Here is a 42113-nt window from a genome sequence, read left to right as displayed (position 1 = left end):
GGAATTTTGGATGACGAACGACTTTTGCGTGAGCAACCGGAGAGAGACAGCCAAAAATGGAACGCCCGCTTTGATCCTCCCTCGAGATACCCACAAAACCACCCAAGTGGAATTTTTGGATGACGAACGACTTTTGCGTGAGCAACCGGAGAGAGACAGCCAAAAATGGAACGTTTAATAGTTCCTGATTTTAGTGCTCTCACGCGGACCTCAACTTGTGATACAATAAACTGTCTATAAATGATTAATCGGCATGATAACTACAGGAGGATTCACATGAGCACAGGTTCCTTTATCGCTGTTGAGGGCCCGATCGGGGCTGGTAAAACGACGCTGTCCACAATGCTGTCACAGGAGCTGAATATTCCGCTGCTGAAGGAGATTGTGGAGGAGAATCCGTTTCTCGGCAAGTTCTATGACAACATTGAAGAGTGGAGCTTTCAACTGGAAATGTTCTTCTTATGCAATCGCTATAAGCAGCTGGAAGATACGACAACGAAATATATTCAGCATGGTCAGCAGGTCATATCCGACTACCATATCTACAAAAATCTGATCTTTGCCCAGCGCACGCTCTCCGGCGTGAAATGGGAAAAGTATCGTCAAATTTATCACATTCTTACAGGTGATCTTCCGAAACCAGATTTGATTATATATATTAGGGCTGATCTTCAGACACTCTTGAAGCGTATCCAAATGCGGGGACGGTCGTTTGAGCAAAATATGGATACCGCCTATTTAGAGCAGCTGATTATTGACTATGATCATGCAATGGCATCCCTTGCTGAGAGTGAGCCTGATACCAAAATTATTACGATTGACGGGAATCAGATTGATTTTGTAACGCATCGCGAGCAATTTGACCTGATTGTGTCCGAAGTAAAGGAGTATATTAAATGAGTGAAATACAAATTCCGGCTAACGCCTTAATTACGGTTGCAGGAACAGTAGGTGTGGGTAAATCGACTCTTACCGCTGCGCTTGCAGAGCGGCTCGGATTCAAGACATCCTTGGAGAAGGTCGATCACAATCCTTATCTGGAGAAGTTCTATCATGACTTTGAGAGATGGAGCTTCCATCTTCAGATTTATTTTCTGGCTGAACGTTTTAAAGAGCAGAAAAGTATATTTGAAGCCGGTGGCGGATATGTTCAGGACCGTTCCATATATGAGGACACCGGAATATTTGCACAAATGCATGCAGACAAAGGCACAATGAGCGAGACAGATTTTGAGACATATTCCAGCCTGTTTGAGGCGATGGTTATGACACCCTATTTTCCTCATCCGGACATTCTCATCTATCTGGAAGGCAGTCTGCCTTCGATATTAAATCGAATTAAAGAGCGCGGCCGGGAGATGGAAATTCAGACTGATCCGGCATATTGGGAAGAGATGCATGAGCGCTATGCCAAATGGATTGGCGGCTTTACCGCCTGCCCTGTGCTTAGGCTGAACATTGATGAGTACGATGTGCATGATCCGGCTTCCTTGGACAGTATTCTGAAAGAAGTAGAGCAAATTATTCAAACTTCGAGAAGCAGTCAGCAATAGATTGATTAGAATACTTGAATATAGGTAAGCGAACTTGTGCACTATTAAATATAAATGAATAAAAGGCGTATTTTGGTCGTATCTTTGTCAGTAAAGCATGGTTTTAACGGATATTTGTGAATTTCATTAGATATTTAAATAGGTCTACGGACTTATAACTTGCTATTACTAACATTTTTATGTATACGGATGTTCATCTATCTTGTATAATATCAAAAAATTTAGAAAAAAGAGTCTTAATATAGTAAGGCTTTCTTCAAGAGAGATGGAGGACATCATGGTACCAAAACAGACGAATCAGTTGGATACACCGGGTACAAAAGAGCGATTTTCTTCAACAGGCTTTATTTTGGCCGCAATCGGTAGTGCAGTAGGACTTGGTAATATGTGGAAGTTTCCTTATATTACAGGTCAGTATGGCGGTGGAGCCTTCTTCCTGCTCTTTATTGCTTGTCTGCTCGTTGTAGGCTTGCCTGTATTGCTCGCGGAGCTTGCGATTGGACGTGCAGGACGCGGTAGTGCATCCTCTTCCTTTGTCAAAGCTGGAGGAGGAAAAATTTGGGGCGTGTTCGGGCTGTTATCCGTAATTGCGCCATTCGTTATTATGACATTCTATTCACTCGTCGCAGGCTGGACGCTTCACTATGCTGTGCTGTCCTTCAGTGGACAACTGTTTAACAATACCGATTTTGGTGGACAGTTCAGTTCCTTCACGGGCGGTTATATGCCGATCATATGGGGAGCTATCGTGGCTGTAATTACGGGCTTCGTTGTCGTCAAAGGAATCTCCGGCGGGATCGAGAAATTTAACAAGGTCCTTATTCCAGGTATGCTGGTACTGCTCGTCATCCTTATGATTCGATCCATTACGCTGCCGGGCGGTATGGAGGGAGTGTCCTTCTTCCTGTCACCAGATTTCTCGAAGCTGACACCGGAATCAGCGCTCGTCGCGCTTGGGCATGCTTTCTTCTCCCTGTCACTCGGGATGGGAACAATGATTACCTACGGTGCCTTTGTCAACCGTCAACAGTCGCTCGGATCAGCAACTGTGGCTGTCGGGGCAGGGGATATGCTGTACGCACTCATTGCCGGTTTGATTATTTTCCCAACGACATTTGCCTTTAATATTCCTGCGGATGCAGGACCAGGTCTTGTCTTTGTTGCTCTACCCGCCGCATTCTCCGCGATGCCGCTTGGCTGGTTGTTCGGGGGATTGTTCTTCGTCCTTCTCGGAATTGCAGCATTGACTTCTCTCGTATCTCTGCTTCAAGTGCCCGTTTCATATGCAATGGAGAAATGGAACTTGCGCCGCAGTACAGCAGTATGGATCATGGCTGGTCTAGTATTCCTGTTAAGTATTCCGTCCGCTTTATCCATGGGCCTTATGCCAGATCTTAAGATAAACAATATGCCAGTGTTTGACTTTGTTGATTTTGTAGCCTCTAACTGGTTCCTGCCGCTGAGTGGACTTGTTGTAACTCTGTTCGCAGGATACTTCTGGAAGAACGTTGCAGAAGAAGCAGGACTTACGCAGAAATGGTTCCGTATATGGCTGTTCATGCTTCGCTATATCGCACCTATTCTGGTGTTGTTCGTCTTCCTGTACTCAGCACAGATTATTAAATTGTAATACGGACGTATCAACATTCTGGAGATCATATTTTACGCAGAACCTCTTTCGCTGTAATGGCGAAGGAGGTTTTTTTATTTTGAATTAGGATACAGGGTTAAACTGTTAAAAATTACAATGTGAATATACAGGAGGTTAGAACAAATTTCGACAATCATTTGCCTAATCATCTGTTATATTGGTATGAAAGTTAATTTTTGCAGAAATGTGCATCTGTGTGCATTTGTATGTATCTATATGTATCTAGAAGATTCAAAAGAGAGGGGCTCAAACGTTAATGCGTTTGGAGAAAAAAGAAATATGGTTCATTTCCATCATCCTGATGCTGATCATTGCCTTGATGATGATACTGATTAATATATGGAGCTCGGAGCAGCAGAATGCTGCTGAAGATCAGAGCCTGCCTGCAGCACAGAGTGAAGAAGATTCAGGTATGGTTTTGGAGCCAGTAGAAGAATTGACGAAGCAAGAGGAAAGTGCTGATGTTTCTGAGAGTGAAGGTAACCTTAAATCCATGAATCCTCATTTTCCTGAAGATCTGCCTTTTCCTATTGAAAAGACAGAAGGTTATCTCGGGGATCAATTCCCGTTGGACAAGATGTCAGTGAAGAGAATCAGTATTATGGTCAGCTTGGATAACGGGGTTAGAGGATACACGGTTTCGCCGCAGAGCTATCGCGTTCTGGTGCAGGGGCTGACTAGCCTCAATTTATCGACAGCAAAGACAGAGATGGATTCCTCGGATGTCGCTTCTGACGTGTATATTCGCTTCAATCTCGATAATGAGATGTATTTTATCAAGTACAATCTGGATTCAAATACAGTAGAACTGAATGGTCAGCATTTCTATGCTTCTCGCAATCTGATGAGCTATCTTCATTTATTTTGCAGACCGGGTACGCTGCTCGGTATGTTCGGTGATATGAGGGGGATGGATGTAAGTGCAGAGGATGCGCCTGCGCCACAGGAAGATTTGACACGGGTCTATGACCCGGAACGGTTCAATATTCAAGAGAAAAATTTCGCGGAATGGAGCCGTTATATCAGCAGCAACGCCGATTATAAGGAAGCTTACCGGTACTATTCTGTCGGTGATGATAACATCAAGACCGTTCGAATTCATGAAGAAGGGTATCCTGTCAACCCCATCAACGATTCTTTTTACGAAGAATAACGTCTCGTCCGCAGATGGCATCAGCATAGGGATGAGTGAGAAGGAGGTGCTCAGCATGCTGGGCAGCCCTCATCTTTCGCAGGGTAACAAGTGGAGTTATACTATAAATGATGATCTTAAGTTTAACTTATATTTTACTGAAGAGAATCTAAGATATATAACGCTGACCAGCGAATGAAAGGGTAAATAGGATATGTTCGATCCCACTATATTTGATAATTTAAAAGTAGCGCTCGAAAATGAGCTGTACGATCTGGACAATCTGGATCAAGCCATTCACATTACGAATCGAATTGATCGGCTGGAGCTGTCGACGATGTCGCGTGTGTTTATGCTTCGGTTTGAGCTGACAGGGGAGAGGCGGATATCAGCCGAGCTTGAGCTTGCGGCATCTATGCAGGAGCTGGCTGCTGAAATTTTGGAGTTGTCCGGTGAGAATCCTGGCTGTGTGCTGTGTCTGCGGTATATCCTGCAGATGAAGGATACGGTCTTGTGCAGTGAGGTAGAGCGGATTATGGCAGAGATGTGGCCTGAGCAAAAAACCGTGCAGCAGATCAGCTATGTATATGGCTCGGAATCAATGATGACAAATACCGTAGAGATTAATTTCGACCGTAAAATCAATGAAAATCATATGCGTGATCTGCCAGAATTGGTGAGGTATATGATGGAAGCAGCGAAGAGGCTTGGGGAAGTTATGGAGCTGCAGCAAAACGAATAGGATCGATTTACATCAAGGTGGGAACGTACGTTACGTATGAGATCTCGCCTTTTTTTGTACCATTTTACAAGATTGCGCAATATCTTCGCATTTCTCCACACATTTTACGCTTAGAATGATCCCTGACACTTGATCTTCAGCTATTCATACACACTATATATCTTAATAAGATAGGAGAGACGGCCAATGAGCAAACGGACAAGACGTCCGCTGCAAGTCTGGAGCTTGGTACTCGTTATAACGATCTTAGCGGGTCTTTGGAATCCATCCATGTCCAGCCGCACGGCGTATGCATCCCCAGAGGGGGATCAGATCGTGATCAGTCAGGTTTATGGAGGGGGAGGGAACGCTGGTGCAACCTACACGCATGACTTCATTGAGCTCTATAATCCGACTGAAGATGCTGTAGATCTTACAGGGTATACCGTAAAGTATACCAGTGCAACAAGCAAGTTTGGGACAAGTAATACGACCGAGCTGAATGGAGCCATTCTTCCCAACTCGTATTATCTGATTCAGCAGGCCAAAGGAACCGGCGGGACAGCCGATCTTCCAGCACCTGATCAGACAGGAAGCATCAACCTGAGCGGTACGAATGGCAAGGCAGGTCTGTTTCATGGTGAACAACTCATAGATCTCATCGGTTATGGAAGTGCCAATGAATACGAAGGTATTGCTGCTGTGGCAGCCCTGACCAATTCCACGGCAGCTGTTCGTTTGACAGCACCTGGAGCAGATCCCGGCAGCAGGGGACTGGATACGGACAACAATGCAATGGACTTTGCTGCTGTATCCCCGGATCCACGAAACTCCTCCTATGGACAGCCTGAAACGAAGACCGCAGCGGTGACCGTGAGTCCTGAACAGGGCGCTTATCCACAGGGAACGGAGATTCGCTTGAGCTCTGCAACGGCAGGGGCTTCTGTATACGCAGAGGTATACGGTCTGGGTGGAGTCAGCAGCGGTTACGAGCTGGTTAATGGACCGATTGTGCTTAACGAACCTGTGACGATCCATACTTACGCGGAGAAGGATGGACTGGAACGTAGTGAAACTTCTATTTATACTTATGATCTGCTTCCGCATAGGACCATAGCAGAAGCAAGACTTGCCGCTCAAGGTGAGCAGGTCATGGTCTCCGGAATCGTTACTCATGTGAGCGGCAGCAAGATGTACGTGCAGGATGAAACAGCTGCCATTGTCTTGTATGGCTTCCCCAGCTTTGCACAAGCAGGAGATCGGGTTCGTGTCAGCGGAGTCATGGATATCTATAACAACCTGCAGGAGATAACTCCTTCAGACGGACTCCCTTATACTTTGATAGAGAACAATGCAGGAGTGCCTTCCCCAGTTCAGCTGACAGGGGCAGATCTCGCTGCAGATTCAGGTGAGCAGCATGAGGCGAAGCTTGTATACATGGATAACGTGAATATACGCGAGAAGTCAGGCAGCAGCTGGATTGCTGAACAGGGCGGAAGCGAATTTATTATTTATTCGAATCTGCCAGGGATTGCAGCGGGCAAGTCCTTTGATAAGATCGTTGGTGTCATCGAGCAGTACAGAGACGTTTATCAGCTTATACCACTGAATGAGGAGTCCTTGATTGAAGATCTCTTGTCGGTGAATGCCAGTCCGGCAGCGGGCAAGATCGTTAGGGGGCAGCAGGTTGTACTGACTTCACCTGCAGCTGGTGCGGACCTGTATTACACGCTGGACGGTAGTGATCCGACGACATCAAGCACGCTCTATGAAGACCCAATTACAATTAATGTGAATACGATAATTAAAGCTGTGGCTGTATCCGGCAGTGACACTAGTGAAGTGTATACCTTCTCCTATGAAGCAACCGAACAGCCGCGCATTCATGATATCCAGGGAGCAGGGCATATCTCTCCTTATCTTGATCAGCAGGTAAGTCATATTGAGGGCGTTGTTACTCAATTAGGATACCGATTTAGTGATGGAAGCTATCAAGGGTTCTACATCCAGGACTTGGAGCCGGATGAAGATCCGAATACTTCGGAGAGTATTTATATTTATAGTACTAATCTCGACTTAAAGCCAGCTACTGGGGAAATGGTAAAGATCAGCGGTACAGTGGCAGAGTACAACGAGGGAAGCAGCAGTAATCTAACAACGACACAAATTGTACCGACCTCCATCTTAAAGACGGGAGAGACCGAGGAGCTGCCTCCTCCAATCTTACTTGGGAAGAACGGCAGAGCTATTCCTTCCGAGGTGATTGATAATGACGGGTTCACTGTCTTTGATCCGGAAGAGGATGCGATCGACTTCTACGAATCGCTGGAAGGCATGAGGGTTCGTTTAGAGTCCCCGGCGGTTATGAGTCCAACGTGGACAAGCAGCCAGATCATGAACATTCCAACTCGTATTGATAATGGAGAAGAGGAAGTGTTTACGCCGGCTGGCGGTCTTGTTCTGAAGCAGGAGGGTAACCTGAACCCGCAGCGGCTTCTGATTGCTTCGATGGCTATGAATCAAGATATCCGAACGGGGAATCAGTTTGCGAGCGATGTAACGGGTGTGATCGGATATAATGCAGGCAACTTTAAAGTGATTCCTGCGAAGGATTCATTGCCTGCGCTCCTCCCATCGGTTTATGAGCAAGAGGTAACATATATTGAACCTGATCCGGAGCAGCTGATCGTAGCCAGTTATAATATTGAGAACTTCTATCCGGGTGTCGGCAGCAGCAAGATTACGAAGCTTGCAGCATCTATCACTTCGAACATGAAGCAGCCAGATATTATTGGACTGGTAGAAGTGCAGGATGATAACGGTCAGACAGACAACGGCATCGTTGAAGCGGACGACAGCTATCAGGTATTGATTGACGCCATTATGGCAAATGGCGGACCGGAATACGCATTTACCGACATTGCTCCGGTCAACAATGAGGACGGTGGAGCTCCCGGCGGGAATATCCGAGTAGGCTTTCTCTATAATCCGGAACGAGTAACCTTAGCCGAGAGCATAGAAGAGCGAAAGGGAGGTTCCACTGAGGCAGTGGCCTATGATGCGAATCAGGATCAGCTTAGTGTAAATCCCGGCCGAATCGAGCCGCAGCATGCTGCTTTTTTGGAATCACGGAAGCCGCTTGCTGCCCAGTTTGAATTCCGGGGAGAGAAGGTCATCGTGATTGCCAATCATTTCAATTCCAAATCGGGTGACAACGGTCCATTCGGCAATGTTCAGCCTCCGGTCCTGACTAGTGAAACACAGCGCCACGACATTGCAGCAGTCGTGAATGGTTTTGTGAAGAACATCATAGAGGGCAATGAAGCGTTAAATAAAGAAGCAAATGTCATTGTGCTGGGGGACTTGAATGACTTCCAGTTCACGGAGACGGCCGAGATTCTAAGAGGAGATGAGCTGGATAATCTGATCGACACCCTGCCTGCTGGAGAACGCTACACCTACACATATGATGGGAATTCGCAGGCACTTGATCATATTCTGGTAAGCAAAAATTTAACGGAGTACACACAGACCGATGTGGTTCATTTGAATGCTGATTTTACAGAAGCAAGCGGAAGAGTGTCTGATCATGATCCTGTCATGGCGCAGATTGATATTGTGGGAGCAGGCAGTGAAGAAGCGCCGGAGAATCCAAATCCAAATCCGAATCCAAATCCGAATCCAGACACGGATCCAGTGACTCCACCCAGCACTGGCACGAATCCGCCTGCTGGGAATCCCGTGCCTGTCGATCCGGCCGAGACAGAACCCGGAACGATAACGGTAAAAGGCGTGCTGAATACGAATAGTGAGATGAGCATTGCCGAAAGTGCAGTTACCGGAGAGCAAATTTCAGCAGCATTATCCAGTTTGCAGGATGGAGTGCTGCGTATAAAGCTCGATATGGAGGATAAGGACTATGACTCTGCACAGATCTCATTACGGCAGGAAGCCATGGAGCTGTTGCTCCAGCACCAAACGAAGCTGACAATTCAGATCGGCGTGTCCTTTGGAAGCTACGAGCTTCCGATGGAAGAGATTGATCTGTCACAGATCGGAGCTGAGCTTGGTGCCGGAGCTGGTGAGTTTGAGCTGAGGTTCGCCTTAACGAAGGATCGAGCTGCGATCCAGCTGGCAAGCTTGAAGGGCTACTCCCCGCTTGCTGCTGTCAATTATTCGATAGCTGCATTCTCAGCAGAGGGGCAGGTCTACGAACTGACCGAGTTTGATCGATATATAAAAAGAACGATAACGCTAACCCCTTATGAGCTCGATAGACTAGAGCATATGGCAGCTGTACGTGCAGAGGACGAAGTCAATACTGATCGGCTGCAGCCTGTGCCGTTCCAAACGAATGGCAACGAAGTAGAAATATTCAGCCGCTCGAATAGTACCTATTTGCTGCTGGAGCATCCGGTGACCTTTGGAGATATGAACGGTCACTGGGCACGTGCCAATGTGGAGGAGCTGGCAGGCAGGATGATTGTTTCCGGTACAGCGGGAGGCCATTTTGATCCGAACACAGCCATTACTCGAGCAGAATACGCTGCCATGCTGGTTCGGACACTTGGCTTAGCTGATACACCGGAAGCTATAATCTACACGGATGTACCGAACAGCGCATGGTATGCACATAGTATACAGGCAGCTGGGAGTGCAGGGCTGATTACTGGCTACTCGGATGGCAGCTATCAGCCGAATCAGCACATTACCCGTGAAGAGATCGCCGTAATGACTTATCGTGCAATGCAGTTCGCAGCCTACGAACCGACAAGCTCTGATCGTGCAATAACCTACTTGGACAACGTAAGGATTCATGACTGGGCTGAGGAAGCCGTTGATGAACTGAGCAGACTCGGTGTATTATACGGCGATCGAACAGATCGCTTCGACCCATCCAGATCAGCGACTAGAGCGGAAAGTGCTGCTGTAATCAACCGGATGCTTGATCTTCTGGTCTATAACCAAAATTAATTTATATTCAATTTAATTAGAAGAGGACAGTGCAATTATGCTGTCCTCTTCTTGTTGGAACGGTTTATAGTATACTGGAAAAATATGTAGCATATTAGTGTTTCAAATGAAAATGGGAGGAGCACTCCAATATGAATATCTCTATTCTGGATACGAAGCGCCGGGCGTTAGGCTCGCTCAGAGGAGCTTGGTGGCGTGTCATTCTGCTGACCGTACTCATAGTCATCCTAACGCTCGTCTTCCCCCTTATCTTTGATATCCGCAGCAGAGGTGGTTATGAACGGTGGAAGGGGATGGAGGAATCCCTCTTCCAATTTAACTTTTATATTCTCCTCTTGGGCATTGTGATTACTCCGCTCTTAACCTCCGCACTCTGGTTCTATCTGGATCTTGTTCGCAAATTTGATCCATGGCTGACGGAGATATTCGAGATATATAGAAATGGAGAGAAGGTATTAAAGCTCATCTGGACTTCGATTGTATCTTGCCTTTTTCTGCTGATGTGGACCCTGCTGCTTGTTGTTCCCGGCATCATTAAGCTGCTCTCCTATTCACAGACACCGTATATCTTACAGGATCATCCTGAATATTCGGCTGTACAGGCGATCACAGAGAGCCGAAGGTTGATGGAAGGCTATAAGTGGAATTACTTTGTATTCCTGCTCAGCTTTCTGGGCTGGGGGGCTCTCACCGCGGTTACGCTAGGTCTGGCTTGGTTGTTTGTGGGTCCTTACTTTTCCGCTGCGCAAGCTGCTTTTTACGATGAACTCAGGAGGGTTAACCAACAACCTGCTTTATCCTGATATTGTGCCGACAATAAAATAAGCGGGTGTCCTCTCTCCATTCTTGCAGAGAGGCACTCGCTTATTTATCTAACCCTCTTTAACAGCTCCATTCCGATGTGGGTCGGATTCATTGCGAAGGAGGAGGTGCGTTTGTTAGACAGTACGACAACGCCGATCTCCTGTCCGGGGAGAAAACCCATAAAGCTCATATAGCCATGTGTACCGCCATTATGCCAGATGAGGTTATCTTTAAGCTGGTGAAACCAGCCGAGTCCGACGCCAAACGTGTCATTTTTTTGAAAATGTAATTGCTGGGTAATAGAATAGATGCTGGTCATTTCCTTGTCCGGGTGCACGCCCATATGTACGGATAGAAACGTTAACAGGTCGCTGATGCTGGAGCGGAACGCACCGGTGCCAGGAAAATCCTGAAGTACAAGCTCTGCGGCTCTCCGGCGGCCCGTATACCCGGGAACAAACCTCTCCCGTGCTTCAGAGGAGAGATGGATTGCGGTGTCGGGCATTTGCAGGGGGATTGTAATTCCATCCTGTACGGCCAGCTCATACGTCGTCTGGAGCTCCGTTGCCAGAACATGTCCCAAGAGTCCCATTCCAGCGTTGGAGTATTGATATTTAATCCCGGCCTCCTTAGCTGAAATTTTGCGCAAGTAGAACGCAGCTTCGGATAAGCTGAATGCAGAGTAGGGATCACGGCTGTTCCTGGTGTCGAACAAATTCCTGGTTTCCCGCAGAATGCTCCGTGACGGCAGACCCGAGGTGTGGGTCGCGAGATGCTGGAATGTAACCGGCGAGTCGGGCGGGAGCAGGGGGACATATTGTCCAAGTGATTCGTCGATGGTCAGGAAGCCGTCATAATGCAGCTGGGCCAGTAAAGACACCGTGAAGAGCTTGGTAATCGAGCCGATCTCGTAGATCAGTCTGCTATATTCGGACGTAGGATAGGGGCTTAAATTACCGATTCCATATACGCGTCTTTCGTTACGATAGACAGTGCCGATCACGAGTACGGCCTCTTTGTGCTTGGCATAGTAGCTTTCCAGACAAGAGTCTATGAAATTTTGAATGGTAAGTGATAGAAAGGGACTCAAGTGGAGCATCGCTCCTTTGGATATATTAGGAATATTGTTTTTATTAAGATTATTTTATTCGATTGTTACCTGGTTGTCATTCAAGTCGAGGCTATTTATTTTAACCTAAATAATAGAAAGACGAATCAATTTCATAAAACCACATCTTGAAAGAAGTGACACCGTTTGAGAAGAGATCGAAGAACAGCACAACATACCCATCGCAGCTCCAACAGAAGAATGAATCGCAGAGCCCAACGTATAAGAAAGAGATTGTATCGCAGCTTCATTGCTACATTCATTGTGGCCGGTGCGATCCTACTGATATGGAATTTTAGCAATTTGGATACAAGCCTCTTCGGGCCGTATGAGGGAGTCCAGACGGAGATAGATCAGCCGAGCCTGCTGGGAGGATTTACAGTAATGAAGACGGAGAAGAAGCTGCCCGTCATTTATAAAGGAAATGTAGAGAAGACAGCCTATATTACGTTCGATGATGGGCCGAGTAAATATACCGATGCTATTCTCGATGTTCTGCAGCAGCACGATGTGAAGGCGACGTTTTTTATGATCGGTTCTGAAATACATAAATATCCAGAAGCAGTGAAACGGCTCACGGAGGAAGGACATTATCCGGGAATGCACACGATGAGTCATAATTATCATCATTTATATAAGAGCGGCGGTTCTAAAAATTTTCTGGATGAGGTAAATGAAGAGCAGGCGATCATTCAGGAGATTACAGGCTATGCGCCGGAGTTGATACGTGCGCCTTTTGGAAGCGCACCTCAGATTGGCGAGGAGTTCCGAGAGGATATTGCCGATTCGGGCTACAAGCTGTGGGACTGGACGATTGACTCACTTGACTGGGATTTGCCGGGCAAGCCGAAGCAGATTGTAAGCAACGTCAAGAAGGATGCGCACCGGGATGTGGAAGTCATCCTGTTCCATGAGAAGGAGCAAACACTCGAAGCGCTGCCTGCAATTATTCAATACTTGAAGAGAATGGGGTATAAGGTTGAGGCTTACAATCCCGAGCAGCACTTTGTAATGAATTTTCCACACGATACAAGGCTATAGATAGAGAGAGGAAGACCGGTATGGTAAGGGGTAGTATTAGAAAGTTCGTTGTATTCTTTGTGAGCATCATCATATTAACCGCCTGCAGCAAGGAGGAAGCGGTGAATATGGTGCATGCCATCGAGACGACGGTACAAACCGAGAATCAGATGCATTCTAATCTGAATCAGCTCGCTCTGCTTGAAGAGGAGGATATGGTCCTCTATGAGGCGATTTTGGATCAAGGTAGAGAAGATAATAAGGAGCTCGCAGAGCTGTTGGGCCAAGCACGGATTCATGTAAAAGAGCGCAATGAGCTGCTCCATGCTTCGAGAACCATCATGGATGCTGCGAAAATTGAGAGTGAGCGCTGGGAGGAGGAACTGTCTGCTTATAGAAACAGCAAGGTCAGCGAAGAAATGTCCTTACGCGCAGAGGAGCTGTGGGCTGACTATCAAGAGCGGCAGCATATTTTTGATCAGCTGTACACCCAATATGAATCGGCTCTCCAGATAGAAACCGAGCTGTACGCTCTGCTGGAAGAGAAGGGCAGCCTTCTCTCGATCACTGAACTCAAAGCAAAGGTGGCTGAACGCAATCTTGTATTTGCGGAAGTGAATGAGATGAAGAATAAGTTTAACGAGGCGACGAAGGCGTTCAATGATAAACACCAGGCTTTTGTAGCAGAGATCAAGGCATTGTTGTAAACTGGTAGAACAGATCTTACAAAGAATGGAGAACGTACGAGTTGAAGACATTCAAGAAGGTATACGTTGAAATTACGAGCATCTGTAATCTTGCCTGCAGCTTCTGTCCGCAGACCAGCCGTCAGGCTAAATTTATGCAGTTGGATACTTTTAATCATATTCTGGATCAGATCAAACCGCATACGAACCACATCTATCTGCATGTCAAAGGCGAACCGCTGCTGCACCCGAAGCTGGATCAGCTGCTGGATGCTGCTTATGCCAAGGGGTTCAAGGTAAACATGACGACGAACGGAACGCTGATCGAGAAGTCGAAGCATCGGATCCTTGGGAAGCCAGCCGTCAGGCAGATGAACTTCTCGCTCCATAGCTTTGACGGTCATGAGGGCTCGACGAATCGGGAAGGATATCTAGCCAGTATCATTTCGTTTGTCCGAGAAGCGGTCAAGCAAGATATCATTGTATCGTTCCGGTTATGGAACTTGACGCAGGATAACATGACCAATGTGGAGAAGCAGCGTAATCGGGAGACGCTTGAAGTGCTGGAGCGAGAATTTGAACTGGACTTCAAGATTCAAGAGAAGGTGACACCCGGCAGCGGAGTTAAGATCGCGAAGAACATATACTTGAATCAGGATCATGAGTTTGAATGGCCGTCTCTAGCAGCTCAGGAGGATGATGGCAAAGGCTTCTGTCATGGGCTTCGAACACAAGCCGGGGTATTGGTGGATGGCACTGTCATTCCTTGCTGTCTGGACGGTGAGGGTGTTATTAATCTAGGAAATATAAACAGCACTCCGTTCTCCGAGATTGTGGAGGGTGAGAGGGCAAATAATCTGTTCTATGGCTTCTCGCGGCGGGAAGCGGTGGAGGAGCTGTGTCGTAAATGCGGTTATCGCAAAAGATTCGGTACAGGCGCATAAGCACATGATTATATAAGAGTACCCTCATTAATGAGCTAATCTTCTAAATAGGTATTGACTTGGAGTTAACTCCAGGTGTGATAATAACGGGGATCAGCCGAGCTGATGACATTAATGGAAACTGAGGTGCTTACAGAATGGAAATGGAATACGTAAAGCTTGGAAATACCGGTTTGGATGTATCCCGGCTTTGTCTTGGCTGCATGGGCTTTGGAGAAGCAGACCGCTGGATTCACCCATGGGTACTTAATGAAGAGAACAGCCGTCCGGTAATTAAAAAAGCGCTTGAGCTGGGTATCAATTTCTTTGATACAGCGAATGTATACTCGGATGGGACAAGCGAGGAGATCGTAGGCAGAGCGCTGAAGGATTACGCCAATCGTGACGAAATTGTCCTGGCGACAAAGGTGCATTTTCGCATGCACCAGGGTCCCAATGGCGCAGGTCTTTCCCGTAAGGCCATTATGAGTGAAATTGATAAAAGCTTAAAAAGGCTGGGGACCGATTATGTAGATCTGTACCAAATTCACCGCTGGGACTATGAGACGCCAATTGAGGAAACCATGGAGGCCCTGCATGATGTGGTGAAGGCCGGCAAAGCAAGGTACATTGGTGCTTCGGCGATGTATGCATGGCAGTTCTTGAAAGCGCTGAATGTAGCAGAGCGTAACGGTTGGACTCGCTTTGTGTCCATGCAGAATCATTTGAATCTGATCTATCGGGAAGAGGAGCGTGAGATGCTGCCGTTGTGCCGGGAAGAGAAGATTGGTGTCATCCCTTACAGTCCGCTTGCCGGTGGAAGATTGACTCGAGATTGGGAGGGGACAACCCATCGTTCCGAGACGGATCAAACGGCGAAGTCCAAATATGATCCGATGGCGGATAAAGATCGCTTGATTGTGGATCAGCTTGCGGCGATCGCGGAGAAACGCGGGGTTCCTCGTGCGCAGATCGCACTTGCTTGGCTGCTGCAAAAAGAACCTGTCACCGCACCTATCATTGGTGCAACGAAAATATCTCACCTTGAGAATGCGGCTGCCGCATTGTCTATTCAATTGACTCCTGAAGAGGTTACAGCACTGGAAGAGCCATATGTTCCACATCCGGTGGTTGGTGCGCTCTCCCGTTAAGATTAGGGCTTGGTTGGTATGAGGGGAGGTAAGGCTGTGTGCTGATCGCAGAGGTGAGTGAGAAGTTTAAATTAACGCCAGATACGCTTCGTTACTATGAAAGAGTCGGACTTATTCCACCCGTCAACCGTAACAAGAGCGGAATTAGAGATTATACAGAAGACGATTGTAAATGGGTGGAATTTATTAAGTGTATGCGTGGTTCAGGACTACCCGTTGAAGCACTGATCGAATACGTTGGTCTGTTCCAGCAGGGGGATGAAACGCTGGAGTCTAGAAAAGAATTGTTGATGGAACAGCGTATGCAGCTTCATACGAGATTTGAAGACATGAAACAATTGCTGGAACGGCTGGATGATAAAATATCGAGATATGAGGAGACCATCCTGAAGAAAGAGCAGGGGTTGAATCGATCCGGCGGGAGCTAAATGGATACGAAAATAGAAGGAGCAGCACGCTATGGCGTCTGCTCCTTGTTTATTGAATATCTTATGAGGCTGTGCAGCTGCAAAATTTAAATATAAACCGGCTTCCGAGCTCGCTCGTTTCTGCAAGCCACACCGACCCGCCCATTAATTCAGCCAGGTGTTTGCAAATGGACAGGCCAAGTCCTGCTCCTCCGAATTTACCTGGGTTGCTATGAATTTGGGAGAAGGATTTGAAGAGAAGATCGATTCGATCCGCAGGAATGCCAACCCCTGTATCTCTTACTTCAAAGCAAATATTCGAGGCGTTCTCTCTGCCATTCTCAACTCGAACCGAGATACCGACTTCGCCCTGCTCGGTGAACTTGATGGCGTTTCCAAGTAAGTTAATTAAGATTTGACGCGTTTTTTGACTGTCTCCATGCAGTACTAAATCCTGACTTACATGGTATTCCGCATATAATCGAATTCCCTTTTTCTGCGCTTCGGGAGTGAACAGCTGTATAACATGCTCAACGACTTCACTTAATTGAAAAGGATGATTCTCGATTGTGATGGCACCAGCTTCCATCTTGGAATACTCCAGTATCTGGTCCATCATGTTCAACAAATGATTGCCGCTCTCCTCAATAACATTGACGTATAGAGTTTGGTCCTCATTCAATTCGGTAGATTTGAGCAAATCGGCCATACCCAGCACCCCATTCATCGGTGTACGGATTTCATGACTGAGCACGGCCAGCAGATTTTTTTTATTGTCGAGAACCTGCTCGGCAGCTTGCTCGGCGATCTGTAACCGGTCAAGGGTGGACTCAAGCTCAAGAAGATCTGTATAGAAGGAAGACAGGGAGAGAAGAAGATCAACATCTCGCTGCTGATAGCGGTAAAATCCTTGATCAAAGGAACAGAGGGAGCCATAAAATTCCCCCTTCTCATTGCGTATCGGCACCCCAATGAAAGAGCAGCCCCCAACGAATTGAGTTGCATCCATATCCTTGGTTAAGGGATGGGTCAGATTATTATCAATGATAAGCGGCCCCTGTGCATGCTCGGTAACGAGAGCACAATACGACTCTGCATTATCGACGACTAGTCCTTCTTCAAGAATAAGCTTGTCGCGATTAAATGATTTGAGCACTTTCGTAGATAGATGATCCAGGTTAGCTATGCAAAATGTGTTAGCGGGTATTAGCTTGCTGGCTGTATTCATCACATTCGCAGCAGAATCATACAGCTTATGTGAGATCACTGAAAGAACATCAATGTACTCTGTTTTTAACATGACTGCCTGATTCCTCCTAATTGAGGACTTTATCATAGATTCAATAAAATCTATTAAGCCCTAACCTCTATAATAATTCGTATTGTCTTAGAATAAAAGAGGGAGGATAAACGGATCAATGGGACATAAGGCTATTTTTTCTAAAATGCCTATTTACAAACTTTTCCTGTTCTGATAATCTAAATTCACAGATTGATGATCTAAATAATTAGATTGTAGTTATGGGAGGTAAACCTAATGAGTGATAACAACATGCTGAATGTATCTATTGAGCAATCCAAGCTGCTTGGAAATGCACTTCGGGTGAAGATTATAGGGCAATTGACCACGACCCCTAGAACGGCAAAGCAAGTAGCAGACCTATTGGGCGAGTCGGGCGGGAACGTGCATTATCACATCACTAAGCTGTACGAAGGGGGATTACTCGACCTTGTGGAGGAGAAGAAGATCGGCGGTGTTACAGAGAAGTACTACCAATCCAGATCGAAATGGTTTAATTCGTCATCTCCAGAGGCCCTCGATCCTGTAATCAGCGCAGGCTATTCATCAAAAAAATCAACGACAATCAATCTTCGGCTCATGTTAACTAAAGAGCAGGAAGCAGAGCTGACAGAGGAATTCAAGGCCTTTCTCGAGCAATGGGTGCAGAAAACATCCGGTAAACAAGAAAATGGCGAATATGAGGAGTTCAGTATCGGTGTGATGATCAAATCTGTTGAGTCACAGGATGATCAGCCTGTGGAGAAGGAGACAAATGAATGAGTCTGTGGACGAATAGGAACTTCTGGTTTATGTTTCTGGGAAGGGTCATCACGAACATCGGTGACTCTCTGTACGCTGTGGCAGCCATGTGGCTTGTATCGGAGCTCGGAGGATCTACTTTGTATACCGGACTCGCGGGCTTTCTATCTATCTTTCCAAGGTTTATCCAATTCATCTCCGGACCGATCATTGATCGGATATCGATTCGCAGATTATTAATAGTGACACAGCTCTCACAGGCAGTGATCCTGCTGCTCATTCCATTGGCGGATTATATGGGCTTTCTGACCGTAGGCCTTGTCTTGATTATCTTCCCAATTCTATCCTCCCTGAATATGTTCGTATATCCTGCACAAGTATCCGCACTACCCAAATTTGTTGAATCCAAAGACTTATCCAAAGCCAACTCTTTATTCACCTTTGCCAATCAAGGTATTGATACAGCATGTAACGCCGTTTCTGGTGTTATCATTGTCGCTTTCGGTGCAGTATCCATCTACTTGCTGGATTCTGTCATGTTCGTCATGGGAACTATTATCTTCTCCATGATTCGCCTGCCGAAGATTCCTAAGAAGGAATCTGAAGACACTTTCCATCTGCGCACGTTCTTCAGTAATTACAAAGTTGAGCTTGTTGAAGGTGTCAGAATATTGTTAAGTAAATCCGTTTCTCGTCTGCTGATGGGCGTGATCGTGATCAATTGTGTCGGCGGAGCCACGTTCGTTGTACTGCCGGAGTTTGGCAGGATGCATGGTGGAGCTGAGGTTTATGGATTCCTGCTTATGGCGCAGGCTGTCGGCAGTATGCTTGGTGCTCTTCTTGCTCCTTATCTGAAGCTTGAACGATACGGTATGGGCAAAATTTATGCTGCTGCATTTGTAACAAGTGGAGTGCTGTGGTCGGTTTCGATGCTGACCTCTAATGTAGGGATAGCCATCACGATTTATGGACTCGCATGGTTTCCTGGGGGCATAACGAATATTCTGATCAATACGTATCTTCAAAAAGGTATCCCGCAGCATCTGCTTGGTCGTGTGTTCTCTGCCTCGTATAGTCTAAGTGGCGTAGCCATGCCGCTGGGGTCATTGGCCGGAGGGATTCTGGGTCAATTCATTAGTCCAGCACAAGTAATTACGTTAAGCGGAATTATTGTACTCTTGGTAGGGGTCTATTGGTTCTATGATAAAACGACCCGTGGGCTGCCAAATTCCAAAAATGTCAACGAGAGCTCATTGATTGCTGAGAATCATTCGTTATCTGTTTAGTGATCGAGGTATTCTGATTGTCGTCTAAGGCGGCGTTCCGAATACCTTTTATATTTCTAAGGGGCTTTGGTTACAAAACCCTTTAGTTAAGTTAACAATTCATTACTACAATTTGGTAGAGCGAAAAAATAATATACAACACTCGGGAGAGGAGAAAGAAATGATGATTCGTTGGTATCGCAGATCAGGACAAGCTTTCCTTGCCTTTCTGCTGGCATTATTCTTTATGCTGCAGCCGCTAGGCAGCGTTTATGCGGCCCTGTCAGAAGCACCGGATACGGCATTCGGCCGTGTTTTGGATGTAAGAAAAACAGAGCTCGCTCCAGGCGCAGATTATACTTGGTATGACATGGAGATCGAGCGGGGTCTCGAAAAAATGCATTTCGTCGAGTTTAATCCGGATTCACCCCAATTGGACCTGCGTGCAGGTACAAAAGGCGGATACGTATATGGTATGGAGGGCGTGTCGGAAATGGCGGAGCATACAGATGCTCCAGGAAACCGCGTTATCGCGGGCATTAACGGAGACTTCTATGACCTGTCAGGCTACGGAACTGGTGTACCGAATGGCCTCTTTGTTGATCAAGGCCGAATCTTGAACAGTGGTTCCAGCTCTTTTGCCTTTGGGCTCAAGGAAGACGGGACCTCGGTTTACGGTAAGCCTAAGCTGACGATGTCGGTGACCATTGACGGTACTCAGACCAATCTGACGAGCATAAATCGTTACAGAGAGAACAATCATCTGACACTATACACACCGGACTTTTATACATCCACGAAAACAAATGCATCTGGCACTGAGGTTGTGCTGCAAGTGCAGGAGGGTGATGTAAAGAGCGGACAAACAATGAAGCTGAAGGTGCTGGAGGTTCGTGCGAATCAAGGTGACGCACCGATTGCTGAAGGTAATGTTGTCTTGTCTGCATCCGGAACGAAGCTGCCGGTTGTCAGCTCCCTGGCAGCAGGTGATGAACTGACGGCCAGCTTCGAGCTGGATGGTGAATGGCAGGACGCAAGCATGGTAATCAGTGGACAGGGGCCTCTCGTGAAGGACGGTGTAGTACAGACTGGTGTGGGCCCAGAGGGCGTGCACCCGCGTACGGCTATTGGGACAAAGGCTGACGGCTCCATCGTGCTGTTTGAAATTGACGGACGTGCACCCGGCTTCAGCGAAGGTGTAACGACAGAGGAGCTTGCCAAAATTTTGGCCGATATCGGCGTTGTGAACGCCATGAATCTGGACGGAGGGGGTTCTTCAACGTTCGTAGCCCGGATGCCGGGTACATCGGATGTGCAGATGCTGAACCGGGGTTCTGACGGCGGTGAGCGCGCAACGGGCAACGGACTGCTGCTTGTGAACACGGCGCCGGAGGGGGCTGCATCAAGGCTTGCTGTAACACCAGGTGAGGAACGTATCCTGGCGGGCTCTTCCTACGAATATAATGCAGCAGCGGTTGATCAGACAGGTCATCCTGCTGAACACGAAGGTGCTGTCACTTGGTCGGTATCTCCTGACCTAGGAACTATTTCGGAGGATGGGGTACTCACCGCCGGACAAAATGCCGTTGCCGGTCAGGTGTCTGCATCTGCAGGCGGTCTTGAAGGCACGGCGGAAGTTGAGGTCGTGGATCAAATTACGGAGCTTGAGTTCCTGGATGATATTAAGACTTATAATACCGGCGTTAATGAGAAGCTGACCGTAACAGCATTGCGGGACGGCCAAGTTATTCAATCGAGCAATGATGTATTTGAATGGCGGGTAGAAGGTGATATTGGCACAATTGATGATAATGGTGTGTTTCATTCGACGAATGAGGGCGGCCAATCGGGTATTATTTTTGTCAGCTACAAAGGCATCGAGACCTCAATGGAAGTTAATGTAGGAGTACCGCCGGTTGTGCTGGAAGAGTTTGAGAGCATCGATAGCTATAAAGCTAGTGGAGCGGCATACAATTCGGTCAAGGTTGACTTGAATACCGATCCGGATTACGTCCGTTCGGGGGACGGTTCGATTAAGCTTTCCTATGATTTTGTTGGTATGACAGGTACATCGGGAGCCTATGTATCCGCAAATAGCAAAGCAGAAAATATTCAAATTCCCGGGTATCCGCAGAAGATTGGAATGTGGGTATACGGCGACGGACAAAAGCACTGGCTTCGGGCACAAGTACGTGACGGCAACAATGCGGCCTTTGCGATCGATTTTACAGGTGCCGATTATGGTGTGGATTGGACAGGCTGGAAGTATGTTGAGGCCAATATACCGGCAGGGAAAACAACACCGCTTACCATGGACTTGCCGGTTCGCTATATGGAAACCAATAATAACAAAAAGACGGCAGGTGCGATCTATATCGACCAAATCAGGGCCGTCTACGGGCCTCTTGACGAGGATCACGAGCCTCCAGTCATTACGGATGTGACGCCTTCTGAAGATACAGCAGTAACGACAGGCACACCTGTCATTCACGCACATGCGGCTGACGCCGGCTGGGACGTAGAGGTTCATCCAGGAACGACTCTTATTGATCCTTCCAAGATTCGGATGTATATCGACGGGGAGCAAGTAGCGCATACGCTATATCCGCCGGAAGGTCGTATCAGCTACACGCCTGGGCTTCCGCTGGAGGATGGATATCATACGGTGAAGCTTGCGGTCCGCGATCTGTCCGGCAATCAGACGATCAAGGAATGGAACTTCACTGTAGATACAGGAGCTCCCAAGTTCCGTTATACTACGCCAGAGCAAGTATATGCGGGACATACTTATACGGTTGACATTTCAGCTGACCAGGTGGATTTGCTTACCGGCGGTCATCTAGAGCTGGGATTCGATACAGCCTTCGTTAAAGACATCTCTGTAGTAAAAGGCGATAAGCTGGCGGAATCACAGATTACGCGGTCCGTTGACGCTGAGACAGGCGTTGCTCGTATGCAGTTCAGCGGTTTGGAGTCGGCGTCTCTTACTGATGAAGATATCATCGCTCAAATTTCGTATACAGTGAATGGCACAGCTTCGGGATCGAATGCTATTGCTTTCCGTTCATCGGAGCTTGATATGGTAGGTTCGAATGAACCGAAGTCTTATCGAGGAGCGTCCCTGAAGTCCGAGATCAAGCATGAGCTGTTACTTCAGTGGGACGAAAATATCGCTCAAAATTATGTTACCACCTTTACAGTGACCGATGAGAATGGCCAACCGGTAGAAGGCGCTAAGCTGTTTGCAGATGGAGCTGAAGTTGGCGACGGGACGCTGGTTACGGATGCATCAGGTCAGCTTCGTACAGGTCAGCTCACGGAAGCAATGAAGAGCTATGATGTGCAGGCGATAAAAGATCGGCAGCACAGTCTGGTTTCAGAATTTACGACCTCCTCGCTTGCAGGTACGGAAACGCCATACAATATTACAGTCGGGATGGGTGAGGATCCGACCATCTCGCGCAGCTTTAACTGGCACACACATCCAAGTGTAAACGAAACGGTAGTGGAAATTGCCGAAGAGGAGGGATTTGCAGGATTTAATCAACCGGATGTAATTCGCTTGAGCGGTGATAGCAGTCTGTTCAATACATTGGACATTGGCACCATTCGTGTTCATAAAGCAAGCGCGGACGTGCTTAAGCCGGGAACGGCTTACGTATATCGTGTAGGCGATGGTACAGAGCATTACAGCGAGCAAGGCTCCTTTACAACAGCGCCGGATACAGGCGATTATACAAAATTCCTTGTGTTCGGGGATTCCCAGGCTGCTGATCTTGCAGGCTTTGAGCTGTGGGGACGCACGATGGATGCCGCAATTGCGGAGCAACCGGATGCCGAATTTATGGTTCATGTAGGGGATATGGTCGATAATGGCTTCAAGGAGAAGGAATGGAACTGGTGGTTCTCTCAAGTCCAGGAAGAGCTGATGAATCTGACCGCAGTTACGTTGGTGGGTAACCACGAGGTGACAGGGACGAAGAAGAACGGGGATTTCCTGGCTCATTTCAACCATCCGCAGAATGGTTCCCAGAATCAGAAAGGAACGAACTACTCCTTCGACTATAAAAACATGCATATCTCTGTTCTGAACAGTGAATACGAAATTGAAGAACAGAAGGCATGGCTTGAGGCCGATCTGGAGAATACGGATAAGCAATGGAAGCTGGTCTTCTTCCACCGCGGGCCGTATGCAAGCATTTACGATACAGAGAATGTGCGTACCGCGTGGACTCCGGTGTTTGACAAATATAATGTAGACCTGGTCATGAATGGCCATGATCATATTTACTTGCGTACTTATCCGCTCTATAACCATGAGATTGTAGGTGAGCGTGAAGGCACGACGTATATCATTCCAGGTGCTACAGGTCCAAAGTTTTATGAGCGAACCGAACGGTATTTCCAAGATGTTGTCGTAGATGAGGATATACAAATGTACTCTTCCGTCGAAGTGGATGGAGATACCCTGACGGTAACGACCAAAACGGTTGATGGCAAATTAGTGGATAAAGCCGTACTTGAGAATCCTATGTATACCGTAGAAGCTCCAACAAGCGAAATACAAGTAGGCGAAGAATTACAGCTCAGTGTCAACGGCATGCTGCCTGAAGATATGGAATGGTCCGTAACAGAACTATCCGAAGAACAGGCGAAAGAAGGTTTGGAAGGATTAGTCGAGGTCTCCGAAAGCGGCGTAGTAAAAGCAATAAAGAGCGGAGATGTTGTGATTCGTGCCACAAGTAAGTCCTCGCCGAACCGATTCGGTGATATTAAACTTCATATTACTGATGCGGAAGCGCCGGTGGCTATCGAGCTTAAAGGGAAACCATGGCTGAAGCCGGGAGAAACAGATACGACGGTAGTGGAAGCTGTCTACGCATCGGGTGAGCGCATGCCGATAACGGAAGGCGTTCAGTACCAAAGCGCGGATCCAGCCATTGCGGAAGTGGACGAGCTCGGAGTGGTAACAGCACTTACCGAAGGCATGGTCAAGATTACGGCTAAGTATGGCGGGCTGACTGATGATTATGATCTGCAGGTCATAGAAGAGCAACTGGAGCCTGAGCTTGCCTACATCCAGTTCTCCGGTCCGGAACAGCTCCAAGTTGGCGAAACCTCGGCGACAGTGACGCAGGCTGTGTATACGGATAACAGCTTGCATCCTCTGACTGAAGGCGTGCAATATACGAGCAGCGAGGAAACGGTGGCAGCCATCGATTCCGAAGGCACCATTACTGCACTCCGTGAAGGAGTAACCGTTATTTCAGCTGTGTATGGGGAGTTTAGCAATGCATTCACCCTTACGGTGCTTGACGAGGAACAGCCTGCAGTTGATTTAGAACGAATTGAGCTCACAGGCATTCCATCGAGGCTTGAAGTGAATGATACAGCAAAGGCTCTCGTCAATGGTTATTACAGTGATGGTACTGTATCGGAGATCACCGAAGGCGTGAAATTCAGCAGCAGCAACGATAATGTGGCTTCAATTGATGCGAATGGTCTGATCCGTACACATCGCAAGGGCGAGACTGTGATTACAGCGGTATACGGAGAAGAGTCTGCGTCTCAAGCTTTACGTGTAGAACCGTCTTCCGACACTACAGGCCCTGATGAGGATAACAGCGAGAGCGGCAATGGAAGCAACGAAGATAACGGAAGCAATAATGGCAATGGTGAAGAAGAAGCAAGTAATACACCGGGTCAGCTGATTGTTTCAGAGGAAGACCTGAATGCACTTGGCTCAGAGGAACAGATTCAATTCTCGATGGGCAGCAATTCATTCACCGAGCTTGTGATGCCAGGCAAGGCAGCCGAACTTGCCGAAGGAAAGAGCATTACGGTTCAGGCCAATAATATTAGGCTTGTAATTCCATCGGAAGTATTGCGGAAGTTTGCTGATCTGGCATCAGATGAGCAGCTGGCAGACAGCACGATTGTACTAAGAGCCAAGGCTGCTGATGAGGCGGAAGTCTCCTCCTGGCTGAGTCAGGCAGAAGACCGGTACGGAGCAAATCTTCAAATAGGAGGAGCATATGACCTCACGCTGTCTCTAGAGCCAAGTAACGGTAAAGTAATAACACTCAATGAATTTGAAGTTGAAGAACCTATCGTTATTTCACTTCCTATTCCGGAAGGAGCTAATCCCGCTTTAACTGGAATATACTACGGCGAAAGTGATGGCTCTGTAACCTATATGGGCGGAACGGTTCGGAATGGCTGGGTTACAGCAGAGCTGAATCATTTTAGCTTCTATGCAGCAATGGAGTATAATAAATCGTTTACTGACCTGCCTGTGGGCCATTGGGCAGAATCGGCTGTGAAACAGCTTGCGGCAAGGCAGATTGTTGAAGGCACGACCACGGAACGCTTTGAGCCGAATCGTACCGTTACGAGAGCCGAATTTGCTACAATGCTGGCAAGGCTGCTTAATCTTGAAGGAGAAGCACAAGCAGAATTTACAGACATTACCTCAGATCAATGGTTTGCAAACGAAGTAGGCTTAGCAGCGGATGCAGGAATCGTACAGGGCTACACAGATGGTTCATTTGCTCCTGCACAGAGGATCACTCGTCAGGAGATGGCTGCTATGATCATTCGTGCTTATACCTTCAAAACAGGTGAGAAGCCAGAAGCAGGCGATGCTGAATATACGGATCTGGCGGATTCTCCTCAATGGGCAGTACAAGCAATTATGGTCGCTAATAAGTTAGGTGTGGTTAACGGATTCTCGGCAGATGAGTTCAGACCATTTGGCGTCGGTACTCGTGCCGAAAGTGCACAAATGATGTTCAACTTAGCAAATATCATGAATCCATAAGTTGTTTCTCAGTGACAAAAAAGTTGTATTAGTAAATCCCCCGGCTTTTGTGATCCTAGCCGGGGGATTTATTTATTTCAAATATTTGGTTGACAAAGAATGCTGTCTTGCATATAATACAATTAACAAATTGATAATTGTTATTAAATTACCTGAGGAGATCATAGCAATGTCTAACACAGAAGCAATGGAACACTACGATATCAAGAAATATAGAACACCGGATGGCTATACTTCAGACATTGCTGTGTTCACCATTGTTCCCGTCCGAAATGAGGAGTTCAGACCTCCCGTGATGGATTTGAGAATTATGCTGATCCAGAGAAGCATGGTGAATAGTGAAGGTAAGCCAAATATTGAGGCGGGTAAATGGGCGCTTCCTGGTGGGTTTGTAGATCCGAAGGAAACAGCCTTCCAGAGCGCTGAGCGCGAGCTGCATGAGGAAACAGGGATACAGAATATTCATTTGGAGCACTTTGGCGTGTATGATAAGCCGGGGCGTGATCCGAGAGGCTGGATTATCACGAATGCCCATTTTGCCATCGTTCCAGAGCATGAGCTATCCGCAAGAGAAGCCAATGATGATGCAGCGGATGTGCAGCTGTTCTCGGTCAGCGAGGTGCTTGAGCTTGATCTGGCGTTTGATCATGCAGTCATTATCAAGGACGCTATACAGGTCATTAAGCAGAAGCTGCTCGAAACAACCGTTGCCAAACAATTCCTACCGGCAGAATTTACGTACTCTGAGCTACAGGCCGTTCTGCTTACCGTCACAGATGATTCAGCAATAACGTTAGAGGCTGCCTTCGCAAGAAAGATCAAGACACTGCCTTTTATTCAGGAAGTAGCGGGGCAGAAGACGACGAGAACGTCAAAAAGGCCGACGCAGCTATACCGATTTGTTGATGTGTCCTTGAATAAGTCGATCTATCATGCGAAGCTGTAACTCTTTGTCTGACAGCACTTTGCAATAACATTGTGAAGTGCTGTCAGAATAAAACTCTGATAGGATACCTCAGGACTCAGCAGGATTCACACAAGTATCATTTTTATTTATCTTATTAATTAACAATTATGTAATAGTTAAATTAAATGTTAAAGGAGCTGTTATTGGTTAATGATGAACAATAAGAAAGCATTGATCCATATTGACTATACGCAAGACTTTGTAGCTAGTGATGGTGCATTGACCTGTGGTGAACCCGGACAGCGAATTGAACGCAGAATTGCAGAGCTAACCGAAGAGTTCATTCAGAAAGGGGAGCTTGTCTTTTTTACAGTAGATGTGCATCAAGCAAGCGACCCTTATCATCCTGAAACAAAGCTCTATCCGCAACACAATATCAAGGGCACAAGTGGCCGTATGCTCTATGGTGAACTGGAGAAGATTTATCAGCATAATAAGAAGAGCGAGAATGTATTTTGGATCGACAAGACAAGATATAGTGCATTTCAAGGAACAGATCTGGAACTGAGGCTCCGGGAACGCAGAGTAGAGGAGCTGCATCTTGTAGGCGTCTGTACCGATATATGCGTTCTGCATACGGCAGTAGATGCTTACAATAAAGGTTATCAAATCGTTGTTCATGAGGATGCAGTTGCCAGCTTCAACACAGAGGGGCATCACTGGGCCATCGGACATTTTGCAGAAACACTCGGTGCAGCGATCTATAGAAATGGAGGAACTATACGATGAACAAAATCGAGCTTATGCAGTTGCAGCATCAGGATGACAGTATGGCACTGCATACGGATAAATATCAGATCAACATGGCAGAGGCTTATTGGCGGGATAACATGCATGAGCGCAAAGCCGTCTTTGAGGTATATTTTCGCAAGCTTCCTTTTCAGAACGGATATGCTGTTTTTGCCGGCTTAGAACGGGTAATACGTTATTTGAAGGGTTTTTCCTTTACAGAGAGCGATCTGGCGTATCTGCGTGAAGAAGGGTACGAAGAGGCATATCTTCAATATTTGCAAGGGCTGAGATTCACGGGTACGGTATATTCGATGCAGGAAGGGGAGCTCGTATTTGCAAATGAACCGTTAATGCGCATTGAGGCACCACTGGCAGAAGCACAGCTCGTGGAGACGGCCATTCTGAACATTGTTAACTTCCAAACCCTGATTGCAACGAAGGCATCTCGCATCAAGCAGGCCGCTGCCACCGATTCATGTGTTGAATTCGGGACACGAAGAGCACAGGAGATGGATGCAGCCATATGGGGAACCCGGGCCGCTTATCTTGCAGGATTCGATGCCACCTCCAATGTGAGAGCAGGGAAGCTGTTCGGCATTCCTGTCGCAGGAACACATGCCCATTCGATGGTTCAAGCGTACCGAGACGAATACATGGCCTTCCGAAAATATGGAGAAACTCATCAAGACTGTGTATTTTTGGTTGATACTTATGACACACTGAGGTCAGGTGTGCCTACGGCGATTCAGGTTGCGAAGGAGCTGGGTGACCGAATTAAGTTCAAGGGAATTCGTTTAGACAGCGGGGACTTGGCTTATCTGTCCAAGGAAGCTCGCAGGATGCTGGATGAAGCGGGATATACCGAAGCTCAGATTTACGCATCCAACGATCTGGATGAACAAACGATCATGAATCTGAAGTCACAAGGTGCACGAATTGATGTCTGGGGTGTAGGAACCAAGCTTATCACGGCCTACGATCAGCCTGCGCTTGGCGCGGTATATAAGCTGATTGCGATCGAGGATGAGAACGGGCAGATGGCAGATACGATCAAGATTAGCTCTAATCCGGAAAAAATATCGACCCCTGGCCGGAAAAAGGTGTACCGCATTATCAATAAAACGAATGGCAAGTCGGAAGGCGACTATATTGCACTCGATCATGAGGAGCCGTCCAAGGAGGAACGTCTCCATATGTTCCATCCAGTGCATACGTATATAGGTAAATTCGTTACTGAGTTTGAAGCCAGAGCGCTTTATCATACGATTTTTGCAGGCGGAGAATTGGTGTATAAGCTTCCGACACTCCAAGAAAGTCGAGATTTTCTTAACCGTAATCTTAGTCTTTTATGGGATGAATATAAGCGGACACTGAATCCGGCAGAATACCCGGTTAATCTGAGTAAAGCGTGCTGGGACAATAAGATGAAGCGGATTGATGAAGTGAGGCAGAGAGTGGCCGCAGCCATGAAAGAGTAAGGAGGGAGCGTCGGTGGCGAAAATAGGTATCTACGGATCGTCCTTCGATCCTATTACGAACGTACATTTATGGACGGCCAGTACAGTGGCTCACCGTGCCAAGCTGGATAAAGTGATCTTCCTGCCTTGCTCAAGCAAGCGCCAGGACAAAACGATGAATGTCAGCGACGAGCATCGAATGAACATGATTAACATGGCGATTCAGAACAATCCCAAGTTTGAAGCAGATCCTTACGAAATGCAGCAGCTTGGCTGGGAAATCGCGACCTACCTCACCCTTAGACATTACAGAGAGAAGTTCCCGGATGATGAAATCTACTTTATCATGGGTGCCGATCTGCTTGTGGATATCGGAGAGGGCAAATGGAGCCGGGCAGAGGAGCTTATTCGCGAGAATAAATTTATCGTTATGGCTCGGGACGGAATCAACATGTTGTCTGCAATCAGCAAATCGCCGATTCTCAGGAACTCGGATGATGGATACACGTTTCACTTGATTGATAAGGGTCTGGCCATGGAGATCAGCTCAAGCTATATCAGAGATGAGTTGAAGATGGGGGGCGAACCCCGCTATTTAGTCCCTGATCCATGCTATGACTATATTAAAAAACATCAATTATATAAATGATTTTTACATCAAAAATAGGGAGGAACCAACAAATGAATACTCAAAAACAAATCATAGAAGAACTGAATGTAAAGCCTAGTATTATCGCAAGTGAAGAGATCAGCGCAAGAGTGAATTTCCTGAAGGATTATTGTAAAAAGACAGGAGCCAAAGGATACGTGCTCGGCATCAGCGGCGGACAGGATTCCACATTAGCCGGGAGACTGGCGCAACTGGCCGTGGAATCGCTGCGCGAGGAAGGATATGAAGCACGCTTTACTGCAATTCGCCTACCTTACGGAACTCAGCTCGATGAGGCGGATGCGATGGCAGCTATTGAGTTCATTCAACCAGACGATACAGTCGTATTTAATATCGAAGACTCGGTAAATGCCTTCACAAGTGAGTATAATTCAGCCGCAGGGCAAGCCTTGGCAGATTACCACAAAGGGAACGTCAAAGCCAGAATGCGTATGATCGTGCAATATGCGGTTGCAGGCGAACGCGGAGCTCTGGTCATTGGTACAGATCACGCTGCAGAAGCGATTACGGGATTTTTCACCAAGTTTGGAGACGGCGGCGCAGATCTCATTCCCCTCTCGGGACTATCGAAGAGCCAGGGCCGGGAGCTGCTGAAGGAGCTTGGTGCCTCGGAACGTTTGTATTTGAAGACTCCGACAGCCGATCTATTGGACAATAAGCCTCAGCAAGCAGACGAGACCGAGCTAGGAATCACATATGAGACACTGGACAGCTATCTTACTGGACATGAGGTTGATTCGACATCTGCGGCGAAGATCGAAGCGCGTTACAAGGCTTCACAGCATAAAAGAGAGCTTCCGGTTACTCCACAGGATGAATGGTGGAAGTAAGTCGTAAGGATCAAATTTGACCGTATACCCCGAATCTCTAAAGTAGAAATTCCCAGATTGATAATCCTTAATTTAGTATCTAAAAAGTAAATTTAAAGAGCTCCGAAAACCCACTGCAATCAAGGGTTTTCGGAGCTCTTTTTTTAAGAGTTAATTCTATACAGGAATGCTCTTCATTTCATAGATTTTTTGGAGTGTATCGACATGCATGGTCTTCTCTTCATCCTCCTCAGTGTGGAGATACCACTCCACCAGCCTGTATCCGAATGCGAGAAGGATCATCTCGTGGACACAATGCTCGGTGAGAGGAGGGACATTCGCATATGCCGAAAATCCTTTGTAATACGCAGGGACACATCGCTGGTAGTATTCGACCATATGATGAATATCCGCTTCATCCGCAATCAGGCTTGCGAGATCTTCGCCCAGGTAGCCCCATCCGGATGTATCCCAGTCGATGAGCGCGATTTTATCCTCTGCATAGATCAGGTTGGTGACCCAGAAGTCCCGGTGGCACAGCACGAGGGGCAATTTCTGGATGCGGGCAAATATCTCATCTGAGTGCTCATCGATATCGATAAGCATTTGCCGCGCATGCTGCGGGAAAGCACAGTCCTCCGAGCGGATATAATCGTAGACGACCGGCCATGACCGGTAATGAAGATACCTATTCTTCATGAGATCCGCAGGGCTCAGGTTAGTCAGACTCTGCAGTACAGCGGGCTGCTCTGCGTACAGCTTGCCTTGATAGCGGCCTAACTCCAGCGCGGCGTGCTCATACATATCACCAGTCAAGTCTAAACCAGATACGCCATCGATATATTCCAGCCATAACTGGAATTCATCTTCTTCGGCATTCATCTTCGCGTAATAACATGTCGGCCAGCGTAAGGCATCCGAGAACGTCGCTCCCAGATCAGATGCATAGAGATCATATTCCCGACGCCAAGAACCCGGATCGCCGTATCGGTCCCATTTCTTCTGGTTTTTGAGCACAATATGGTATGGCAATTTGTCGCCATCCATGGTTTCGGCGTTCCCAGTAACGAGGTACACATTTCCTACTGTGCCGCCTTGTAACGATATTGTTTGAAAGTCAGTGGAGATAATATGGGTCTTGAACTGCTGGCTTAAGGCATGGATCAGTGCATCAATTTTAATATTCATTTTTAGCTCCTTTAATATTGTTTGTTAGACGCAAAAAAGATACGACCTTCATCGTATCTGCAAACAGCAATATTCACGAAAGGTTACTTTGGATGGCATACCAAATAATACGGGCGTTTTCCCGCTCCTAATTGTGCATGCCTGCTATTCAGTTTCTAAGACAGAACCACCATATAAGTCGCAGCCATTAAAAACATCTCCCTTCGTGTCAGGAACTTGCTTATCACTAAGCTAAATATAAAATATCCTGTATTGGAAAAATAATCAATATAAAGTTCAGATGCCTGCTTGAAACATTGGAGAGAACGAACAGTTATCAACCTAATGAACGGGCAGGTTAATGTAGTGAACTGTCGAATATTTGATTTAGAAGTTCCATTAACGGAGGGGTACCATGAATCTTAATCAATCAATTCACACTTTTTATGAGCTTAATGATCATGTGGAGGAGATCAGGAATCAAATTTCTGCATCCGGATCATCAGTCCTGGTCATGCAAAATAATCAGATCGTAAATGAATGTTATTCTGGCTATCATGATAAGTCCCCTAACAGTCGATCAATAGATGAAGATTCACAGTTCAATGTAGCATCCATTCGCAAAACCTATCTTGGTCTGGCAATCAGCCTTGCGCTCTATGAAGGGAAAATAAGAAGTATTGACGATTACATCGTAGACTATTTAGAAGATACAAACGTGAAGGTTATACACAATACAACCATACGGCATATCCTGACACATACTCATGGCCTGCAAGGACCAAACGAAAGGCTATTCCCACCAGGGACAGACTGGAAATACAATAATGCGGGGGTTAATTTGCTTATTAGGATCGTACAAAACGTATTTAACCAATCTCTTGCACAAGTGTTAAGGGATCGAGTGTTTGCCTCTTATGGATTCATGAACACAGACTGGATACATAAGAAAAATGACAAATTGGTATGGGTTAATGAAGAATACTCAAGCAATGACGGCAGTGAGGCGAATTTATTTGTAAATACACGAGATTTAGCTAAATGGGGAAACTTGTTTTTGAATAAGGGGAAGTATAAGGGGGAACAAATACTGCCTCGTTTAATCTTTGAACAAGCCGTTTCCATCGTGACTCCAAGTCAGCTTGATGAAGCTTTACCTCGAAATGGGTTCTTTTGGTGGGTAAAAGATATGAACCGGCCTGTATCTGAGCTAGGGTATGACCTTCCTCGGGGCTCCTATCAATTATTCGGTTTCTTTGGAAATGCGGTTCTAGTTATTCCTGAGTATCACGTCGTGGTCGTCAGAATGTTAAATCAGCTCGGACCTAATCCCCCAGGGTATGATTATATTCAAGACATTCGAAAATTCGGGGATCTAGTATTGAAATGTATTGATAAAGGATGAATTGAAAATCCTTTACTATCTACAAAAAAGGCATCGTGTTAGTTAAAAGTTCTTTGTCTAAGCTCTTTAAAGACTGCTTTAGGCTATTCATAAGTGAATACGAAACTTCATTATGCTCAATTAGCAGCTGCGTCAATGTGATACGGCTGCTTTTCTATGTTGCCGAAGGTTCTAAATACCTAGTTTACACGCCTCGATTTTTTACGCCCCACTCACATAATTCTTCTAATAAAGGTAAGAGCGTCTCTGCTTTGTCTGTGAGACTGTACTCTACCTTAGGAGGGACTTGTGGATATTCCTTCCGCACGACAAGACCATCTGCTTCCAATTCTTTTAGCTGTGAACTCAATATTTTATAAGTAATTGCTCCTATTTGTCTCTTGAGATCATTAAACCTAACAGGTTGATTCTCTGCTAACAGATAGATGATAACCATCTTCCATTTGCCGCCGATCACTGACATCGTATAACCAAATGGGGTGTCTTGAATATTACGAACTTTGCCTTTATATTCAGCCATACTCATAATTACACTATCCTTTCGGGTAGTAGCTATCAAAAATGTGCGTACTACATTTTTATCATTGCTCATTTTATACTAACCTTACTTTGAATTAAAGGAGAGAATAAAATGAAGAATACTCAAACATACAATCATGGTGTTGCTTGGGAAGAAGCCTTTGGTGTTACCCAAGGATATAGTGTGAATGGCACAATCTACATTTCCGGTCAATTTTCCCACGATATGCAGGGTGAGTTCGTTGGTCAAGGGGATATCGAAGTACAGACGCTGCAGACGTTCGAGAACCTTGATCGTGTGCTTACAGGGTTTGGTGTCACAAGGTCTAATCTTGCTGAGTTAGAAATTTATATGACCCAACCGGAAGAGCATTTTGAGCAGTGCGTCCAATTGTACAAAGCGTATATAGGAGACCATAGACCGGCTGTTACTTCCGTCGGTGTATCGAGTCTAGCGTTTCCACATCAACTAATTGAGATCCGAGCCGTCGCCCACACCGATTAACTTGATGCTATAAGTAGATGGGGAAGTTATAGATTTCACTATGAGCCAAACGGAAATGATCTCGTGCGTGATTCAACGTACTGGGGTATTATTCAATCTCCATTAGCTCATTATGTCTATGCACTTCCCGTCCCAACCACTCCAGAACAAAAAGAACCGGCACCTGAGTGGTGATATTGGCTGATTCGAAAAACTCTTCACTTACATAATAGGGAATATTGATGTCGGAAATTTTAGCAATCGTCGATTGCCTGTTATTCGTAATGCTAATTATTTTGTTCTGTTCCTGCTTTAGTTGTTTAAGGTGAGTAATGGTAAACGTGTTTTCACCGGATGTAGACAGCGCAATGGTGATACTATTCTGTCGTACTTTAGCATGGATAGGGAAATGAGGATCCTTAATATACATAGAAAAAGTCCCAAGATTTGAAAAATATCTAGCACCGTACTCAGCCATAATTCCAGAGCTTCCCGTACCAATAAAAATGACGGAGCTCGCTTCGGATACAAGTCGGGCGGCCTCCTTGATTTTTTCCTCCCATTCGGGTTTAAGGGATCGTTCAAAAAATTCGAATATAGCGTGGTGTGAATTTTTTAACGATGTTTTCTTGTGTTGGGATAAGTGCATTTTCAATTTCACTTTAAATTCAGAGAAACCTTCACATTGATTTTTTCGACAAAAACGCAGGATCGTCGCTGTGGATACATGAGTTTCATCTGCTAATTCTCTGATACGCATATACGCTACTTTTTCCATGTGTTGAGAGATATAGTTATATAGTGACAATTCCAAATCGTTAAAAGATAAAATCTGTTCGTTCGAGAACATGGGGAAGAACTCCTTCACAATATTAGTTAAGATCTTTTATACTTGAGTATTTTTATTATACATGATTCCAAAACGCTATGTTTCATATATGTAACAAATATCAATTCACGTCAATAAGAACTAAATTGGGAAACGTGTATATTTTCGCTGATTATAAGCGTAATATTCGATTGAAGGAAGCAAGCTGTACCATTTTAATTGGATGTTACAAATCGTTCAGTGAAGGAGATCTGACCTATGAATCGTTGGATTAGAGAAGTAGTAATTCAAAGGTTGGTTACATTAATTGTGTGCGAGGAAAACGAAAGATACAGAGCGTTGTACAATTCCTGCCTAGATAAACTTATGAAAGATAGTGACTGAGTAATGTGCTTAATTTATTCAAGAAAGTGCAGCATTAAAGATCTGGAAGGCTAGTTTACCTATAATTAAATATTCTGACTTAATCAATCTAACGAAGAGGTGTTAACATGAGAGCAGGAAAGATGCATGCCGATGAAATGGAAATTGACGAAGCGCTTGTACGCCGTCTCATTCTGGAGCAGTTTCCCCAGTGGGCAGAGCTAACCCTAGAGCGGATCGAGCCGGCGGGCACAGTGAACGCCATCTTTCGGCTCGGTGACGAGTATTCTGTTCGTATTGCACGGCGCGAGGGACCTGCGATACCGGAAAGTCGTGAATTGATCTGGCTGCCCAAGCTCGCACCCTTACTTCCGCTGGAAACCCCTGTTCCTATTGCACAAGGGCAGCCGAATAACGAATATCCGTGGTTTTGGGAAATACATACATGGGTTGAGGGGAAGACGGTGCCTATAGAAGAGTTGGACGTAATTCAGGCAGCACGTGATCTTGCAGATTTCGTTGCAGCACTGCAACAAATCAATCCATCGGAGGGACCGCCAGGACGCGGTATTCCTCTGGCTCAGCGGAATGAAGAGTTTCAATACTGGCTGGCACGGTTCGATGGCGATCCTGCCGTGTCCGCAGTGTGGGAATCTGCGCTTGCTGCCTCCCTGGAACGGACCACCCGTTTGGCATCACGGCGACCTCGATGTGCGTAACTGGCTCGTGCGAAACGGACGCATTACGGGTGTGATCGATTGGGATACCATGGGGATTGGAGATCCTGCGTGCGATATCATGGTTGCATGGAAGCTGCATTCCGCTGCAGCCCGTGATGCATTCCGCGAACATCTCCCGACAGATGATGCTACGTGGGCAAGAGCAAGGGGATGGGTCGTATCCCAAGCGGTATCAGCGCTTGCATACTACACGCCGGACAACAATCCTGTTCTGTACCATGAGGCTGAGTCCTGGCTTGACCTCATATTATCTGAATGAAGGAGAGCGCCCACTCCCCTCGGACACGAAACTTAATTGTGCACAAATAGTTGCGATTCGTAGCCATAGCATAACTATACTCTTGTTAAGAGGAGGGATCAGATGGATTGGCTTATGAGAATGAACCGGGCATTGGATCACATCGAATTGAATCTAACCGGAGATATTGACTTAAAGGAAGTAGCTCAATGTGCTTGTTGTTCATCACATCAGTTTCAGAGAATGTTTTCATTCATTACAAATGTGCCTTTGGCAGAATATATAAGGAGAAGACGGCTTACTCTCGCTGCTATTGAATTGCAGAATAGCGACATGAGAGTTGTGGATATCGCCATAAAGTATGGTTATGAATCTCCAGTTTCATTCGCAAGGGCTTTTCAATTATTACATGGTGTAAATCCAGCAATGGCCCGGGAAGAAGGGACTGCCCTCAAAGCCTATCCACGGATCTCCTTCCTCATTTCAATCAAAGGGGAAGAGGCTATGAATTACCGTATTGAGACAAAAGAATCCTTTCAAGTATTCGGAATCGAAAAAGTATTTCAATTAAACGGAGTGGATACGCCAGCAGACTTATGGAAACAAAGTCATGCTAATGGCGAGGTAGAAAGACTTGCTGCGAATGCGGGTGACCTGCCTGCCTTTATCTATCAGGACTATCATAAAGTACATGCTGTTTGTAGCTATAAAAGAACGGAAGAGGATACCTTCCCCTACATGCTGTGCGCATTTAAGGATGAAACCAGTAAAACTGATGGGTACACAAGTATAACCATACCCGCACACACGTGGGCGATCTTCTCATCCGATCCTTTTACATGGGATAAATTTAATGAAACCATTGAAACACTATATAGGCGGTTCTTTTCTGAGTGGCTGCCTACGGCCGGATATGAACAGATCGACGGGATGGAATTTGAGATTACAGGAAGTAAGGATGATGGTCTTAATTTTGTAGAGCTATGGTTTGCAGTCAGGAGAATATCCTGAGTGTATATACTTGAGAGAAACGACTTAAATTAATTCAAAATAGCAAGGAGTAGTTTGCCTTTTGGCCAGCTGCTCCTTTTCTTTTACCTAAGTGAATTCCCTATTACAGCTCCTCCCAATGCAGGACTTCCCACCGCTGTTCAATTTAGAAATATTAAATAAAAACAATTATTTAAGCTTGACAATTAGTATAGAGCCGTGTAACCTTTAAAACGTAATAATTACGATTACGATTAAGCGCGACGAGAGGGGAAGACACACTTGAAGAAATTATCTTTACTTATTAGTTTATTGGCATTAAGCGTAATGTTAGCAGCTTGCCAAGATGCAAAAGAAGGGGAAACTGCTAATCATAACGCAGCAGAAACAGAAGAGACAGGAGTACAAGAAACTGATGTACAAGAGACCGATGTACAAGAGTCAGGAACAATTACAATAGAAGGCTTAGGTGACCATTATCATACCGGAGATACCATCGAATTATCTGCTGTACTCAGTGAGAATGTCGATTATGATCACTGGCATTGGTACATAAAAGAAAGCGATCAAACGGAATGGGAAGCGGCTTCTGGTCAAGAGGGGGAGACCTTTACAGGGGAGGCAACGACGGATGGTTTAGAAATTAAAGCTACACTGTACGATGGTAATCATGAAGTGTACGCAGAGTCCGAGCCGGTTACCATCGTTATCGACGACCACCATGGTCATGATGAAGAGAGCAAAAACATTAATGCAGGAATCTTCGAAGATGAACAAGTCAAAGATCGTGAATTATCGGACTGGGAAGGTGATTGGCAGTCTGTATACCCCTACCTTTTAGCTGGTGATTTAGACGAAGTGTTTGAACACAAAGCAGAAGAGGGCGATATGACTGCTGAAGAATACAAAGAATACTACACAACTGGGTATGAAACAGATGTAGAACGCATCATTATTGAGAATGGCAATGTAACGTTCTTCCGTGATGGAAAAGAATCTTCAGGTGACTACGAATACGATGGTTTCGAGATTCTTACTTACGAAGCAGGTAATCGAGGCGTGCGATTTATTTATAAACTCGTAGATGAAAATGCAGATATGCCGCAATATATTCAATTCAGTGATCACCTCATATTCCCAACGGACTCACATCACTACCATTTATATTGGGGAGATGATCGTGAAGCTTTATTAGAAGAGGTTACCAATTGGCCAACTTATTATCCTTCTGATTTGGACGCAAAGGGTATCGTTCGTGACCAATTAGCGCATTAAGCACAGAGGAGAAGAGAAGCACACCGCTTCTCTTCTCCCTGCTTTTGTAGTACTACTTTTCTAATACAGCAAAGGAGATTTATAATACATGAATCGAAAAATGCTTCAAACCCTTTTCGTTTTTTAACTGTAACCTTAGTTCTTTTTGGATGTGAGTCACAAAACACAGAAAATACGACTAACAACGATGGATCCAAGATTTCTGTGATAGCTTCTTTTTTACCTATGTATGAATTCACTAAATATATTGCTGGAGATCGGGCGGATGTGCAGCTTATGGTCTCTGAAGGACAGGATGCCCATCAATTTGAACCAAGTGCACAAGATGTCGCGGCTGTAAACGAAGCGGATGTATTTGTCTATAGTAGCGATGAGATGGAGTATTGGACAAAGAGCTTATTTAATACCGTAGAAAATGACAACCTTATCATTGTACGTGCAGCCGATGGACCTGAGAAATCGGACACAGAAAGTGTACAAGTGGAAGGTGTGGCCGATCACTATCATACGGGTGGTGAGATTAAGCTAACGGCGAAATTAACAGGCGATGTCGATTATGATCACTGGCATTGGTATCAACGAGCAAATGCGGATGAAGAATGGGCAGTTGTCTCTGGACAAGGGACAGCAGCATTCACCATAGAAGCCCCGGAAGATAGCTTTGAAGTTAGAGCTGTTATATATGATCATAATCATAATGTTTATGCGGAATCCGAGCCGGTAGAGCTTGTGATTGATAATCATGATTCCCATGCTCACGAAGATGAAGACCACGCAGGACATGAACATGAAGAACACAGCGGTGCACAAGCAGGAGAAGAAATATCGATTGTGGGCTTAGCAGATCATTATCACACAGGCGATGTGGTTACACTTGCTGCCGAAATGAATGAAGAGACAGAATTTAAAAGCTGGAATTGGTTTATAAGAGAAGACGCAGATCATGAATGGGAAGCAGTACCTGATCAAGAGACGGAGCGTTTTGAACATAAAACAACAGGAGAAAGCTTCGAAGCGAAGGCTGTACTGTATGATCATGACAAGAATGTTCATGCAGAATCACAAATAATCTCTGTAATCATTGATGATCATGAGAATCAAGACCCTCATATCTGGCTTGATCCGGTATTGGCACAAGATCAGGTCCTGGCTATTCGCAATGCCTTAATCGAGGCAGACCCCGATGGAGAAGCAGTTTATGAGGACAATGCGGAAGCATTTATAGAAGAGCTTAAGGCGCTGGATAAAGAATACCAGACTACATTAAAAGATGCAGCACATAGAGCCTTTGTCGTACAGCATCAAGCTTTCGGCTACCTTGCAGATCGTTATGATTTAGAACAAATTGCGATTGGTGGACTATCCACTGAAGTAGAACCAAGCCCTTCTCGAATTGCGGAAATCGCCGATTTAGTTCAAGAATACAACGTTCCCGTTATTTATTATCAACAAGGGGCCAGCTCCTCTATCGCTCAAACGGTTGCTGCAGAAACAGGGACAGAGACAGCTGTCTTATATGATTTAGAGGTCCTTTCAGAGGAATTAATAGAGAATGATTTAGGGTACTTGGAAGCGATGCGTCACAACCTCAAAGCGTTGCAAGCCAGCATTAAATAAGTAATTAAGAGGAACAAAGTAAATAGAGAGGTAAATAATCTCATGTACTATATTAAAGTCGATGAACTGGCATTTCATTATGAACAGGAGCCTGTTCTTACGAATATATCCTTTGAATTAAATCCAGGGGACTTTATCATGCTGACAGGAGAGAATGGAGCGGCGAAAACCACTTTAATTCGGAATATATTAGGTTTACTTAAGCCTACAACCGGTAAAGTTAGCTTATTCCCCAATAATCGTCTCGGAGAGAAGCTAGTGGTCGGATATGTCCCTCAACAAGTTGCTTCGTTTAATGTCGGTTTTCCCAGTACAGTATTAGAATTAGTTCAGTCTGGTCGTTATCAGAGAGGCAAATGGTTAAAGAAATTAAATAAAGAGGACAAAGAACAGGTCAAGCGTGCCCTTGAATCCGTTGGAATGTGGGATATGCGCTATAAAAAGATTGGAGAACTGTCCGGGGGGCAAAAACAGAGAATCTCTATCGCACGTGTTTTTGCTACAGACCCTGATCTGTTTGTATTGGATGAACCTACCACAGGAATGGATACAAAATCACGCGAAGAATTTTACAAATTGTTAAAGCATTACAGTGAGGCACATGGGAAGGGAATTTTGATGGTCACACACGATCATGATGAGCTTCGAAAATACTGTAACAAACATATTGAACTTATACGAAAGGTGGGCTTACCTTGGAGATGTTTCTCTATGGATTCATGCAAAGAGCTTTCCAGGCCTCCCTTGTCATCTCATTAATTGCACCCATGCTAGGATTGTTTCTCATATTACGCAGGCAATCCCTTATGGCAGATACTCTATCCCACGTTTCATTAGCTGGAGTCGCATTAGGACTATTAGTCAGCGTTAACCCAACCTGGACCAATATCTTGATGGTCGTAGTTATTGCTGTTTTACTGGAGTACATGCGTATGCTATATCGAACGTATTCTGAAGTGTCTATCGCCATTTTAATGTCAGCTGGGATGGCTTTAGCCTTGTTTCTAATTAGTTTGAGTCAGGGTGGTTCCACACTAAATATCGAAAAATTTTTATTTGGATCAATCGTAACCATTAGTATGGAACAGGTGTGGATACTCTATATATTGGCGGGTATTATTTTGTGCTTATACCTAGTGTTTCGGAAGGCGATGTACGTCATGGTTTTTGATGAAGAAACGGCGTTTACTGCTGGCTTACCCATAAAGACGATGTCTATCCTATTCAATGCTTTAACGGGAATAACCATTGCTATCATTATGCCAATCGTAGGCGCACTCTTAGTATCTGCGATTCTAATATTACCTGCAGCGATATCTATGCGATTGAGCAGAAGCTTTTCAAGCACAATATTGATAGGGATTCCTATTACATTAACGGGTATGTTAAGCGGATTAGTAACTTCTTATGAGTATGGTACTCCACCGGGAGCAACCATTACCTTAATCCTCGTTACCATCTTAATCGTTATAACCATCGCAAATAAATTGGTACAAGTATTCAGGATGAATAAAAGTTGGAATAAGAAGCAGACCTAAAATTATCAAATATTCCATTAGTGATACGTAAGATTGAGATTGTATGGAGCTGTTGCC

34 protein-coding genes are annotated in these 42113 nt (G+C 45.8%); 29 read left to right on the top strand and 5 right to left on the bottom strand.

Annotated elements, in window-relative coordinates; genetic code table 11:
- The first annotated feature begins 276 nt into the window (after positions 1–276).
- The 7 genes from TCA2_RS25375 (at position 277) to TCA2_RS25345 (ending at position 10834) form a co-directional block, all read left to right on the top strand.
- The gene (locus TCA2_RS25375) at positions 277–900 is read left to right on the top strand and encodes a deoxynucleoside kinase (RefSeq protein ID WP_047914393.1); all 624 of its coding nucleotides are present in this window, start codon (positions 277–279) and stop codon (positions 898–900) included.
- The gene (locus TCA2_RS25370; RefSeq protein ID WP_047914392.1) at positions 897–1553 is read left to right on the top strand and encodes a deoxynucleoside kinase; all 657 of its coding nucleotides are present in this window, start codon (positions 897–899) and stop codon (positions 1551–1553) included. The genes TCA2_RS25375 and TCA2_RS25370 overlap by 4 nt, the downstream gene beginning before the upstream one ends.
- 277 nt (positions 1554–1830) lie before the next feature.
- On the top strand, positions 1831–3183 hold the full coding sequence (locus tag TCA2_RS25365; protein ID WP_047914391.1) for a sodium-dependent transporter: 1353 nt from the start codon (positions 1831–1833) through the stop codon (positions 3181–3183).
- A gap of 277 nt (positions 3184–3460) precedes the next feature.
- Positions 3461–4357: a hypothetical protein gene (locus TCA2_RS25360; RefSeq protein ID WP_047914390.1), complete on the top strand. Its 897-nt coding sequence runs from the start codon at positions 3461–3463 to the stop codon at positions 4355–4357.
- Between the two features lie 193 nt (positions 4358–4550).
- Complete coding sequence (locus tag TCA2_RS25355) at positions 4551–5078, top strand: hypothetical protein (protein ID WP_047914389.1); 528 nt, start codon at positions 4551–4553, stop codon at positions 5076–5078.
- Between the two features lie 186 nt (positions 5079–5264).
- Positions 5265–10031, top strand: a complete 4767-nt coding sequence (locus tag TCA2_RS25350) for an S-layer homology domain-containing protein (RefSeq protein WP_047914388.1) — start codon at positions 5265–5267, stop codon at positions 10029–10031.
- A 131-nt stretch (positions 10032–10162) separates the two neighbouring features.
- Positions 10163–10834 carry a DUF975 family protein gene (locus TCA2_RS25345; RefSeq protein WP_052512298.1) on the top strand — a complete coding sequence of 224 codons (672 nt, stop codon included), beginning with the start codon at positions 10163–10165 and terminating at the stop codon, positions 10832–10834.
- A gap of 65 nt (positions 10835–10899) precedes the next feature.
- On the opposite strand, the gene TCA2_RS25340 is transcribed toward TCA2_RS25345, so the two are convergent.
- Positions 10900–11925, bottom strand: a complete 1026-nt coding sequence (locus tag TCA2_RS25340; RefSeq protein WP_047914387.1) for a serine hydrolase — start codon at positions 11923–11925, stop codon at positions 10900–10902.
- A gap of 165 nt (positions 11926–12090) precedes the next feature.
- Between TCA2_RS25340 and TCA2_RS25335 the strand changes: the two genes are divergently transcribed.
- The 5 genes from TCA2_RS25335 (at position 12091) to TCA2_RS25315 (ending at position 16151) form a co-directional block, all read left to right on the top strand.
- Positions 12091–12984, top strand: a complete 894-nt coding sequence (locus TCA2_RS25335; RefSeq protein WP_052512297.1) for a polysaccharide deacetylase family protein — start codon at positions 12091–12093, stop codon at positions 12982–12984.
- Positions 12985–13004: 20 nt separating this feature from the next.
- Positions 13005–13670 (top strand): YkyA family protein, encoded by a 666-nt coding sequence (locus TCA2_RS25330; protein ID WP_047914386.1) that lies wholly within the window; start codon positions 13005–13007, stop codon positions 13668–13670.
- A gap of 41 nt (positions 13671–13711) precedes the next feature.
- Complete coding sequence (locus TCA2_RS25325) at positions 13712–14593, top strand: radical SAM/SPASM domain-containing protein (protein ID WP_047914385.1); 882 nt, start codon at positions 13712–13714, stop codon at positions 14591–14593.
- A 143-nt stretch (positions 14594–14736) separates the two neighbouring features.
- Positions 14737–15723, top strand: a complete 987-nt coding sequence (locus TCA2_RS25320) for an aldo/keto reductase (protein WP_047914396.1) — start codon at positions 14737–14739, stop codon at positions 15721–15723.
- 38 nt (positions 15724–15761) lie between these two features.
- Positions 15762–16151 carry a MerR family transcriptional regulator gene (locus tag TCA2_RS25315; protein ID WP_047914384.1) on the top strand — a complete coding sequence of 130 codons (390 nt, stop codon included), beginning with the start codon at positions 15762–15764 and terminating at the stop codon, positions 16149–16151.
- 61 nt (positions 16152–16212) lie between these two features.
- Here the strand turns inward: TCA2_RS25315 and TCA2_RS25310 are convergent, their stop codons facing one another.
- On the bottom strand, positions 16213–17430 hold the full coding sequence (locus TCA2_RS25310) for an ATP-binding protein (protein ID WP_047914383.1): 1218 nt from the start codon (positions 17428–17430) through the stop codon (positions 16213–16215).
- A gap of 237 nt (positions 17431–17667) precedes the next feature.
- Between TCA2_RS25310 and TCA2_RS25305 the strand changes: the two genes are divergently transcribed.
- The 8 genes from TCA2_RS25305 (at position 17668) to nadE (ending at position 30912) form a co-directional block, all read left to right on the top strand.
- A complete protein-coding gene (locus TCA2_RS25305; protein ID WP_047914382.1) occupies positions 17668–18192 on the top strand; it encodes a transcriptional regulator in 525 nt (174 codons plus the stop codon).
- The gene (locus TCA2_RS25300; protein WP_047914381.1) at positions 18189–19457 is read left to right on the top strand and encodes an MFS transporter; all 1269 of its coding nucleotides are present in this window, start codon (positions 18189–18191) and stop codon (positions 19455–19457) included. Before TCA2_RS25305 ends, TCA2_RS25300 begins: the two co-directional genes overlap by 4 nt.
- Before the next feature lie 160 nt (positions 19458–19617).
- Positions 19618–26256, top strand: a complete 6639-nt coding sequence (locus TCA2_RS25295) for an S-layer homology domain-containing protein (RefSeq protein ID WP_238546512.1) — start codon at positions 19618–19620, stop codon at positions 26254–26256.
- A gap of 169 nt (positions 26257–26425) precedes the next feature.
- Positions 26426–27202 carry an NUDIX domain-containing protein gene (locus TCA2_RS25290; RefSeq protein WP_047914379.1) on the top strand — a complete coding sequence of 259 codons (777 nt, stop codon included), beginning with the start codon at positions 26426–26428 and terminating at the stop codon, positions 27200–27202.
- Positions 27203–27376: 174 nt separating this feature from the next.
- Entirely contained in the window at positions 27377–27952 is a 576-nt protein-coding gene (locus tag TCA2_RS25285) for a cysteine hydrolase family protein (protein WP_047914395.1), read from the top strand.
- The gene (locus TCA2_RS25280) at positions 27949–29433 is read left to right on the top strand and encodes a nicotinate phosphoribosyltransferase (RefSeq protein WP_370510386.1); all 1485 of its coding nucleotides are present in this window, start codon (positions 27949–27951) and stop codon (positions 29431–29433) included. Before TCA2_RS25285 ends, TCA2_RS25280 begins: the two co-directional genes overlap by 4 nt.
- 13 nt (positions 29434–29446) lie before the next feature.
- A complete protein-coding gene (gene nadD, locus TCA2_RS25275; RefSeq protein ID WP_047914378.1) occupies positions 29447–30061 on the top strand; it encodes a nicotinate (nicotinamide) nucleotide adenylyltransferase in 615 nt (204 codons plus the stop codon).
- A 32-nt stretch (positions 30062–30093) separates the two neighbouring features.
- The gene (gene nadE / locus TCA2_RS25270; RefSeq protein ID WP_047914377.1) at positions 30094–30912 is read left to right on the top strand and encodes an ammonia-dependent NAD(+) synthetase; all 819 of its coding nucleotides are present in this window, start codon (positions 30094–30096) and stop codon (positions 30910–30912) included.
- Positions 30913–31068: 156 nt separating this feature from the next.
- On the opposite strand, the gene TCA2_RS25265 is transcribed toward nadE, so the two are convergent.
- Positions 31069–32079, bottom strand: a complete 1011-nt coding sequence (locus tag TCA2_RS25265) for an aminoglycoside phosphotransferase family protein (RefSeq protein ID WP_047914376.1) — start codon at positions 32077–32079, stop codon at positions 31069–31071.
- 394 nt (positions 32080–32473) lie between these two features.
- On the opposite strand from TCA2_RS25265, the gene TCA2_RS25260 reads away from it, so the two are divergent.
- Positions 32474–33463 (top strand): serine hydrolase, encoded by a 990-nt coding sequence (locus tag TCA2_RS25260; protein ID WP_047914375.1) that lies wholly within the window; start codon positions 32474–32476, stop codon positions 33461–33463.
- Between the two features lie 184 nt (positions 33464–33647).
- Here TCA2_RS25260 and TCA2_RS25255 read toward each other — a convergent pair whose 3' ends face one another.
- The gene (locus TCA2_RS25255) at positions 33648–33989 is read right to left on the bottom strand and encodes a helix-turn-helix domain-containing protein (RefSeq protein ID WP_047914374.1); all 342 of its coding nucleotides are present in this window, start codon (positions 33987–33989) and stop codon (positions 33648–33650) included.
- 105 nt (positions 33990–34094) lie between these two features.
- On the opposite strand from TCA2_RS25255, the gene TCA2_RS25250 reads away from it, so the two are divergent.
- Complete coding sequence (locus TCA2_RS25250; RefSeq protein WP_047914373.1) at positions 34095–34487, top strand: RidA family protein; 393 nt, start codon at positions 34095–34097, stop codon at positions 34485–34487.
- An 88-nt stretch (positions 34488–34575) separates the two neighbouring features.
- Here TCA2_RS25250 and TCA2_RS25245 read toward each other — a convergent pair whose 3' ends face one another.
- Positions 34576–35316 (bottom strand): MurR/RpiR family transcriptional regulator, encoded by a 741-nt coding sequence (locus tag TCA2_RS25245; protein ID WP_047914372.1) that lies wholly within the window; start codon positions 35314–35316, stop codon positions 34576–34578.
- 470 nt (positions 35317–35786) lie between these two features.
- Here TCA2_RS25245 and TCA2_RS27945 point away from each other — a divergent pair, with 470 nt between their 5' ends.
- The 7 genes from TCA2_RS27945 to TCA2_RS25215 all read left to right on the top strand — a co-directional run bounded on the left by TCA2_RS27945 (position 35787) and on the right by TCA2_RS25215 (position 42056).
- Entirely contained in the window at positions 35787–36377 is a 591-nt protein-coding gene (locus TCA2_RS27945; protein WP_274520954.1) for a phosphotransferase, read from the top strand.
- A complete protein-coding gene (locus TCA2_RS27940; protein WP_274520953.1) occupies positions 36370–36657 on the top strand; it encodes a phosphotransferase in 288 nt (95 codons plus the stop codon). Before TCA2_RS27945 ends, TCA2_RS27940 begins: the two co-directional genes overlap by 8 nt.
- Positions 36658–36759: 102 nt before the next feature.
- The gene (locus tag TCA2_RS25235) at positions 36760–37647 is read left to right on the top strand and encodes an AraC family transcriptional regulator (RefSeq protein WP_047914371.1); all 888 of its coding nucleotides are present in this window, start codon (positions 36760–36762) and stop codon (positions 37645–37647) included.
- A gap of 261 nt (positions 37648–37908) precedes the next feature.
- Positions 37909–38901, top strand: a complete 993-nt coding sequence (locus tag TCA2_RS25230) for a metal-binding protein ZinT (protein ID WP_047914370.1) — start codon at positions 37909–37911, stop codon at positions 38899–38901.
- A 63-nt stretch (positions 38902–38964) separates the two neighbouring features.
- Complete coding sequence (locus tag TCA2_RS25225; RefSeq protein WP_370510388.1) at positions 38965–40518, top strand: metal ABC transporter solute-binding protein, Zn/Mn family; 1554 nt, start codon at positions 38965–38967, stop codon at positions 40516–40518.
- A 42-nt stretch (positions 40519–40560) separates the two neighbouring features.
- Complete coding sequence (locus tag TCA2_RS25220) at positions 40561–41277, top strand: metal ABC transporter ATP-binding protein (RefSeq protein ID WP_047914368.1); 717 nt, start codon at positions 40561–40563, stop codon at positions 41275–41277.
- Positions 41214–42056: a metal ABC transporter permease gene (locus tag TCA2_RS25215; protein ID WP_047914367.1), complete on the top strand. Its 843-nt coding sequence runs from the start codon at positions 41214–41216 to the stop codon at positions 42054–42056. Before TCA2_RS25220 ends, TCA2_RS25215 begins: the two co-directional genes overlap by 64 nt.
- Positions 42057–42113 lie beyond the last annotated feature (57 nt).

Origin of the sequence: Paenibacillus sp. TCA20, assembly GCF_000732325.1 — a bacterium.
Taxonomy (GTDB): Bacteria; Bacillota; Bacilli; order Paenibacillales; family Paenibacillaceae; genus Paenibacillus; species Paenibacillus urinalis.
This window is presented reverse-complemented; position numbering and strand designations above follow the sequence as displayed.

Excerpts from the sequence above, each read along its gene's own strand:
- TCA2_RS25375 (WP_047914393.1), top strand. The coding sequence starts at position 277 with ATGAGCACAGGTTCCTTTATCGCTGTTGAGGGCCCGATCGGGGCTGGT.
- TCA2_RS25370 (WP_047914392.1), top strand. The coding sequence starts at position 897 with ATGAGTGAAATACAAATTCCGGCTAACGCCTTAATTACGGTTGCAGGA.
- TCA2_RS25365 (WP_047914391.1), top strand. The coding sequence starts at position 1,831 with ATGGTACCAAAACAGACGAATCAGTTGGATACACCGGGTACAAAAGAG.
- TCA2_RS25360 (WP_047914390.1), top strand. The coding sequence starts at position 3,461 with ATGCGTTTGGAGAAAAAAGAAATATGGTTCATTTCCATCATCCTGATG.
- TCA2_RS25355 (WP_047914389.1), top strand. The coding sequence starts at position 4,551 with ATGTTCGATCCCACTATATTTGATAATTTAAAAGTAGCGCTCGAAAAT.
- TCA2_RS25350 (WP_047914388.1), top strand. The coding sequence starts at position 5,265 with ATGAGCAAACGGACAAGACGTCCGCTGCAAGTCTGGAGCTTGGTACTC.
- TCA2_RS25345 (WP_052512298.1), top strand. The coding sequence starts at position 10,163 with ATGAATATCTCTATTCTGGATACGAAGCGCCGGGCGTTAGGCTCGCTC.
- TCA2_RS25330 (WP_047914386.1), top strand. The coding sequence starts at position 13,005 with ATGGTAAGGGGTAGTATTAGAAAGTTCGTTGTATTCTTTGTGAGCATC.
- TCA2_RS25320 (WP_047914396.1), top strand. The coding sequence starts at position 14,737 with ATGGAATACGTAAAGCTTGGAAATACCGGTTTGGATGTATCCCGGCTT.
- TCA2_RS25310 (WP_047914383.1), bottom strand. The coding sequence starts at position 17,430 with ATGTTAAAAACAGAGTACATTGATGTTCTTTCAGTGATCTCACATAAG.
- TCA2_RS25305 (WP_047914382.1), top strand. The coding sequence starts at position 17,668 with ATGAGTGATAACAACATGCTGAATGTATCTATTGAGCAATCCAAGCTG.
- TCA2_RS25300 (WP_047914381.1), top strand. The coding sequence starts at position 18,189 with ATGAGTCTGTGGACGAATAGGAACTTCTGGTTTATGTTTCTGGGAAGG.
- TCA2_RS25295 (WP_238546512.1), top strand. The coding sequence starts at position 19,618 with ATGATGATTCGTTGGTATCGCAGATCAGGACAAGCTTTCCTTGCCTTT.
- TCA2_RS25290 (WP_047914379.1), top strand. The coding sequence starts at position 26,426 with ATGTCTAACACAGAAGCAATGGAACACTACGATATCAAGAAATATAGA.
- TCA2_RS25285 (WP_047914395.1), top strand. The coding sequence starts at position 27,377 with ATGAACAATAAGAAAGCATTGATCCATATTGACTATACGCAAGACTTT.
- TCA2_RS25280 (WP_370510386.1), top strand. The coding sequence starts at position 27,949 with ATGAACAAAATCGAGCTTATGCAGTTGCAGCATCAGGATGACAGTATG.
- nadE (WP_047914377.1), top strand. The coding sequence starts at position 30,094 with ATGAATACTCAAAAACAAATCATAGAAGAACTGAATGTAAAGCCTAGT.
- TCA2_RS25265 (WP_047914376.1), bottom strand. The coding sequence starts at position 32,079 with ATGAATATTAAAATTGATGCACTGATCCATGCCTTAAGCCAGCAGTTC.
- TCA2_RS25260 (WP_047914375.1), top strand. The coding sequence starts at position 32,474 with ATGAATCTTAATCAATCAATTCACACTTTTTATGAGCTTAATGATCAT.
- TCA2_RS25255 (WP_047914374.1), bottom strand. The coding sequence starts at position 33,989 with ATGAGTATGGCTGAATATAAAGGCAAAGTTCGTAATATTCAAGACACC.
- TCA2_RS25250 (WP_047914373.1), top strand. The coding sequence starts at position 34,095 with ATGAAGAATACTCAAACATACAATCATGGTGTTGCTTGGGAAGAAGCC.
- TCA2_RS25245 (WP_047914372.1), bottom strand. The coding sequence starts at position 35,316 with ATGTTCTCGAACGAACAGATTTTATCTTTTAACGATTTGGAATTGTCA.
- TCA2_RS27945 (WP_274520954.1), top strand. The coding sequence starts at position 35,787 with ATGAGAGCAGGAAAGATGCATGCCGATGAAATGGAAATTGACGAAGCG.
- TCA2_RS25235 (WP_047914371.1), top strand. The coding sequence starts at position 36,760 with ATGGATTGGCTTATGAGAATGAACCGGGCATTGGATCACATCGAATTG.
- TCA2_RS25220 (WP_047914368.1), top strand. The coding sequence starts at position 40,561 with ATGTACTATATTAAAGTCGATGAACTGGCATTTCATTATGAACAGGAG.